General features: G+C 45.2%; 39 protein-coding genes and 4 pseudogenes (2 of these 43 only partly in view). 21 read left to right on the top strand and 22 right to left on the bottom strand.

What is annotated here, in order from left to right; all coding sequences use genetic code 11:
- The 15 genes and pseudogenes from FM037_RS24925 to ubiE form a co-directional block, all read right to left on the bottom strand.
- A protein-coding gene (locus FM037_RS24925; RefSeq protein ID WP_144048222.1) for a TolC family outer membrane protein crosses the window boundary here: on the bottom strand, positions 1-918 show its 5' portion. It extends 378 nt beyond the left edge of the window; 918 of the gene's 1296 nt are visible here — the first part of the coding sequence; its start codon is at positions 916-918; its stop codon lies beyond the left edge, outside the window.
- Positions 919-930: 12 nt separating this feature from the next.
- Complete coding sequence (locus FM037_RS24920; protein ID WP_144048221.1) at positions 931-2244, bottom strand: HlyD family type I secretion periplasmic adaptor subunit; 1314 nt, start codon at positions 2242-2244, stop codon at positions 931-933.
- A 66-nt stretch (positions 2245-2310) separates the two neighbouring features.
- Positions 2311-4443, bottom strand: coding sequence for a type I secretion system permease/ATPase (locus tag FM037_RS24915; RefSeq protein WP_144048220.1), 2133 nt, complete (start codon positions 4441-4443; stop codon positions 2311-2313).
- A complete protein-coding gene (locus tag FM037_RS24910) occupies positions 4440-15191 on the bottom strand; it encodes a T1SS-143 repeat domain-containing protein (RefSeq protein WP_144048219.1) in 10752 nt (3583 codons plus the stop codon). The genes FM037_RS24915 and FM037_RS24910 overlap by 4 nt, the downstream gene beginning before the upstream one ends.
- A 110-nt stretch (positions 15192-15301) precedes the next feature.
- A complete protein-coding gene (locus FM037_RS24905; protein WP_144048218.1) occupies positions 15302-17593 on the bottom strand; it encodes a hypothetical protein in 2292 nt (763 codons plus the stop codon).
- Positions 17594-17807: 214 nt separating this feature from the next.
- The gene (gene hemB, locus FM037_RS24900) at positions 17808-18824 is read right to left on the bottom strand and encodes a porphobilinogen synthase (protein WP_144048217.1); all 1017 of its coding nucleotides are present in this window, start codon (positions 18822-18824) and stop codon (positions 17808-17810) included.
- An 84-nt stretch (positions 18825-18908) separates the two neighbouring features.
- A complete protein-coding gene (locus tag FM037_RS24895) occupies positions 18909-20774 on the bottom strand; it encodes a sensor domain-containing diguanylate cyclase (RefSeq protein ID WP_144048216.1) in 1866 nt (621 codons plus the stop codon).
- Positions 20761-21600: a TatD family hydrolase gene (locus FM037_RS24890; protein ID WP_144048215.1), complete on the bottom strand. Its 840-nt coding sequence runs from the start codon at positions 21598-21600 to the stop codon at positions 20761-20763. The genes FM037_RS24895 and FM037_RS24890 overlap by 14 nt, the downstream gene beginning before the upstream one ends.
- A complete protein-coding gene (locus FM037_RS24885; protein WP_144048214.1) occupies positions 21600-22157 on the bottom strand; it encodes a hypothetical protein in 558 nt (185 codons plus the stop codon). The genes FM037_RS24890 and FM037_RS24885 overlap by 1 nt, the downstream gene beginning before the upstream one ends.
- 55 nt (positions 22158-22212) lie before the next feature.
- A complete protein-coding gene (tatC, locus tag FM037_RS24880) occupies positions 22213-22980 on the bottom strand; it encodes a twin-arginine translocase subunit TatC (RefSeq protein ID WP_144048213.1) in 768 nt (255 codons plus the stop codon).
- Positions 22981-22983: 3 nt separating this feature from the next.
- Positions 22984-23382, bottom strand: a complete 399-nt coding sequence (gene tatB / locus FM037_RS24875) for a Sec-independent protein translocase protein TatB (protein WP_144048212.1) — start codon at positions 23380-23382, stop codon at positions 22984-22986.
- A 6-nt stretch (positions 23383-23388) separates the two neighbouring features.
- Complete coding sequence (gene tatA / locus FM037_RS24870; protein ID WP_144048211.1) at positions 23389-23628, bottom strand: twin-arginine translocase TatA/TatE family subunit; 240 nt, start codon at positions 23626-23628, stop codon at positions 23389-23391.
- 61 nt (positions 23629-23689) lie between these two features.
- A pseudogene (gene ubiB, locus FM037_RS24865) lies at positions 23690-25338 on the bottom strand (ubiquinone biosynthesis regulatory protein kinase UbiB).
- A 15-nt stretch (positions 25339-25353) separates the two neighbouring features.
- Positions 25354-25970: pseudogene (locus FM037_RS24860) on the bottom strand (ubiquinone biosynthesis accessory factor UbiJ).
- A 72-nt stretch (positions 25971-26042) separates the two neighbouring features.
- Positions 26043-26798: a bifunctional demethylmenaquinone methyltransferase/2-methoxy-6-polyprenyl-1,4-benzoquinol methylase UbiE gene (ubiE, locus tag FM037_RS24855; RefSeq protein WP_144048210.1), complete on the bottom strand. Its 756-nt coding sequence runs from the start codon at positions 26796-26798 to the stop codon at positions 26043-26045.
- A gap of 398 nt (positions 26799-27196) precedes the next feature.
- Here ubiE and FM037_RS24850 point away from each other — a divergent pair, with 398 nt between their 5' ends.
- Together FM037_RS24850 and FM037_RS24845 are read left to right on the top strand one after the other, a co-directional pair.
- Positions 27197-28063, top strand: coding sequence for a LysR family transcriptional regulator (locus FM037_RS24850; protein ID WP_144048209.1), 867 nt, complete (start codon positions 27197-27199; stop codon positions 28061-28063).
- Between the two features lie 129 nt (positions 28064-28192).
- Positions 28193-29338: a linear amide C-N hydrolase gene (locus FM037_RS24845; protein ID WP_144048208.1), complete on the top strand. Its 1146-nt coding sequence runs from the start codon at positions 28193-28195 to the stop codon at positions 29336-29338.
- Positions 29339-29381: 43 nt separating this feature from the next.
- Here the strand turns inward: FM037_RS24845 and FM037_RS24840 are convergent, their stop codons facing one another.
- On the bottom strand, positions 29382-30425 hold the full coding sequence (locus FM037_RS24840) for a formimidoylglutamase (protein WP_144048207.1): 1044 nt from the start codon (positions 30423-30425) through the stop codon (positions 29382-29384).
- Between the two features lie 426 nt (positions 30426-30851).
- Between FM037_RS24840 and FM037_RS24835 the strand changes: the two genes are divergently transcribed.
- The 4 genes from FM037_RS24835 to FM037_RS24820 all read left to right on the top strand — a co-directional run bounded on the left by FM037_RS24835 (position 30852) and on the right by FM037_RS24820 (position 36322).
- Positions 30852-31598 carry an SDR family oxidoreductase gene (locus FM037_RS24835; protein WP_144048206.1) on the top strand — a complete coding sequence of 249 codons (747 nt, stop codon included), beginning with the start codon at positions 30852-30854 and terminating at the stop codon, positions 31596-31598.
- A gap of 326 nt (positions 31599-31924) precedes the next feature.
- Complete coding sequence (locus FM037_RS24830) at positions 31925-32275, top strand: phasin family protein (protein WP_144048205.1); 351 nt, start codon at positions 31925-31927, stop codon at positions 32273-32275.
- Positions 32276-32367: 92 nt separating this feature from the next.
- Entirely contained in the window at positions 32368-34143 is a 1776-nt protein-coding gene (phaC, locus tag FM037_RS24825) for a class I poly(R)-hydroxyalkanoic acid synthase (protein ID WP_144048204.1), read from the top strand.
- 259 nt (positions 34144-34402) lie between these two features.
- Positions 34403-36322, top strand: coding sequence for an alpha/beta hydrolase family protein (locus FM037_RS24820; protein WP_144048203.1), 1920 nt, complete (start codon positions 34403-34405; stop codon positions 36320-36322).
- Between the two features lie 83 nt (positions 36323-36405).
- On the opposite strand, the gene rraA is transcribed toward FM037_RS24820, so the two are convergent.
- Complete coding sequence (rraA, locus tag FM037_RS24815) at positions 36406-36891, bottom strand: ribonuclease E activity regulator RraA (protein ID WP_112353963.1); 486 nt, start codon at positions 36889-36891, stop codon at positions 36406-36408.
- A gap of 334 nt (positions 36892-37225) precedes the next feature.
- Here rraA and FM037_RS24810 point away from each other — a divergent pair, with 334 nt between their 5' ends.
- The 5 genes from FM037_RS24810 (at position 37226) to FM037_RS24790 (ending at position 41174) form a co-directional block, all read left to right on the top strand.
- Positions 37226-37471, top strand: coding sequence for a YgjV family protein (locus FM037_RS24810; protein ID WP_144048202.1), 246 nt, complete (start codon positions 37226-37228; stop codon positions 37469-37471).
- Positions 37472-37584: 113 nt separating this feature from the next.
- Entirely contained in the window at positions 37585-38169 is a 585-nt protein-coding gene (locus tag FM037_RS24805) for a phosphatase PAP2 family protein (protein ID WP_144048201.1), read from the top strand.
- A 24-nt stretch (positions 38170-38193) separates the two neighbouring features.
- A complete protein-coding gene (locus FM037_RS24800; RefSeq protein WP_144048200.1) occupies positions 38194-39246 on the top strand; it encodes an MJ1255/VC2487 family glycosyltransferase in 1053 nt (350 codons plus the stop codon).
- A 762-nt stretch (positions 39247-40008) separates the two neighbouring features.
- Positions 40009-40509 carry a hypothetical protein gene (locus FM037_RS24795; protein WP_144048199.1) on the top strand — a complete coding sequence of 167 codons (501 nt, stop codon included), beginning with the start codon at positions 40009-40011 and terminating at the stop codon, positions 40507-40509.
- 113 nt (positions 40510-40622) lie between these two features.
- Positions 40623-41174: a GNAT family N-acetyltransferase gene (locus FM037_RS24790; protein ID WP_144048198.1), complete on the top strand. Its 552-nt coding sequence runs from the start codon at positions 40623-40625 to the stop codon at positions 41172-41174.
- 268 nt (positions 41175-41442) lie between these two features.
- Here the strand turns inward: FM037_RS24790 and FM037_RS24785 are convergent.
- Positions 41443-42517, bottom strand: a pseudogene (locus FM037_RS24785) (IS91 family transposase).
- A gap of 292 nt (positions 42518-42809) precedes the next feature.
- On the opposite strand from FM037_RS24785, the gene FM037_RS24780 reads away from it, so the two are divergent.
- From FM037_RS24780 to FM037_RS24755, 6 genes and pseudogenes are all read left to right on the top strand, one after another.
- Positions 42810-43391: a hypothetical protein gene (locus FM037_RS24780; RefSeq protein ID WP_229381018.1), complete on the top strand. Its 582-nt coding sequence runs from the start codon at positions 42810-42812 to the stop codon at positions 43389-43391.
- 112 nt (positions 43392-43503) lie between these two features.
- Positions 43504-46699, top strand: a pseudogene (locus FM037_RS24775) (HD domain-containing phosphohydrolase).
- Positions 46700-46855: 156 nt separating this feature from the next.
- A complete protein-coding gene (locus FM037_RS24770; protein WP_229381017.1) occupies positions 46856-48430 on the top strand; it encodes a CehA/McbA family metallohydrolase domain-containing protein in 1575 nt (524 codons plus the stop codon).
- A gap of 261 nt (positions 48431-48691) precedes the next feature.
- A complete protein-coding gene (locus tag FM037_RS24765; RefSeq protein ID WP_144048196.1) occupies positions 48692-49843 on the top strand; it encodes a BamA/TamA family outer membrane protein in 1152 nt (383 codons plus the stop codon).
- Between the two features lie 58 nt (positions 49844-49901).
- Positions 49902-50789 (top strand): hypothetical protein, encoded by an 888-nt coding sequence (locus FM037_RS24760; protein ID WP_185976904.1) that lies wholly within the window; start codon positions 49902-49904, stop codon positions 50787-50789.
- A 652-nt stretch (positions 50790-51441) separates the two neighbouring features.
- Positions 51442-51726, top strand: coding sequence for a hypothetical protein (locus FM037_RS24755; RefSeq protein WP_144048195.1), 285 nt, complete (start codon positions 51442-51444; stop codon positions 51724-51726).
- A 99-nt stretch (positions 51727-51825) separates the two neighbouring features.
- Here the strand turns inward: FM037_RS24755 and accC are convergent, their stop codons facing one another.
- From accC to arfB, 4 genes are all read right to left on the bottom strand, one after another.
- On the bottom strand, positions 51826-53196 hold the full coding sequence (gene accC / locus FM037_RS24750; protein ID WP_144048194.1) for an acetyl-CoA carboxylase biotin carboxylase subunit: 1371 nt from the start codon (positions 53194-53196) through the stop codon (positions 51826-51828).
- A 79-nt stretch (positions 53197-53275) separates the two neighbouring features.
- On the bottom strand, positions 53276-53761 hold the full coding sequence (accB, locus tag FM037_RS24745) for an acetyl-CoA carboxylase biotin carboxyl carrier protein (RefSeq protein ID WP_144048193.1): 486 nt from the start codon (positions 53759-53761) through the stop codon (positions 53276-53278).
- Positions 53762-53836: 75 nt separating this feature from the next.
- The gene (aroQ, locus tag FM037_RS24740; protein WP_144048192.1) at positions 53837-54292 is read right to left on the bottom strand and encodes a type II 3-dehydroquinate dehydratase; all 456 of its coding nucleotides are present in this window, start codon (positions 54290-54292) and stop codon (positions 53837-53839) included.
- Between the two features lie 333 nt (positions 54293-54625).
- Positions 54626-55042: an alternative ribosome rescue aminoacyl-tRNA hydrolase ArfB gene (gene arfB / locus FM037_RS24735; protein ID WP_144048191.1), complete on the bottom strand. Its 417-nt coding sequence runs from the start codon at positions 55040-55042 to the stop codon at positions 54626-54628.
- A gap of 154 nt (positions 55043-55196) precedes the next feature.
- On the opposite strand from arfB, the gene FM037_RS24730 reads away from it, so the two are divergent.
- The 4 genes from FM037_RS24730 to FM037_RS24715 all read left to right on the top strand — a co-directional run.
- Entirely contained in the window at positions 55197-55574 is a 378-nt protein-coding gene (locus tag FM037_RS24730) for a SpoIIAA family protein (protein ID WP_144048190.1), read from the top strand.
- Positions 55575-55725: 151 nt separating this feature from the next.
- Complete coding sequence (locus FM037_RS24725; RefSeq protein ID WP_144048189.1) at positions 55726-55914, top strand: DUF3012 domain-containing protein; 189 nt, start codon at positions 55726-55728, stop codon at positions 55912-55914.
- A 220-nt stretch (positions 55915-56134) separates the two neighbouring features.
- Positions 56135-56707, top strand: coding sequence for a hypothetical protein (locus tag FM037_RS24720; protein ID WP_227993308.1), 573 nt, complete (start codon positions 56135-56137; stop codon positions 56705-56707).
- Between the two features lie 238 nt (positions 56708-56945).
- Positions 56946-57671, top strand: partial view of a TolC family protein gene (locus tag FM037_RS24715; protein WP_144048188.1) — the 5' portion only. Its footprint extends 618 nt past the window's final position; the window shows 726 of its 1344 coding nt (coding positions 1-726); its start codon is at positions 56946-56948; its stop codon lies off the right edge, out of view.

Here is a 57671-nt window from a genome sequence, read left to right as displayed (position 1 = left end):
TGAAGATCCACCATTAAAGATATCGTAACTGAGCATCAACATGGCTCTGGCATCTTCGTCCGGGCCTTCGATACCGCCAATATTGTCATTCTTGTTGGCTTGTAGTTCTAAAGAAAGCTTAGGCCAGAAGTCGCTCTTTTCCCGCTCATGCTGAGCGCTGGCAGCTTGGGTGTCTGAGATAGCTGCATCGATCTCGGGATGATTCCTAACGGCTTGTTCCAAGGCGTAGGAGAGGGTGCTAGGGACATATTCGAAATCAGGTTTAGGGTTGATAAGATCTTTGGGGAGCTCACCGACAAGATCGTAATATTTAGCCTGCATATCCATCTGGTTATGGCGTGCTGCTAAGTAGCCAGATTGGCTCGTCGCGAGCCTGGCCCTGACCTGGGCAACATCAGATTCACTGCTTAAGCCTCTGTTCTCTCTCGACTGGATATTCTTAAGGATTTGTTTATGTTCTTCGATATTTTGCTCGGCAAGCCCGACTATTTTATTAGCCATAATAAGCTGAAGGTAGACTCGGCTAACCTCAAGGCTCAGGTTTTCAGCCTCTGAGATGAGACCAAATCGTTCCGCTTCTTTCTCAAATTCGAGCCTGTCGATCTCAGATGTAGTTCTGAAGCCATCGAAAATAAGTTGAGATACTTTCACCCCAATCTCCGTGCGTGTCAGCTCACTATCGATTCTCTGGCCACTGTTAAAACGGACATCTTCGTAACCTACTCCGCCATACAAGCGTACCTGAGGTAAGTAATCACCCACTGCGGCACGCTTATATCTGATTGCGGCCTCGAATGCGGCATATTTTTGTTGCAATAAGGGGTGATGATTGATTGCTTCAGCCACAGACTGTTCCAGCGTCATCGCCTGTGTCTGGCTAGAAAGTGCTAATAGTGGGATGAGTATAAGTTTTCTCATTGTATCCGTACCTTATGGTTCACGTAACGCATTGGCTTTTGCGCGTAAGAGTGGCTTTAGCCAATAATTTAAAACGGTTTTCTTTCCCGTAAGAATATCTGTGCTAGCCTGCATCCCTGAGATAATCGGCCAGCCATTAAGCATGTTCTCATTGGTTTTAATATGGGCTTCGTAGTAGGTGGTGCCATCTTCTAGTTGCTGGGCATCGGCGCTGACATAGATGACTTCGCCCTTCAGGCCACCATAGATGACAAAGTCATAAGCGGTAAATTTTACCGTGGCTTCGAGTCCCGTATGTACGAAGGCAATGTCTTTTGGGGCTATGCGAGTCTCGACAATCAAGGCGCCATCGGACGGTACGATAGCCATGATGGATTCACCGGGTTCCACTACAGCGCCCAATGAGCGGATGAGAATATTGGTGACCTTGCCATCTATTGGTGATGCTATTTTTGTGCGTTCCAACCTATCGGCGAGTGTCTTGATGCTCTCCTGTAGACCCGCGAGCTCATTGATCACTTCGTTGCGTTCGGCTTCGGTTCTGTTACGAAAGTCCAGGGCTAAGGTGAGTCTCTGACCTATTGCCTGGCTCTTCACCGCCTTCAGTTGACGCGCCATAGCTTTTGACGCTGATAGCTCCCCTTCGAGTCTTATCTCATCACGTTCTAGCTTGAGTAGTTCCAATTCTGCGACTGCGCCTTCATTGACCGCCTCTCTGGTCATGGCTATCTCCTTGCGGACCAGTTTTAAACCGCTAATTTGAGCCCGTGTGGTGATACGGTTCTCTTCCTGGGCCTGTATCTTTTGTTCAACAGCTTGCTCGGCCTGATCGAGTTGAGCGTTAAGCTGTGATAGACGGGAGTGGAATATTGCCTGGGATCTCAGACTCGGTTCATCATCGATCACTTCGATAGTTTGTGGAGTTACGGTGATTTTAGCTAACCAATGGCTAGCTAATTTATCTATGGTTACGCTCTTTAACTCGGCTTCGAGACGCGCCTGTTGACGGCGTAATGCATTACGACTCAGTTGGGCTTCATCGAAAGCCGAAGCGAATCTTAGTTCATCGAGTATCAGTAAGGCCTGACCCGTTTTTACTATCTCCCCCTCGCTGACTAATACCTGTTTCAATATTCCGCCATCCAGACTCTCGATCTGTTGCACTGCAAGGGTGGGAACCACTTTTCCCTGGCCGATGACGACCTCCTCTAATGTGGCGTAGTGGGCCCAAACTAATGTACTAACAATGAGCGCCAGGACTATGAGTATGAGTCGATTAGCGCGTTTGGCACCTTCAAGGTGCTTAACATGAAGGTTAGCACCCATAAACTAGCCCTCTTTTCTGGAAGTAGAATCTGTCTGAGTAAGCCTGTGCTAACTTATGAACTCTCATCATGCTAGATCCTCCCTGGGTCTAATAGTCACCGCCTTGATGCGACGTTTACTCGAGTTAGCCATATCTGTTGGTGTTTGTTCTGTGATCAATCCGCCCTTATCCATCACTAAGATGCGGTCGCAAATACTGAGCACCTTAGGGTTGTGGGAGGAGATGACCATAGTGCAGTCTCTGGGCTGAGATTTAAGGCAGGCGATGATCTGATTCTCTGCGCGCTCATCCATGGCGCTGGTGGGTTCATCCAGCAGCAGCAGCTTAGGTTGCCTAAGCAGTGCGCGACAGAATGATATGGCCTGTCTCTGACCTCCAGAGAGCTGACGTCCGAATTCACCGACTTGGCTATCCAGCCCACTGCCGAGACGATCCATCAACTTGTCTATTCCCGTGGTTAATAAGGTCTTAGCCAGCAAATTTTCATCGACATTTTTGAGGCCAAAAAGTAGGTTATCCAACACACTTCCATAGATTAGGTTAGGTTGCTGGGACATATAGCCAATATGGTCACGTATCTTTGCCGTAGACCATTGGCGGGCTTCCAGTTGATTGTAGAAAAGTTGCCCCGAAGTCAGCTGATATTGTCCGGCCATTGCCGCTAGCAGGCTAGACTTGCCTGCGCCTGCCGGACCGAAGAGGCCGATCCGTTCACCAGGCTTGATTGTCACGGTTAAATCGTTGAATGCAGGTATCGGCTGGTCCGGATAACTGAAACTCGCCGAACGTAAGGTGATAGAGCCATCGAAGGGGACTTTTGATGATGAAGTTAAACTATTATTCTGCTCCTGAGGTAGCGCTAAAATGGAGTCTACAGCCACTATCGCAGATTGGGTTTGCTTAAATTTCAGCAACAACATGGCTATTTGATTGATGGCGTTGGAGGCTCGGCCGCTAAGCATGACGATAGCGATCAGTCCACCCATGCTCAGGTTACCTTCGTAGATCTGATATACACCAGTGAGAATCAGTCCTATGGTGACCAGTTGCTGGCTGTTCATCACGCTATGGGTCAAGGTATTAGAGGCAATGCGGGACTCATTTTGCCAATCGGCCAAATTCTTGATGGTGTCTTCCCAGGTGTGTTTCGCCTTAGCCTCAGCGTTATTTTGCTTGGTTTCCACTAACATATTGAGGATTTCGATCAGGTGTGCCTGACGTTGAGTCGAGAACTTAGAACTGTTCTCGATACTGGCCATCAGTTTCTTTTGCATGAAAAAGCTGATCACCAATAAACACACCATGCAGGTGATAGGAACTAGCACCATATAGCCACCCAACCAGGCGATGAGTATCAGAAACAGCAAGGTAAATGGAAGGTCAACTGCGGTCACTAAGGTGGCCGAAGTGATAAATTCCCGAATGCTGTCAAATTCTTGTAACTGTTTGGCAAAGGCGCCCGATGATGCGGGCCTATGCTCCAGACGCATGCCCAAGACTTTACGAAATAGCAGGTTAGATAGCCTGATATCGACCTCTTTTCCCGCCACATCTGCCAAACGAGTTCTAGCCTGTCTGAGTAGCCAGTCGAAGGCTATAGCAATCGAAGCCCCGGTAGCCAGCACCCATAAGGTATCCATGGCTTGGTTGGGCACGACTCTGTCGTACACATTCATGGTGAATAAGGGAGTGACCAGAGCGAGGATGTTGATCGCGAGGGAGCCCAACAGGAAGCTCATATAGAATGGCTTTACTTCATCGAATGCGGCGACTAACCAATGTCTCGATGTTTGAATGCTGTTTTCTTTTGCTCGTTCATCAGGCTCGGCTTTGCGCGATAGATACCAGGAATCATGAAGAAAGCCCTGTTGAAACTCAGTCATAGTTAAGGTGCATTTCTGTCCTTCAATATCGTAGAGTGTCAGTGTCGATCCATCTTTGCTATCGAGATAGAAAGGGTGTTTTTGTTTGTTGAAAACCAGAGCCGGCAGCGCCATCTTCTTAACTGGCAGGCTCTGGGGAGCGGCATCAATTCCGGCATTGATGAAGGCATCGGCTATCGAGTCTAAAGTGAGCTTACCTTTGACCAAAGCTATGCCCGATGTGATTCGCTCACTATCGACTTGTAGCCCGAGTTGTCGGTTAGTGACTAAGATGACAGCTAAAAGAGGATCGTAACCTGACTCAGTCTCTATCATGTTAGTTGGCTCATTAAGTTAATCTCATCTTGCAGATTGTTGAGGGCCTCCCGGCTTGCCCCATCAGCAAAGGGTAAAGTCTGGGTATTGTTTGATTCAGGTTGGCTTTGGGATGTGTGGTAGAGCGGCGCCTCATCCTGTGACAGTGAACGTCTTATGGACTCGGCTAATAATGCTTGGGTCAATTCTGTTTCTGTTGCTTGCTGGTTACTGTCGGATACATGATAGCTGGGGGATTCATCGTCCGGAGTCAACTTAGAGCCAGTATAAGAACTAGTATTATCACCAGTGCCAAAACCAGTATTAAGGTCTGGGCTAACCGAATACAGAGGCGCTTCATCATCCAATGTCTGCTTAGATTCTGCATCTGAGTCAGTATTAGAACCAGTGCCAAAACCAGTATTAAGGTCTGGGCTAACCGAATACAGAGGCGCTTCATCATCCAATGTCTGCTTAGATTCTGTATCTGAGCCAGTATTAGAACCAGTGTCAAAAGCAATATTAAGGTCTGGGCTAACCGAATACAGAGGCGCTTCATCATCGACATGCCTATTGATTATCTCGTAGGACTCGCTGGATAAGAGGCTGTCTTTTATGGCTGCTCGACTCTCTATCATATCTTGTGAGCCCATAATATCTTGTTGGCTGCTCAACAAGTTTGTTGCTGGGATGCTTAGCATCATGACTGCGTTGATATCGACTGTGACTGTGATGATGCGCAGAGTGCCGAGCGCGGTATCGCCATTGAGTTCGGCAATAGGTTCTAAATACAGCTGGAAAGTATCGCCATCGACGGCCCCGATAACCTTAAGATCGGTTAGGTCATCCAGATTGACTATCCACTTGTTGCCTACTTTATTGCCTGCAGACAGGGTCATGGTATCGGGGAGGCCAAATATACTCATATTTCCCGTTTCTGTGGCCGCAGGGTTTTGTAGCTCGACGCCTAAGTTCAGAGATACATCGTTAGGATCATTAGCGATAATATCGCCCACCTGAGTCCAGATTGGTGCATCAACTTCAGGTTCGATTTCGATAACAAAATTAAAGATTTGCGGTGCGCTGGTGTCAGTTTCATTGGTACCCAGAACCGTGGCGCTGTCGACTGAGGCGATATCCATCTGCACGTTTAAAGTACCGAAGGCAAGGTTACCTGGATGCAATTCAAACTCAGAGAGGTTGCTTGCCGATATCAGTAAACTTGCGCTAAAGACACCGCCGCCGAGATCGGTGAAGGAGACGAAGTCACTGCCTACCTTGATACCGTCGAGATCCACCAAGGCGGAGGCATCTGCTGAGGTGATTGTTATGGTGAGTTGCAGCAGCTCGCTCCCGGATAACTCCAATGCTTCTGCTTCTAGATCGATAACGATTATCTCATCTTCGAGACTGCTGTAGAGGCTGTCTGGAGCCTGAATAATCTGCACACCGTCGGCTACTGGAGAGACACCGATTATGATATCGGTCGAAGTAGTGACAAAGTCATTAGTGCCTATTTCCTGAGTGATGGCCTGGATTGATAATGGGATGTCGCCATTGAAATCTTGAGGCGGTCTCATGACCAGATTAGCTAGCTGAGCTTGAGTTACCGACCAGGAATAAGTGGGACTGCCATCGAAGCTACCGCCATCGACCCCATTGTTGGGGAGTTGTACTAGGTTCCCGCCATCTCGGTAATAAAGTACAGCACCTTCCGGAACCCCATGTAGGGTCAAGAAGATCACTTCCGATCCATCTAGATCTATGAGGCCTATTGAGCCATTGGCTAGTGCTGATAGGTCTATGTCTGAGTCTTCGAGCCCAGTCAGAGTCTGCGTCGTGGTGGGCATGTCGGCGGCATCGGTTACTGGTATGACTGTGATAGTGGTGATATTTTCGAAACTCGCCTCATGGGTGACGTCGCTACCATTGATGCTAGCGGTATCGATTAAGGTTCCCGCAAGTTTGAAACGGAAATTACCACTCAGGTGTTCAGGGGGCACAAACTGAATCAGTGCCAGAGAGGCGTTGAGCGTAGCTAGATTGTTACCACCGAACAGGTAAGTATCTGTGGTGCCAGCTTTCAGAACCCAGAGTCCGGATGGATCGTTTAAGCCACCACCATCGAGGAAGGTGATTGAGATAGGCTTGCCAGCATCGTTGAAAATAAGGGTTTCATTTCCACCCGTTGTTGGACTGGAATCTGAGTCCCGGAAGCTAAGGGTTATCCCTAGGGGGATAGGTTGATCTTCCAGCATAGTCTTGTTGGTGATAGTCAATGAAGCGCCATCGACTCTGGGGACTATTTCTATTTCCAGCACCTGAGTGTCGTCGATCTGAGTATCACCGCTTATGGTGTCTGTGGCTATGATGCGGATAGGAATATTAAGCTCGCCAGCATAATCAGCACTAATGTTGTGCAGTTGCAGGTTTACCAGTGAGGCTGAGGTAAACACATATTCGATAACGTGTTCGCCGCTGGAGTCGTAAACGGCTCTGACATCAGCGCCGGTAAAGTAGCCCCCCTGAGGGAGGTCTGAGGCCAAGACCCTGAAGCTTATCTGATCGTTCATATCAGAGGTGATGCTCAGGTTGAGATGGCCCGAAAAATCTATAACATTATCTTCGATGGCATCGGCCGGGGTGGCTTGTAATGGGTCTACTGCAGTAGCCGTGCTGGTGCCTGCATCTTGATCAAATTGGACGAAGAAGTTAGCCCTGATAATGTCGGCATCATCCCTGTCCAATACTCTGGCTTCGACGGTAATTAATTGCAGACCCGTGGCAAATTCACTGATGATTGTCGCCCCAGCAAGGATATCTAAGGCGTATTCCTGTGTAGTGTCATTGGTCATACCGTCGACCGGAATTATCCAACGTCCGTCACCATCATTGATGGCGCCATTGGGGTGACTGATATACCAGCCATCTCCGCTAGGCACTATGATAACGACATAATCGAGTACTTCTGATCCATCGATATCTTCATCGTAAAATAATACCTGATTAGTGAGATCGATGGCGTTGCCGTCTGTGCTAATCAGGTTGGTATGATTAGCCTGAAGATGGGTGTTCGCCTCGACCACAGCATCGACGATGACAGTCACTTGAGAGGAGACGTATTCGCTTATGGTTTCACCTGTCTCGGATGTATCTGTGATTTGGTATTGAATATCGAAACTAAAGCTGCCATCGGCATCCAGTGGAGGAACCACGGCCAGTCGACCCGAGGCTAACAAGGATTCAATATCCGGGCTGGTGCTATCGAGTAGGCTGCTGACATCCAGGCCCGATATGGGAATCGTGACTTCGGTGCCATCTAAGGTGAGGATAAAGCCTGAGCCTCCTTGAAGCGGAATGATAAGTCCCGTTACTGTTTCACTGCCATCTAAGTCGGCGCCCATAAACGGGGTTAAGTCCAGTGGGATGGCATGATCTTCCAGACCATAACTCGTGGTGGCCAGAGATGCGGAGTTGGCATCTATCACTGGAGCTATAGCGATATTCAGGGTCAGCTCATAGTCGGAAGAGTCGCCATCTAGCTCGGTAGACTCGACAAAGATGGTTAAAATGATTTGGCCACTGAAATCTTCTACTGGCTGTAAGCTGAGGGTGGCCAATAGTGCGGCCGATACACCATAGACAGGCTGTCCATTGATGAATTCGACCACAGGTAAGTTCACGGGAGTTCCCCCGGCGTCGACAAAAATGACCCCTAGTGGTAAGCCTTCTATGCGCAGATCCAATGTCTCTGAGCCGTCGTCATCTGAGGTGACTATGCTAAAATCGAGTGGGATATTTTGATCTTCATTGAAATTAACGACGCTGGATATCACCCCTGTGCCATTATCTATGCTCCAAACTGCGGGGTCAGCATTGATGGTAGGAGCATCGTTAGCGACGCCTTTAAGAGAGATGGTGATGGTATCGGGATCGCTGTAGTTAGGGTTTGGATTTAATACCTTATCTTTGGGATCGATACCATCTTGGATCGACTCTGTGGCAAAACTGCGAATAGTGATGCTGAAATCACCGACATTTGCCGAACTGACATCAACGGCGGGTAGCAGTTTTGCATTGCCCGAGAGTACATCTATTGCTAATACTGTCCAGACTCCGCCGCCAAGATCGACCACAGAATCTCCCTGTAGAGACCAGCCGTCGGGCAAAGTAAATTCATAGCTTAAGGTTTCGGAGCCTGAATTATCGGTTAGCTCTCCCGAGATAATATCTTTAAGCAGGATAGGGGCATCTTCTTCACTGCGAATATCCCGGGTGGTGAGCGTGGGTTTATCGGCTATCGGGGTGACGTCTAATGTCACTGTCTCTATGTTACTTAGTGCCGTATCGCTATTGTCACTCTCGGTGGTCATAGCCTGAATGTTGAAGGTGAAACTTCCGGCTAGGTTAGCGCCGATTTCGGCGACCAAGCTGTCAAGTTGATGTTGACTGATGGTCATGCCTTCGGTGATCGGGACGCCGACTGAATTTAGAGTCAGACCAGATGTAATATTAGTGATGATATAGGAGATGGTCTCAGAGCCCTGGGCATCGACACCATTCTCATCTTTTGAATTCGCATCCAGTGTTAGTGCTATGCCCGAGTCATCTTCATCTAGGCTATAGCTAAATATGCTGGCGTTGTCCCATACTGGCACGTCGGCCACTGAGACTATGGTGATAGGGACGCTGGTGGTGATAGGGCCTTTGCCGGCTATGTTAACGGTAATATCAAAAAATGCCGTCACAGTAGCATCTGATGCATCCTCTGCAGGAGTATAGGTCAAGTTTCCGTTGGGAATTGCGACGCCCGTAAGTCCGTCGATGTTGAGATTACTGCCCGACAGAATATAGTTACCCATACCATCTTTTGGCAGCTCGACTCCCTCTAATAAGAGTATTCCACCCTGAAGAGCGGCAGTATCGAACACCAGACTGGTAATGACTTCGCCTGCATCAATATCACCTGGAGAGGCCTGAACGGCAACAGTGCCTGTGGTATCTTCGACAAAATCTGTGGTGAATACTTTCACTGAACCGAGTTGATCTTTGGCGGTGATGGTCAAGGTATCGATGACGATATCACCATCGGCGTCGGTAACTCGTATGCTGACCACCTCGCTAAACTGGGGATCGGCGTAGACGAATTCGAATGAGGTGATGGTCGCTAAACCATTGGCATCGACGACAAGCTCTCCATATTTTACCGCCGTTGGATTAGCATCTGTCATCAGATCTATGGTGACACCTATGTCATATTCGACTCCCTTATAGATGACCTTAGTGGCGCTGGCACCATCTGCGCCTTGTTCGTTTGTTGAGAACATCTGTACCGTGTGGACGTCGTTCGCTGATTCGAAAAACGATAAAGTTTTTGCGGTAGCGTCGGGTACGTCATCGGTCACAGTCACAGTGACAGTCTGGCTTGTCGATTTATCACCATCGGCATCCAGGGCCTGGACTTGGAAGATGATATCTAAGTCATTCTCTCCATTGGCATCGGCGTGATCTAAAGAGAGGAATTGTTTATATTCGACCTTGCCATCGACACCAAACCTAATTTGAAACACGGTTTGGCCATCGACGTCTCGTGTGGCGGTATACCAGCCGTTGCCATCCGCAGTTCCGGTTAAATTGATGTCTTGTCCTGCACTCTTATATGCCCCTAAGGTGAAGCCATCGGCTAGCTCTATACTGGCTATATCGTCGCCACCTGAAAGGGTATTCATTATTTCGCTGGTGGAAATGACGCTAGAGGTGGTGAGGTTTCCCTCTGTCATGTGCAGGGCAACTGGCTCGGGTAATATGGCTTCTTTGCCGTCATAGATATCTATGCTGACCTGGCCCGTCGCCGTAGTGTTGTCGCTGTCGATAACTTTGACGTTTACTGCCAGTGTGTCCATCAGGTCGGCTGAACCTAAGTGGTCGATGGGACCGAGTAAGGTAAAATCGATAGCGATAGTGCCGCTGGTACCCGCTCCTATATTGATGTTTAAGGGCAAGGTGATGGTAAACACGAGTTCACCACTGCTGGTCATCCCTTCAACTCTGGCGCCGCCATCTTTGATCACCCAGTGAATGGCTTCACCATTTTGGGTCAATGTGCTGCCGTCAGTATTTTTGACCTCTGCTCCATCGATAACGTCGAACAGCACATCGACAATGGGATCCTTACTGGCATTGACGTTAAATAGTCCACTATCATCATTATCGAAGGCCGTAACCGAGGGCAATTCACTCACACTCAGGCTGATGTTATCTATGGTCGCCGCACTAGCGTCATTGACCGTCATGGTCAGCGTTGCCTGAGTGCTGTCGCCATCGAAATCCGTGACAGTGAGTTTTAAGTCGACATTTTCACTACCAACTTGATCGAAGGCGCGATGTAGCGTGATGGTGTAATCCTGATTCAGACTGTCGGTCTCTGCATTCCAGTTTTGTGTTAACACTATGACAAATACCGGGTTAGCGATATCGCCAGTGTGTGCCGTCAGAGTCAGGCCATCAGCGCTGAGGCTGTAAGCAATAGTCTGGCCACCTGCAGTTAAAGCCGGTTGTTGGCCGATATCGGAGAAGGTCACCGAAGTGATGGCATCACTGCCTACCAAGACATCGAACTGTCCCGCTTGTTGCAATGCCGGCCCGACAAGGGCATCTTCGGCGAAGGTGAGTTGGCTGATGTTGGTCAGTTGGGGATTGTTGCCGTCGGCGATCTGCCATTGCAGGTTCCCTAGGCTTATCTCAGTTCCATCGCTATCAGTGGCGGTGATTTGGGTCTCTATGTCTAAGATCTCTTCGAGATCATGATCCAGTGGCCTGAATTGGTCGTAGATAGCGGTAACATCAAGGTCGTTGCCATTATTTACGCTACTCAAGACGAGTGTAAATATGGTGATGTTGGGCAGGCCTTCGGTATATGCCGTCAGTGACTTACCGTCGGCGGATAGATCAAACTTGATGAGTTTGCCGCCACTGGTAAATAGCTGGTTATCTAAATGCCTGGGTGTGAGGGAGCTAAAAGCCAGACTCGATGTCAGCAGTGCATCCGAACCACCGGTTATGGTGAAGTTTTCATTTTGGCTCAGGCTGGCATCTATATCGGCTTCTTGGGTAAAAATGACGACATCCGTCATCTGGCCAGCTGCGCCGTCTTCAACTGTGAAATTTGCAGTTGCCATGCCTGGACTGCCATCGACATCGAGTACATGGTAGTCAAACTGGAAATTCTGGCTCTGGGTATTGTCTAAGTTATCTGCTGCTACAAATTGCCAGCTACCATTACTCTGTACCGTCAGAGTCCCCTGAGGGGTGACTATGACGGCTGGAGAGCCTGCCGAAATGGGATAATCCGTGCCGTTGTAACTGATCTTAGTCAGGACCAAGGGCCCTTCTATTGTGTAATCATTACCGGTCAGGGAGCCCTTAGATATCACATCTTCTATTATGCTGACTTCATCATCCACCGCCAGAGGTGGTGTGTCGTAGATGTTGAGTACGGCATAGGTGATAATCTGCTCTGTGGTGCCATCGGTGTCAGTCTGTAGCGCCTCGAGCTGAATGTAAGTCGTGGTGTTGATACCGCTTAGCTCATCAATAGTTTGATGCAAGGTGACCTGTAGAGCACCACCGACTAAGCTTGCTGTCATCACTGTCTTACCATCTCCATCTCGGGTCAGGGTGAAAGACAATCCATCACTGGCGACATTGATGCTAAGGGCCTGGTTATTTGAGGTCATGGTCAGCAGTCTGGCCTGATCCGCCGATATTTTTAATGCTGCATCAGGAATATCTAAGTCGACTGTGGTGCTGGTGGTTGGATCTAGGTTTAAGAATATCTCAAACAGAAAATGAGTCTCGGGAAGATCCAATGTCGGCATCAGATCCTGAGCGCTGTTGCCCGCGAGATCGCTGACATTGACGTCCATGGTCCAGGTGTTGCTTTTATTAAGACTTGAGACGTCTAAAGTCTTAAACTGCCAGCTTCCATCGGCGTTGACCAAGGTGGTGAAGGTGACAGTATCGACTCCATCTGTGACAGTAAGCGTCACGGTCTGGTTTTGCTCTACACCTGTGGTAGTGCCCGATAGAGAGCCCTGTACGCCATACATAAACAGGGCGACATTGAAGCCATCGGCACCTGTGTCTATATCTATGGTTACTTGAGTATCTAACGTTGCGGTATCCGAAGCCGTGGCTGGATTACCCGCGAGATCAGTCACAGTCGCCATGGCGGTAAACAGGCCGTCGACGAAACCTAAAGCGATAAAGTCTTGCAGCGGAATCGACCATAGCCCGCCGGCTTGTATTGTGGTGTTGAGCGAGAGTGTGTTACCGGCAGAGTCAGTTAGATTAACCGTAACAGTGCGGCCCACCTCTATATTGGTCGTAGTCCCGGAAATTAGCACTGCGCCTAGTTCACTGCTGGATAATAACTCATCGCTACCACTGTCAATATGTATGCTGATATCGGCGAGTGAGTCTTTGAGCACAGATGTGCTGCTTGTTGCTAAATTGCCCGCTTGATCGCTAGCCGAGGCCTCGAAAGTGAGGGGCCCATCTGTGAGGCTGGATAGATCGGCATTATTGATATTCCACACACCATTGATGACAGTGGTGGTAAAGGTCAATTCATTGAGGGAGGCATCACGGACTGTGACTGTGATCGTCTGGTTATTTTCGATATCCGATGTGGTGCCCGAGATATCGGCCTTGTTCATCTCAGCGGCGTTAATGATGCTATCACTGACATTTTGACTGCTATCAACGTTGATAGTTATGTCAGCAAGAATATCAATAGGTAGACTCGTATTGTCAGAAGCAAAATTCCCTACTGCATCTCTGACCCAAACTGTTGCCATGAGCGCTCCGTCTAGAAAACCGGATAAATCTTGCGCCGTTAATTGCCATGCCCCGCCCGAAATAATCGCAGTGGCTGTGATTGTGTTCGTCCCATCGGATAGGAGTACTAGCACAGTACGACCATCTTCGATGTTAGTGACTGTGCCTCTTATCTGCACAGAACTCATTTCCTGGGCATTGAGGACTCCATCGTTATCTATGATTTCAATTGATACTTGTGCCTGAGTATCTTTATGCAGTGATGTGGTATCGCTGGCTGGATTGCCAAAAATATCTATGGTTTCTGCCGTTACACTTATCTGACCGTCTGCTAACACGCTCAGATCCAGATGGCTAAGTTGCCACTTCCCATCGATGATAATGGTGGTGAAGATGAGTTCTTGGTTGCTACTGTCGGTAAAGGTCAGAGTGACAGTTTGACCATCTTCAATATCTAAAATATCACCGCTGTAAAAAGCGAATAAAGATCCGAATATATTGATACTTTGATCTTCTGAAGCCGGGTTAAACTCGATATCAGCTGTGACATCTTTGCTCTTATTATCCGTGGATGTCGCGGTATTTCCTGCTATATCACTGACAAGAGCCGTCGCTGATATAGGACCATCTGCGAGCAAGCTGAGATCCAGGTTGTCGAGCTGCCATAAGTCATCCTTTACGACGGCTTCGAATGTCATAGTTCGATTGTTTTGATCAGTGATAGAGATGGTGACTATTTGGCCATCTTCAATATTGAGCGTCTGACCACGTAAACTTGTTATAGGGGTTTCAAATGAGTTGAGTGTGTCGTCAGTACCTGCAATTATTTCTATAGTGACTTCAACAGGGCTAGTGTCTTTATCAACTATATTGGTTCCTGTAGCAAAGTTACCTTCGAAATCAGAGGTATCAGCCTGAAGTGATAACTCTCCATCTACTAAACTCGATAGATCTGCATTTTTTACTCGCCATATCCCATTGACTACGCTGGTGGTGAAAGTAAGGCTCGTCCCTAAACTGTCAGTGACAGTGATTAATACTGGTCGCCCATCTTCAACATTATGAACAAACCCGGCTAATAGTGCGTTACTGGATTCTATTCCGTTGAGCACGCCGTCTCCATCTATGGCGTAGATGTTAATAAAGGCTTTTGTTTCCTTGTATGCTTCGTCAACCGTTGACGTGGGGTTACCTGCCTGATCAAAAGTCGTCGCTTCAAATACTAGGGGACCATCTTCCAAGCTTGAGATATCAGCATTATTGACTTTCCATTTTCCAGAAAAAACATAAGTGATAAAATCTAGACTGTTTCCGAATTGGTCTGTGACAGTGACCGTAATTTGTTGCCAGTTCTCCACATCGGTGACAGTGCCTGAAACATCCAAGTTGAGCATCTCGGTTGCGTTAATGACTGTGTCGGTGCCGGTATCTACATGCATATTGATGTCAGCAAGAATATCCACAAGAGAACTGGTATCGGCGGATACGCTATTGCCAGCAAGGTCGTTAACACTGGCACTGGCGATTAAACTGCCATCATCGAATTCACTCAGATCGATTCCGGAAAGGATCCAGACACCATCTACCACTATGGCTGTTAACTCTCTGGTATGGCCGAGGTTATCTGTCAGTGTCACAGTGACAGTTTGACCATCTTCTACATTTGTCACAGTGCCTTTAAGTTCTACTGTCGTCATCTCAACAGCATTGAGCACTTTATCAGCGTCGATTATTTCTATGGTTATTTCGGCTTGAGTATCTTTCTCTACCGTGTTGTTGGCAACAGCAATATTGCCTTCAAAATCGGAGGAAGTAGCAAATAAGCTAAGTTGCCCATCGGCAAGCGATGACAGGTCTGCATCCTTAACCCGCCAAATACCGTTGACCACAGTCGCTGTAAAACTCAGACTGACTCCAAGAGAGTCAGTCACTGTGATATTTACCGGACGACCATCTTCAATGTTATGTACAACCCCTGCCAGTATGGTTTGACTCGATTCAGTGCTATTTAGTACGCCATCTAGATCGAGTGCCAGAATGGTTACCGCAGCCTGACTCTCTTTATAGGCGCCGATATCTGATGTTGTCGTGTTACCAGCTTGATCGCTAGTTTGTGCCGTAAAAGAAAGGGGCCATCGGCAAGGGATGAGAGATCTGTGCCATCAATACGCCATTCACCAGCGATGACTAGTGCTGAAAATAAGAGCTCCTTACCGTTAATATCCCGAACACTAATACTGACTGTTTGGCCATCTTCAATATCTGTCACATAGCCAAAGATATTCGTGCTAAGCATCTCTGTTGCATTGATGACAGTATCTTCGCCAGTATCTACATTGATTGTTACTGAGGCTAAGATATCTACAAGAATATCGGTCGTTGCAGTCGCCGGATTGCCAGCTTGGTCACTGACTTGAACTGATGCAGTCAAGCTGCCATCGTCAAACCCGCTGAGGTCGACATCGGCTACAGACCAAGCGCCGTTTGTGATTATGCTGGTTACCGTTTTTGAATGGCCGTTTCCATCGGAGAAAATGATGGTGACGATTTGTCCATCTTCGACATTGTTCACAAGTCCTTGAGCGTTAATACCGCCCAATTCGAGTGCATTAATCACTCTATCATTATCTAAAATTTCGATACTAATATCGGCTAAAGTGTCTTTTATGATTGAACTTTCAGCTACCGCAATATTGCCCTCAAAATCGGAAGTGATGGCATGCAATATGAGCGTACCTTCAGCCAGAGATGAAAGGTCTGCATCGCTTACCTGCCATAGCCCATTAAGAACGATCGAAGTAAATGAGAGAGTGTTACCTTGGCTATCTGTGACTGTGATAAATACTGGACGCGAGTCCTCTACATTGTGTACGAGTCCGGCTAACAAAGCATCCCCAGACTCAAAGGAGTTAAGCACGCCATCAGCATCGATAACCTGGACCGTTACAGTGGCATCGGTTTCTTTGAACTTCTCATCGTTGGCGTTTACTGGATTACCTGCAAGATCGGTAACTTGCGCTTCAAAAATTAATGGCCCATCGACTAAGGAGGAGAGATCTGTATCGTCTAAGTTCCATTGACCGCCTTTGACCGAAGTGGTGAAGATAAGTACACCACCTAAGCTATCACGTACAGTGACCGTCACTAGTTGTCCATCTTCTACGTCGGTGACTGTCCCCGAAATATCTGTGTGCAGCGTCTCTCTGGCGTTAATTACAGTGTCGTGTCCACTATCTATATCGATAGTAATGCCTGTGAGTATGTCTACGGGGAGCTCGGTTGTTGCATTTACTGTGTTGCCAGCGACATCCGTAACTTCAACTGATACGAGTAAGCTGCCATCTTCAAACCCGGATAGATCTTGTGCTGGTATCAACCAGGTGCCAGCAGTGACGACAGTTTCAATGATGAGGATGTGACCCTGTGAGTCGCTCAAGGTTACACTTACTGTTTGGCCATCTTCAACATTGTTCACTCGACCACGGATATCTACTGCCTGCATTTCCGCTGAATTGAGGACGTCATCAGAGTCGATAATCTCAACGCTTATGCTGGCAAGCGTATCCTTAATCGAGGTGTCTTCGCCTCTATGTGCAATCCCCGGATAGGTCGGTGCCGTGATAATTGCGGTTATCAAGCCATCGGCCAATATCGAAATATCCAGTTCGTTGACTTGCCAGATTTCACCTGTCACGAATACATTTAAGGTGATCTGCTGACCATGAATATCGGTCAACGTAAGGAGCAACTGTTGGCCATCTCTGGCATCGATGGCTTGACCTTTTAGGTCGACGATAGGGGTCTCTGCACGATTGATGTGGCCATCGCCACCATCGAGGATTTCTACGCTTAGCTCGAGAGTTTGAAAACTGTCTTGTTCGACACCTTGGTTTTGTGCTTGCTCGCTTTGCTTATCTAGGCTGTCACCTGAGGTATCGAAGCCCGAACTTGGTGTTAAATTGTTTTCTGTATTGGCGATCAGTTGAAAGCCTAAGTTAACTCCCTGTTGATCCTGTGTCGTATCCCCCGAGTCTGATGTTTTGCTTGTTTGACTGGAACTCAGCTCTTGCAGGGCATCGAAACGACCACTTAGATGAGGTGCGATGCGCACTGCAATATCCAGTGGCAGAGCCTCACTCTGTCCAGCAATCAAAATGCTTGGAAGCTGGTCGCCGTCGATCTGTATATCATCACTGCTAACTTTGTAGAGCATAAGCTCAGGCATGATCGAATCGGCAGTGATAGGAAGCCAGCGGCCATCGGCAGTGATTGCCCAAATGTTATCATTCGATTGCACATAATAGATGATAGTTGGCTCTGACAGGTCAGCCATGCTTAACTTCCTTCTTAAATCTGGATTCAGGTAGGAGAAAATGAAAATATACAAACGAGATCTTGTTACAGTATATTTTATTGTTTGTTATGGATATTGCAATCTTTTTGACTGATCTAGTGTGAAATGTTAGGCGCTAGGTTTTTTGAAGAAAAAAAAGCCGCATTAAGCGGCTTTTATAATGGATGAAAAAAGAGCTGAATCTGTCGCCAGACTATTTAGCGGCATCCTCTTTCAGCCATTGTGCCGCGCGCTTAGCAAAGTAAGTCAGAACTCCGTTGGCTCCGGCGCGTTTGAAGCAAAGTAGTGACTCCATCACTATGGCTTTCTCGGCCAGCCAACCATTCTCAATGGCAGCCATATGCATGGCATATTCACCACTGACTTGATAGGCAAAAGTAGGTACGGCGAATTCACGTTTGACCCGGGTGACTATGTCCAGGTAAGGCATGCCTGGCTTGACCATGACCATATCGGCACCTTCCTGAATATCCAGTGCCACTTCATGAAGTGCCTCATCACTATTGGCTGGATCCATCTGGTAGCTATGCTTGTTGCCACCCTTGAGGTTACCAGCCGATCCGACAGCGTCACGGAAAGGGCCATAGTAGCTAGAGGAGTATTTAGCCGAGTAGGCCATGATCTGCGTGTTGACGTGACCCGCCGCTTCTAATGCCTGACGTATGGCACCGATACGGCCATCCATCATGTCCGACGGGGCGATAATATCGGCACCCGCTTCGGCGTGAGAAAGGGCTTGCTTGACTAAGATCTCTGTAGTGATGTCGTTAAGAATATAGCCGTCTTCATCTATGATGCCGTCTTGGCCATGGGTGGTAAATGGATCCAGTGCTACATCTGTCATCACACCTAGTTCGGGGAAGGCTTCTTTTAGCGCACGTACGGCACGTTGGGCCAAGGCATCTGCATTGTAAGCTTCTTCCGCTAGCAGTGTCTTCTTCTCCGATGGGGTAACCGGGAAGAGGGCGATTAATGGAATACCTAATTCGACGAGCTCTTCTGCTTCTTTAAGCAAGAGGTCTATGGAGTAGCGCTCGATACCTGGCATAGAGGCAATGGTCTCTGTGCGATTATTTCCTTCAAGCACAAACATTGGGTAGATTAAATCATTTACCGAGAGCGTATTTTCGGCCATCAAGCGGCGGCTGAAATCGTGTTTACGCATGCGACGCATTCTGCGCTGAGGAAAAGCACTGGTAATTATATTCACTTTCGATTCCTAATTAATACTCAGATTATCTTCTGGATGGAATAGCCACGAATGGATTTTCTGAGTGTTTCTGATAATTGTGATTTAAAGAGATTCGGTATACACCATGACTCGATTTCTTCCCTCGTTCTTAGCGCGGTAGAGGGCCTTGTCAGCTTGCTCGAGTAGCTTAGTTGGATCTTGCTCCCTGTCGATGATTTCGGCACTGACACCGATACTTATCGTCAGTGGTATTGAGCGTTCTTTCCAACTAATGGGCAGTTCATAAATCGTTTGTCTGATTAGCTCAGCGACCTGCGCCGCACCCTCTTCGCCTGTATTGGGCAGTATGATAGCAAACTCTTCTCCGCCAAAACGTGATACTAGATCTCCAGGACGCTTTAATTGCTCTTTTAGTGTTTGCGCGATTAACCTGAGAGTCTGATCCCCTGCAAGGTGGCCATAATTATCATTGATGGACTTGAAGCGATCTATGTCTAACATCAATAGTGCCATAGGTGTTTGCTGTCTTCGGCTGAGACGCCCCTCTGCGAGTAGACGTTTATCGAATGCCGCTCGATTCTTAACGCCTGTTAGGCTATCTATGGTTGCCTGCTCGGTGAGCTTTTGGTTGGCCTCGTTGAGTTCGCGTAGGGCAATCTCCAGTTCGAGCGTTCTCTCCTGCACCATCTGCTCAAGTTTCTCATTGATATCGGCTTCGATTTTAAGGGCTTGTTCTCGAGTCTCCCGGGCTCGTTGTGCCTGAATTACGGCTTCTTGCTGGATCTTTAACTTAGCCTTGCGCTCATCGTTGTATCTGATGGCCAGTACTGCAGCCATGAAGATAATCTCGAATAATAGCCCCAACATGAGAGGAGTTAAATGGGAGACAGGTAGTTCAACTAAACCTAGATACATGGCACTGGAGACAAACGAACCGACTAACATGCCGCTCCAGGCTAAGGTGTATAGCCTAGCGAGTTTGTGGCCTTTAAGCGCTTGAATAATGGCCATGACCATCAAGAGAGTCGTCACAACCAGTATGGTAATGATATTGATATACAGGCTTAAAGAGTAACTTAAAAAGGGAGTCACTAACGCCAGAATTACAGCGAAACCGGCGCCATATCGACAGAGTCTGAGCATGCGCAGGTTGTGGTATTTAAGTTGTAATACTTTTTCGGTAAACAAAAGGGCAAAAAATATCGCCGTAGGTATGAGGAATGGGATCATGTATTTCTGTAGCAAGGGCCATTGTGGCCAGAGAAATCTAAACGCAAATCCGTGCAGGGTCGCCACTAACAGGGTGACTGACAATACGTAACCAGAATAATAACTATAGCTAAATGAACGTGAACTGATGGCGATAAACAGGCTAAATAATCCGATTGCGGTGAGGGCGCCGATCTGAAAACCGTTTGTTAGTGAGCTGGACTCGATATCTTTCGCAAATGATTTTGGTGATGACAAACTTAGAGGGAGAGATGCACTGCCTTCGGTCTCTATCTTTAAATAAAACGTATGTAAGACATCAGGTTCAAGCTGAAAGGGGTAGATAAAGTGGTTATTTATTATGGGCCTTTGGGTAAATGGCAGGCTGTCACCCATGATAACTCGATCGATCATCTCACCGTTTACTATATGAAAGAGATAAATGAGATCGATATTGGGATTGGCCAGTGACAGTATGCGGTCTATCGGTATTTCTTTAGGGTTATAAATACTGAATTTAACCCAAAATGCTTCTATGCCTATACGATTATTATAGGCTGGGGTTAAACGCTGCCACGACCTTGAGTCCAAGGCTTTAACTGAGTCAATATTGTCAGATTTTTTTGCGGGAGTGTAATACAGCCAATGTGCCAGTTCCAGAGCCCCTTCGTCTTCTCCTACGGCGAGTATGGTTCCCCCGCGGGCTTGAGTACTGAAGATGAGAGTGAAACAGATGAAAATAAAGCTAAGATGCTTCATGGGACCCACTTTTCTCCAGGCTGACATTTTCTAGCTTATTTAAACCAAAGAAGTCGACACTATTTTCATAGACTCGCTGTGAAAACTCCTTATGACTTTGGCCTCTGAGGTCTGCGATATATGCAGAGATATAGGGCAGGTATTGAGGCTTATTCTTACTCGATTTAGGTTTAGGTCGCATGCTACGGGGCAGTAAATATGGGCTGTCGGTCTCGATGAGAATCCGATTGTCCGGAATGTCTAAGACTAATTCTGCGAGTTCCTGACCTCGACGTTCATCGCATACCCAACCAGTGATCCCCAGGTGAAGATCTAATTCAAGATAGGCTTGCATGCTCTGTCTGTTGCCGGTAAAGCAGTGCAATAAGGCACCGGGCAGAGAGGGCCGATACTCTTTTAAAATAGCCAAAAAGTCTTCATGAGCATCACGCTCATGCATGAGTACTGGCATTTGTAGCTCAACGGCGAGTGCGAGCTGTGCTTCGAAGGCTTTTCTCTGCATAGGTCTGGGGGAAAAGTCACGATTGTAGTCTAAGCCACACTCGCCGATGGCAACGACTTGGGCGAACGCAGCGAGTCGTTTGACTCGTTCACTACTATCGGCTTGCCATTCGCTGGCATGATGTGGGTGTACACCAGCGGTGCAGTAGAGCTGTTGAGGGTATTGCTGGCAACACTTTATTGCTCGCTCGCTCTCATCTAGCTCGCTACCAATAACAATCAGCGGCGATACCCCTTGGGCCGCCGCATCTTGAATAACCGCATGAATATTTTTTTCAAGTGCGCTGCCAATGAGATTGACAGCGATATCTATATATTTAGACATTACTTGAGGCGTTTAACTCTGATAGTAGAGTTACGCTCATCTGTGCCTAAGACGAAGGAGCCTAGCGCCGCTTTTTCAATAAACACACTTTGGCCCTCTTTAACCTTATAGCGGCGGCTGTCACTCTGTTTCCAGACCTGACCATTGCTAAAGCTGATTTTAAGGGCGCCATAGGCATCTTTAGAGATTGAGGCTATCTCCATATAGATCTTAGTGATTTCTTTTTGGGCTTCTTCTTTGGTTTTCTTAAGGTTTTTATTGCCAAACTCATCTTCGATATTGGCGGGAAGCGTGGTAGGGATAGCCGTTACAGATTGAGCCTGAGACGCTGCGGCCACACTTGTTGCTGCAACCGCTGTTGTGGCTGCTGCAGTACTCGTCGATGTGCTACTCGTGACTTTTGGCGCACTTTTTACGCTTGTTGCTATCTGGTCATAACAGATCAAGCGATCTAACTTATCCGCCTTGGCACTACAGGACAGCAGGTCTTGTTCAAGGCCTGCTGTTGCTTGTGTCGATATGAGTATCGCTGCCGCGGTAATCCAACTTATGCGCATTAATATTTTCCCTTATGATATTTGAGCGCGCCATGTCTAACTAATCGGCTATTGCTTATTTAGTTTCCTGGCCAGGTTCATCCTGTTTTTCTTGCTCGTCTTCTTCATCGTCCTTTTTACTGTAGAAACGAGCAGCAATCAATCCCCCTTCGAATAATATCAGCATCGGAACTGCCAACATAGTCTGAGAAATGATGTCTGGTGGTGTCAGTAGCATGCCTAAAACGAAGGCACCGACTACGATATAAGGACGTTTAGCTTTGAGCTCATCTGGCGTAGTTACACCAGCCCAACAGAGTAAGATCACCGCGATGGGGATCTCGAAGGCTAAACCGAAGGCAAAGAAGAGTTTAAGCACGAAGCTCAGATAACTGCTGATATCCGTCGCCACTTGAACGCCTTCGGGTGCAGCACTGGCAAAAAAACCAAATACCACAGGAAAAACAATATAATAAGAGAAGGCTATTCCCAGATAAAACAGGAGTGTGCTACTGGCGAGCAGAGGCATCATCAAACGCTTCTCATGCTTATATAGACCTGGTGCAATAAACGACCAAATTTGATATAAGACATAGGGAATGGCGATAAAGAAAGATAACACCAGAGTTAACTTAAAGGGCGCAAAGAATGGCGCCGCCACATCGGTTGCAATCATACTACTGGATTCAGGCAGAGCCTGCATCAGAGGCGTTGCCATATAGTGGTAAATATCATTGGACCAATAGGCCAAACAAGCAAAAACCACGAGCACACTGGCGATTGCATGAAGCAGGCGGGTGCGTAGCTCGAGTAGATGAGTGATAAGAGGCTGCTGTTGCGACATGGACTACCCGCTAGGTTTTTCTGAAGTTGAGCTAGTCTCAGTTGTGCTTGTCGTCGAAGGTGTAGGATCTGCGGCCGCATTGGCGCTAGCCGAAGGTGTTTCTTCTACCTTATAGGGACGATTAACTGATTGAGCTGCGTCTTTTAATTGATCGATTGACTCCTGTAACTCGGGAGAAAGATTTTTTAAACCCTGACTTTCAGCCTTTTTTAGGTCTGAATGCAGTTGCTCAATTTTAAGCTCCTGCTCGAGTTCATCTTTCACCGAATTCGCCATGTTTTTCATGGCGCGGATCCAACCTGTAATTGAGCGGATTGCTAACGGTAATCTTTCAGGGCCGAGTACGACTAGCCCTAAAATACCGATCAACAATAGCTCCATAAAGCCTATACCGTCGAACATAAGGAATTACGCCTGTTCTTTGTCCTTAGACTCCGGCTTCTTTTCAGGAGCCGCTGCAGAAGTTTTAGCTAGGTCTGAGCCATTCTCTTCGATTGCTTTCTTCTCGTCTTCACTAGATATGGCGTTCTTAAATCCTTTGACCGCGCCGCCTAAGTCTCCACCAAGTGAACGTAACTTCTTGGTTCCAAATAATAAAATCACGATCACAGCGATGATCAGAAGTTGCCAAATACCCATGTTACCCATGACGTTTACCTCGTAAAAATGTGTATAGTTCTATTATGAACTTATCGTTAATTAGTGCTAGCTAAAATTTGTGATTCTTTGGCCTGGATCGCCAACCAAGCAACCATAATAAGGTGCCAATGGTGAAGCAGGTGTAAGAGGCCCATAGTGTAGCGTCTTGATTAAACAAAATCGTGCCGCAGATCACTAAAACTGCGGATGTTAGCAAAAGATAGTTACTTTTATGGGCCTTTTGTTGCTGTTTAAGGTAACGCTCAAGCATTTTGTTCTGTGATTTGACAAAATTCTTGCCCACCTTGAGGTTGTCGTACACCAATTCTGGGAGCTCTGGGAGTTTATCTACCCAGTATGGTATCTCTTGCTTGATCTTTTTTGCCATCGCCTTGGGGCCGACTTGTTCCGACATCCAATCTTCCAGGAAAGGTTTGGCGGTTTGCCAAAGATCCAGCTGAGGATAGAGCTGACGTCCTAATCCTTCGATATAGAGCAGTGTCTTTTCCAGTAGCACCAGTTGAGGCTGAACCACCATATCGAAACGTCTCGCGGTGCGAAATAGCTCAAGCAGTACATGACCAAAGGAGATCTCGTCTAATGGCTTGTTAAACATAGGCTCACACACTACTTTGACGGCCTGCTCGAACGCGCCGATATCTGTATCGGCTGAGACCCAACCAGACTCGATATAGAGTTGGGCAATTCTGCGGTAGTCTCGATTGAAGAAGGCGAGGAAGTTTTCTGCCAGATAGCGTTTATCTTCATCGGTCAAAGTGCCCATGATGCCGCAATCTAATCCGATATAGTAAGGATCATCCGGATGCTCTCGGCTGACAAATATGTTGCCGGGGTGCATATCGGCGTGGAAGAAGTTATCTCTGAATACCTGAGTGAAAAATAGTTCTACACCGCGCTCGGCCAATCTTTTCAGGTTAGTGCCTTGGGCTTTCAATGCCGCCATATCCGAGACCGGGATGCCGTCGATTCGCTCCATCACGATTAAGCGTCTGAAACAGAGATCTTCATACATATAGGGAATGTATAGGGACCCGGAGTCGAGGAAGTTGTTTCTGAGTCTGATGGCATTGAGGGCCTCTAACTTGAGATTCAGCTCTCCCTCTATGGTTGTGCGGTAGTCTTCAATGACTTCGGCTGGGCGCAAACGGTTACCCTGGCCCAGTAATGCCTCGAGAAAGTTGGCGGTCTGAGACATGAGTAGAATATCGGCTTGGACCTGAGCTTCTACACTTGGGCGCAGGACCTTGAGTACCACAGCCTTGCCGTTGGATTTTAGCGTCGCCGTGTGGACCTGTGAAATAGAAGCCGATGCCAATGGGATGTCATCGAAATCTTCGAAGTAAGTATCGATTGGTTTGCCTAACTCAGTTTCGATCATCTCTCTGGCGATGGCAGAATCGAAGGGGGCACTCTGTCTTGCAACATGGCAAGTTCTTCGGCCCATTCGTCACTAAGTAGGTCTCGTCTGGTAGAAAGCATCTGGCCAAACTTGATATAAACAGGCCCCAGCTCTTGCATGGCAAGCTTTAAGCGCTCGCCGCCTATCTTGTCCTTGTGCTGATTTCTAATCCAGAACAGACCGCAACGAAGGAGTCTGAAGTACCAGGGAGTCATTTTAGCAGGAATTAACTCATCGAGCCCATAGTGAAGGGATATCTTGATAACTTGATAAGCTCGTCTGATACTTTTTAGCGTCATGTCTTAACGTTCGCCTTATTTAGGAGAGTGGTCTTGTAGTTGTTTGATTCGTTTTTCTATGGCGTCAACATCTGCCACCAGATCATCGATTCTATCACCGAAATGAATAAATTCGATTTTATGGGGGCTAACTTATATTCTTCGGTGGTTAATTGACCTATATGGGAGCGACTCTTGCGAAAGACGTTAGCGAGGTCGGATTTGATTTGCTTAACCCCTCTCGTTAAAAAGTGAGTCGGAGCATCGCCAATATAGCGGGATATAGGCTCGGCGAAATCGAACTCCACCTGATGTAAATAATGACTGAAGGTCTGCAACAGACTGAGATCGCCTTCGATACTGAGCTTGTCTTGCTTTATCAGCTCGGTAAGGTTAGCCCCTTCGGTTAATTGATATAGGGTAGTTATATCGGCATTAACCTTAGTGGTTATTTCACCTTCATATTTGCTTAATACTTGAATTTCACCGGCAAAAACCAGATAGATTGGCCAGCTGAGCTGGCTCAATTGAATGCAAAGGACCTTGCCATGTAGAGTACGCATTTTGGCATACTCCTCGGGAGACTGAGCGAGGACTTGCTTGAAAGCCGTCTCAAGCCCAGCGCTGAGTAGCAATGCCATTTCACGTTTCATAAGTTATCCAATGACTGAATTCAGGCTCGTATTCGGGCTATTTTATTGAGTGTAATGGCTCAAATTCGAGAGTTAAAATTTGTAGCCTTTATGAAGAGCAACTATGCCGTCTGTCATGTTGGTGTAGTCTACCTGCTCAAAACCAGCCTCGACCATCATACCTTTTAAGGTTTCTTGATCTGGATGCATGCGAATAGATTCAGCCAGATATTCATAACTGTCGGCATCTTGGGTAATGAGCGCGCCCATTTTTGGCATTATTTTGAAGCTGTAAAGATCATAAATCTTGCGCATCATGTCATGTTTTGGCTTGGAGAATTCAAGAATTAATAGCTTTCCACCAGGCTTAAGCACACGCAGCATAGAGCGGATAGCCGCATCTTTGTCGGTGACATTCCTCAAGCCAAAGGCGATGGTGATAATATCGAAATGATTATCGGGGAATGGTAGGGCTTCGGCATTGGCTTGAACATAGTTAACATTGCCAACAATGCCCTTGTCTCTGAGCTTTTCACGACCGACCTTGAGCATGGAATCGTTGATATCGGCAAGAGTTACTTGGCCTCTGTCGCCGACTAGGTGAGAGAATTTAGCGGTTAAGTCGCCTGTACCACCGGCAAGATCTAACACCTTCATACCAGGTCTTGCACCTGAACTTTCGATGGTAAAACGTTTCCACATGCGGTGAATACCGAAAGACATGACATCATTCATGATGTCATATTTGGCTGCAACAGAATGAAATACGCCAGCGACCATATCGGCCTTCTGATCCGTCTCAACTGTTTTATAACCGAAATGGGTACTTTTTTCTGCGCCCTGTGACATCTGGTTGTTCCTATCTATGCAATTGTTATAAGCGAGTGTAAGCCATTCATTCACGTCGCAGAATGTCCCATCAAGCACATTGTGATCGATGTTAGTTATCTGAACCCGGAATTGTTGAAAATGCGCGTTGGCGCAGGCTTTCGCAAATTTGACTGGGCATTACATCATAATATTAGCCATTGGTGAATAGTAGCGGATAAAAATACGCATTTTTGGCTTAGATTGGACTTTGCGCAGGCGCTTACATTTCAGCCTCACAATACGTTAGGCATTGGTGAATAGTAACAGGTGAAAATAGGTGCTTTTGACTCTCTTAAACGATGAAGTGACCTTATAAAAGTGGACATATCTGTTAACTCATTTAGAGTCATATTACTTTTTGTAAGGTGTTTATTGTTATGAAACCATTTGCTTGGGGAGCGGCCCAGATTAAAACGTTTGTCACCGTTGCTGAGGAGAGGAGTTTCAGTCAGGCTGCCAGGCGGCTGCATAAGGATCGGAAAACGATCAGTGAGAAAATAGAAAACCTTGAGATTGATCTTGGCTATAGTCTGTTTACTCGCTCTTCTCGGCAACTTTTGCTTACTGAAAATGGTTCTCGTCTATTGAAGCGAGCGCAAATACTCTTGGCCTATAATGAATCTTTTGCTCGTTATGCTGAAACATTAATGTGTGGTGAAGCAGGGCAGCTAACATTATGTTTTGATGAGAGTATAGATAGATCTTTTTTATTACATCTTGAAGATAAATTACGCTTAGAAAAAATCAAATTAAACCTACTGTGTACAAGTCGCAGCTATGGTGAAATGTTATTGAAGCAAGGAAAAGCCGATTATGGTTTGTTTTTATCTAGAGGGAAATTAATTAATTCTGAATTACGTTGGCGGATCATGGGGTCTGTTGAGATGAAAATCTTCGCACATAAAGACTTCTTCTCTTCATGTCTTGGTGTATTGAGTATCCAGGAACTTTCCTCTAAAAATCAACTGGTTTTACTTACAGAGTTAACTGAAGAGCTAAAAATAAAAATGATTATCTCAGATAGTTATCAATTGGTTAATGATATATTTTTGTTCAGGACATTGCTCGAGCGACAAGTGGGTTGGAGTTTTGCTCCTACGCACTATGACTTCTCTGACAATCCAAATATTACCAGTCTCAATACTGAGATCGGATTGGATGGTTTCAATTTTTCAAATGTACTTTTGTGGGGGAAAGACTTGCCTCCATATTTCGATTATCTTGTTGAACTATTAGATCATTAACACATTCGTTTTCTATCTCTAACTCGTTTTCGAGTGATTCTCTATGGGGGAAATCCCCCCTGCTATCGGTTTTCTTTTATTTCTTCCTTGGATGAATATTACTGTATCAAAGTAATTTTAGAGGTCGATATGAATAAATTATGGACAACATTGCTCGTCACAGCAACCACCTTTACAGGTTTAACCATAGCGGCAGATAGTGTGGCATGTACCCGTATGCTGTGGAATACAGATAGTAATGCGCCCATTATGGTTGGGCGTAACGAAGATTATTATTCTGCATCTAATCCGACATTAGTCATGACTCCTCGCGGAATCAAACGGGTAGGCACATCAGAAGTTGAACCCTTATCTGGTGTCGCTCATTGGGTCTCTAAATACGGTAGTCTTGTTGTTTATGCTAATAATCGTTTTCCAATGGATGGTATGAATGAGAAGGGGCTGACAGCGAGAACCTTGTATTTCAATCAAGGGGAGATAGATCAGCTTGTTTCTGATAATGACCAAAGTTTACAATTAGATGGCGATCATTGGGTGAGTTATATTCTCGATAACTTTGCGACAGTGAATGATGCGGTAAAAGCGATTAAAGAGAGGGTTCATCTGGTGGCTGTTAAGGGCGGCTACAGTTATTCTGCCACGCCAAAACATTTATCAATTGCAGATAGCACTGGGGACTCAGCGATAATTGAGATACAAGAAGGTCAGGTGAAGGTTTTTCATGGCGAAGAGTATAGAGTTATGACTAATCCACCCAATTATCAATCACACTTAAAAGATGTGGCAACCCAAACTCAGCTTAACCCCAATAGCGAAAGCTTTCCTTCAACCTGGTCGGCGGATGATCGCTTTCTTAAGGCGGATTATTGGTTGAAACATTTTCCGAAAATGCATGATAAAGATGCCAATGCCGCATACGGCTTTATGTATCAAGCCTTGGGCAATACAGCCTTCGTGCCAGGAATGGCGTTGCCACCAGAAGATGCGTTAGCTGGAAAAGCTATTTTAAAAGAGCTGAGTCATCCAGAAGAGTCCTACGGAGTATCAACATACTTTCAGTCTATTTCAGATTTAACGAATAAAGTTTATCGTTTTAAGTCTTTGATAGCCCCGTCAGATGTTTATTTAGATTTGAAGAAAATCGATTTTGCTTCATTGGCTCAAGTGAAGGTTATTTATCGAATTGATGAGTATGCCCAACAAGGCTTTACCGGTAACCTCATGTCTCATTTCACACCGATCACAGGTGATATTTATCAACAACAGATCCGGTAAAGTTATTTGGATTATATATTGCGCTAGTAGAACCTAGCCTCTACTAGCCTATCTGCTGAGCCTGCATTCTGCCTTGAATATACGCATAAATTAGCTCACTGATACTCTGGCCAGTTTCGCGATAACCGGCCGCTATGCCTGCGACATGACAGCTAGGTGCGGCTTCCGCTAAGTGCAGATAGGCACAGGGGGTATTGCTGGCTATGGTGCTCACATAATGCAGGGCGTCTAGCAGTGGTATTCCCGCTGCCGTCGAGGCACTGCTGGGCATATTGATGATGGCATCGAGATCCAGTTCCAGAGCCACTGGTAGCTGGCTGTCGTTGAGGCGCGTGACTATTTCATCTAATGCCGACTTCAAGGTGATGTCTCGGCGTATCCAGATAGCTTGCAAGGTGTGCCAGTGGCCACCGAAGGTGCTGAGCTGCTCCAGCGTTTCTTCGCTGTTTTTGAGTTCATGCATACCAAGTACATGGTAGTAACCCAATGCGCCACTGGCCGCAGCATAACTAAAACCATTACCACTGTGGCGGCCTTCACGTGGGCGGAAATCGGAATGGGGATCTAAGTTTACTGCCGCGACTTTTTTGTTATGTGTGTTTTTTACCGACATCAACAAGCCATAAGCATTGTTATGGCCGCCGCCGATAACGATAGGCTCGAGACCCGCCGCAATTACCTGACTGGCTACCGAGATCACTCTTTCATCAAGCAGTTCAACATTGCTTCTCAGTGCATCGGCATCAGCACCTTCGGCCAGTTGCAGGTCGTCTGTCTGTATCTGACCCAACACTATGCACTCGTTACCACTCAAGAAGCGGTTAGATTGTAGGTTGAGAAATTGTGCCATGGCCGATTCGAAAGCATCGGTTGCGCCGCCGCGGCCAAGGTTGGCGCGTGGACCTATGTCTTCGCCTATGCCTAGGATGACGAAACGCACGCCACTGGATTTAGCATTATCGAGTATCTCGCTGAGATGCTTATTTCCATTGCAGCAGTGAACTGTCTGGGCAAGTTTGGTTTCACCGTCACGAATTGAAACGAGTTGCCGACACATTTGCGTTGTAAAAGGAATGAGATATTGCATGTCAATTTAGTTCTTATTCTGATGCTAATACTCATATTGTGACTTAATCAGGCTTTTGATGGCAATGAAATCCTTGAGGGATTTATTGTTGACCCGATGGAGTGGTTTTCTGACGAGCATTTACGAGGCATCTTGCTTGGCTGTCTTTGAGGCCTTTTAGTATTTTTTCCGACCTGATACATCACTTCTTGATCACTTCTCCACTGTCCTTTAGAACAGCGTTACTCTCCTCGGTCACATTCGTATGATGAATGTAAGCTTTTGGGACCATTAAGAATTTACTCTCTAACTTCAGTACCTGTCAGGCTTGTTTTTAGTTTGAGAGTCGCTGATGTGAGTTAGCTATTTATGGATAGCTCTGGTTTCCGGCTATTCAGTCAAATACTGCAACATTCATGCTAATAATCGACATACGGAGGTCGAGTAATGAGTCATAGGAAAGTCGCGATAGTGACCGGAGCCTTAGGTGGAATAGGCAGTGTTACCTGCAAGGAATTAGTAAAAAACGGTTATCTGGTTATTGCTGTATGTCGTGTCAGAACAGATGAGGAGATGGCGGAGTGGCGTGATAAGTATGATTTGACGACTAAGGACGTTAAGTCATTTTTTATGGATGTGACAGATAATCAAGCATGTGCACTAGGTCTGAAGGCAATTTTCCAGGAATTCGGTCATGTCGAAGTCTTGATTAACAACGTAGGCATCACACGTGATTCTCAGTTCAAAAAAATGAATGTCGAGCAATGGAATCTGGTTATCAATACTAACTTGAATAGTTTATTCAACATGACTCAACCTGTCTTTCAAGCCATGTGTGAACAGGGCTTCGGTCGTATCATTAATATCTCTTCAGTCAATGGTTTGAAGGGGCAATTTGGTCAAACAAACTACTCTGCGGCTAAAGCGGGCATGATAGGTTTCACCAAAGCCCTTGCCTATGAAGGTGCAGGCAAGGGAGTCACTGTGAATGTCGTTGCTCCCGGCTATACCAGAACGCCTATGGTGGCGGCGATGAAGTCTGAAGCACTGGAAAATATCACCTCCCAAATCCCGATTAAACGTCTCGCTGAACCCTCAGAGGTGGCTGCGGCCATCATTTATCTTGCCAGCATTGACGCCAGCTATATCACCGGGGAAACCTTGTCCATCAATGGTGGCCAGTATATGGCGTGACCGGCGAAACCTTGTCCAGCAATATTGGTGGCCAGTATATGGCGTGACCGGCGAAACCTTGTCCAGCAATATTGGTGGCCAGTATATGGCGTGACCGGCGAAACTTTGTCCAGCAATATTGGTGGCCAGTATATGGCGTGACCGACGAAACCTTGTCCAGCAATATTGGTGACCAGTATATGGCGGGACTGGCGAAACCTTGTCCAGCATCAGTGACTTCATTATCAGTTTTTGTAGCGCAGTTTTTTGCGGTTAACAGAATTTGAACCCCTGAGGAATACAGCCAATGTGTCCTCAAACTTTGAACTATAAACAGGAGCAAGCTTATGTATACCGATTTCTTTAAAACACTCATAGAGCAAAACGAAAAAGCATTTTCCCCCATGACTCAGTACAACAAAATGTTGGTCAAGAGCATAGAGGAGACGACTCGTTTGCAACTTGCCGCTCTGCAGACTTATGCCGAAACAGGGGTGGAGCAAATGAAGAGCGCCAGCTCGGTGAGCGACGTTCAAAGCTGGTTTAACTACAACGTTAAGCAAGTTGAAGCTATCACAGAGCTAAGCTCGCAGATGATTGAAGACGGTGAGAAACTGTCTAAAATCGGTCAGGAATTTAAGAGCGAATTAGATTCTATGGCCAGTGAAACAGTCAAAAAGGCGACTGCAAACGTATAAATAAAGTAAGACTTCAGATGGGTAACTGCAGCTGTTACTCAGGAGTTGTTTAGTTATCCATTCTGAGGCCTGTGGAGCCGTTAGGAGAGAAAATGTCGTCAGCTAACAATGTGTATGGTGAGTTTTTTAAGAATTTATATGAATGTAATACGCAGTTATTCAAGACGTTTAACGAAAACTCCACAACAGATAATTCGATGCAAGAAGCCATGATGCAGCAAAATAGCAAAGATCTGTGTTCGTGGTTCGAGGAGACGAGTAAGCAACCGGAACACTTGCTTCATACTCAGATGAAATGGTGGCAAGACCAGATGCAGATCTGGCAGAACTCCATGGTAAGTAACTCATCTCAGGATCTTGATGCGATTATTGAGCCTGAAAAATACGATCTTAGATTCGATGACCCTGCCTGGCAGAAAGATGTGCTGTTCGATACGATCAAGCAATCTTATCTTCTATTCAGTAAGAATATGTTCGAGATGATCAATCAGACCCAAGGTCTGAATCCAGATGTAAAACAACGTCTCAATGTCTTTAGCAGGCAGATGATTAACGCCATGTCTCCCAGTAATTTCGTGCTGACGAACCCAGAGCTGATGCGCCTGACGGTGGAAAGCAAGGGAGAGAATCTTATCAGGGGAATGGAGCAGTTTCAGGAAGACTTACAAGCTAGTTCCGATCTGCTTAAGGTGCGAATGACCCCAAAAGATTCGTTTAAGCTGGGCAGGGATTTAGCCTTAACAGCGGGTGAAGTCGTGTTTCGTAACCATCTGCTCGAACTTATCCAATATCATCCGCAAACTGAACAGGTTAATGCCAGACCCATTTTTATCGTGCCTCCATTTGTAAATAAGTATTACATCATGGATATGCGTAAAGAAAATTCTATGGTGAATTGGTTGGTTGAGCAAGGACACACTGTGTTCCTCATCTCTTGGCGTAACCCCGATGCTTCTCTTGCCGACAGTGGTTTCGACGACTATGTGCTCAATGGCATCATAGCTTCGTTAGAAGCCATTGAAACATGTACGGGTGAACAGCATGTCAATGCCATCGGGTACTGTATTGGTGGAACTCTATTATCGACGGCTATGGCTTACATGGTAAGCAAGCGGTCTAAACAGAGAATCAAAAGCGCGACCTTACTGACTACGATACTTGATTTTTCCAACCCAGGAGAGCTGGGGGTATATATCAATCAGGCTATGGTGACGAGTTTGGAGCAACGCAATAAAAGTTTAGGCTATATGGATGGTCGACAGCTAGCGGTAACCTTTAATTTATTGCGGGAAAATAGCTTACATTGGAACTATTACATAGATAATTATCTGAAGGGTGTGAGTCCGGTGGATTTCGATTTCTTGTTTTGGAGTACTGACTCCACTAACGTGACAGCTGAATGTCATAACTTTATTTTACGTCAGCTCTATCTCGAGAATCAGTTAAAGGTACCTAAAAGTATCCAGATCCAGGGTACTGGTATAGATCTGACTAAGGTGAAAGTGCCGGTTTATTATCTCTCCACCAGTGAAGATCATATTGCCGAATGGAAGGGGACTTATGCCAGCAGTCAGTTGTTGTCTGGAGAGGTTACTTTCGTTCTCGGTGAGTCGGGCCATATTGCCGGAGTGATTAACCCGCCATATAAGAATAAATATGGTTATTGGGAGGGGGGCAAGCAAGACGCCGATGCTGATGCATGGCTGGAAGCGGCCAAATATCATAAAGGCTCGTGGTGGAGTCACTGGCAAGGCTGGCTGGAGCAGCTGGATAAAGAGATTGAAAAGGTGCCAGCCAGAAATATAGAGCCGCAAGCGTCTCTGGCACCGGCTCCCGGTACCTATGTATTACAGCAGCTACCCATCTAATACACTCGAAATAAAAAGGATGATGAGACTCAGGTTTCATCATCCTTTTTATTGTCACCTGATAAATCCAACTTTAAATATTCGAGCCTGTTACTACAGAGTCTATTGTCACAAAATCTTACTCAAATTATAAATTAGATGATTGAAATGTATGTATTTATCAATGTAAATTCCGATCTCAATTTGTTGAATTGATAGTGTAAAGGTACTAAGCTGTGCCGCTTTGTTAAAACTATCGAAACTTCTAACCGAGGCTCGGATGACCCGAATCATTTTTTCTCTCTTTATTCTATTATTGAGCTCAGTAGCGCAAGCCGAGCCACTACCTACGGAAGCGTTTGGGTTATTGCCGCAATCTGAGCAAGTTAAGCTATCTCCCGATGGGAAGAAATTCTCTTATCTGTTTAACTATCAAGGTAAAACCTTAATCGGTGTCACTAACATAGAGACGGGAAAAAATCACTTCATTGTAAGAACAGATAATCAGAAATTTAAAATAGGTTGGTATAAGTGGGCTAATAATGACCTCCTGCTAGTGAGCGCAGATTATCCTGTACAGCGTGGAGGATTAAAGTATACCGAAGCCAGGCTGCTCAAGATTCGAGCCGACGGCACAGGAACCGTCGATAATGTTCTACGGTTAAAGCAGAAGGAGAGGAGTCCGCAATTTCAGAATAATATTATCGATCTTCTTCCCGATGAGCCTAACTACATATTGATGGCGCTCGATCTTAAAATAGCCAATAGACCCGATGTCTATAAAGTTAATTTAAGCTCAAAAGTCAGTAGGAAGCTTGTTTATAGAAGTAAGAGTTATATTTCTCATTGGCTTACAGATCGCCAGCATAGGGTGAGACTAGGTTATGGACGAGATGAGACTAAAATTTTCTATCGCCTCCACGATTTAGAGACAGATGAATGGCGCAATATCTGGGAGTATGAGATTTTCGATGCTCCTGATATCACGCCATTAGGCTTTGGCTTGAATCCATCTCATCTCTATATCCGTGCGATACACAATGATAGATATGCCATCTTTATGGTCGATGTATCGAGTAAACAGTTAATCCGAACCTTAGTTTATGCCGATGAAAATTATGATATCGAAGGATCGTTAATTTATTCGAAAAAGACTAATGATGTCATAGGTGTTTATCATGGTGAAGCCAATGATGCTAAGCACTTTTTCGATCCTGATTACGCTAAGTTTCAGCAAGCCTTGAATAATGCGATTCCCGATGCCTATAACAATATTGCCAGCGTTAGTGACGATGAAAATAAATATATTCTCTTTACCAGTAACCCACAGAGCCCAGGAGCATATTACTTAGGCGACAGGAAAGAGAAGCGATTAGACTTCATTCTCGATGAATATCCACTCCTGTTTCAGAAGTCGCTACCGGGAAAAACTAAAATCACTTTTAAGGCTCGTGACGGGCTCAAGATAGAGGGATATGTCACTCTACCTTATGATGATGTCGAGCCTAAAAATGCTGCCTTAATCATTCCTCATGGCGGTCCCATGGCACGTAACTATGGTGGATTCGATTGGTTTTCACAGTTTTTCGCCAGCAGGGGATACACAATACTTGAGCCAAACTTTCGTGGTTCATCGGGATATGGTTTCGAGTTCGAAATGGCGTCGATCCAAAAGTGGGGAGGCGCGATGCAGGATGACCTCGCCGATGCGGCTCATTGGCTGACTGAGAATTACCCAGTGGATAAGCAAGGTATCTGTATCTTAGGTGCCAGTTATGGAGGTTATGCGGCCATGATGGCAGCTGTTAAGCAGCAAGATGTGTTTCGCTGTGCCGCGAGTTTTGCCGGCGTTTCAGATCTGGAGTATATCGTTCGTAAAGCCAGGCGTTTCACCAATTACAAGGTCGTGAAGAAACAGATCGGGGATGACTCAGATATGTTGGAGCAGAATTCTCCGGTGAATTTTGCCAAAGAGATAAATATTCCACTGTTACTCATTCATGGTGATAAAGATCGTGTGGTCGATGTTTACCATAGTCGTGAGATGTTTGAGGAGCTTGAAGACTTAGGTAAACAGGTCGAATATATCGAGCTGGAAAATGGTAACCATCACCTCGAGATTGAGGCTAATAGGCTCAAGACACTGAACGCCTTCGATGAGTTCCTGAGTAAGCATTTGCAAGCTGACACTAAGTTGTAAATCAGGGCTTGTCAGTTTGGCTTATAAATTAAAAAGGATGATTGCACGCAATCATCCTTTTTTGATGTCTTATCTCGAGCTGCTTAATCAATATCTAAAGGCTCTGGCGAAAGTATGATACCTGTGTTGTCGGCGTAGACATGATCCAGTGGTAAGAAAGTGACGCCACCGAAGTTTACCGGAATTTCCAGTTCTCCTACTGAATGGCCATCTGCACCGACCGGGATAGAGGCTAGGGCCTGAATGCCAAGATCGAGATCTTCCAATGCATCTACATCTCTCACAGAGCCGTAGATGATGATGCCTTCCCATTTATTTTCTACCGCGATCCGGGCAATAGAGGAATCAAGCAGTGCGCGTCTTAAAGAGCCGCCACCATCTACAAGTAGAACCCTACCTTCACCATCTTGTTGAAGCGCTTCAGCAATAAGGCCGTTATCTTCGAAACATTTAATAGTGCTGATTGAGCCACCAAATGAGTTACAACCACCATAGTTACTGAACATGGGCTCGACAACATCGACGACATCGATGTAAGTGTCACAAAGTTCTGAGGTGTTGTATTCCATAGTCATACTCCTGTAGATCGATATTGTGCTGAATCGTGCACAATTTGACGAGATAAGGCCAGTATATAAGGGATTCTTAAAAAGAAAAGTGTTATCAATCACGCAATTGTTGATATATGCGTCTATTAACAGATTTGTTGTAAAGTTTCTTCGTCTGCCGAATAAACCAGCGGTGAACGTGATGTAGGTCATTAAATGACGTATTTTTATTACATGTATAGTGTAAGTTTGTTAGCATGTGGGCAGATTTGTTTAACTTAACTTTAACTTGCTTTAGGGGCACGGACCCCCCGATTCGCTTATGGATGGCAGAAGGCCTTAAAAAGGCACCTTCATGGAAGCTTCAACGATTGAAATTATTGGTTATTTTGCATCAGTAATGGTAGCTATTTCATTGATGATGAAAGATATCATCTGGCTTAGATGTTTAAACTTTGCCGGTTGTTCGTTATTCGTTATCTACGGGATCTATATTTCGGCTTGGCCAGTGGCAGGTATGAATGCATTTGTTGCTTGTATCAACATTTACCACCTGATAAAAATCTATCGTACAAAACCACAGCAAGTCGCTACAGCATAGGTATATGCTGATTGACATTTCGAGTGTCATAAAAACTTAGACTAGCTGTCACCTCGCCGTCATGGCACCTTTTTAGGCTCTAAATCAGCATACAGCTGATGAGGAGCCTTTTTATGTTTGGCACTATTGCAAAATTAGACAAACAAGCCTTTCAATATGTCTTTGCGCTTAGCGAGCACAGAGAGTGGCATCTGCTCGCCAGAAAAATCTCACAAACCGGAGATGGCCCATTCTACTTTATATTTTCGTTGACCTTGTTAGTGAGCAATTCCAGAGGAGGTGAGCTGTTTAACCTGGCTTTCGCCGCATTTATCCTCGAACTGCCACTTTATCTCATATTGAAGAACGCTATCAGGCGGACACGCCCTTGCCACAGGGGAGCTGTCTATCTTGAGGATATGCCGGTAAATGTGGAGCAAGGTGACTCGCTGCTTCCTGTTACCGCCGCTAACTCTTCGAAGCCATTTGAACCTTCGGATAAGTTTAGTCTGCCTTCGGGGCATACCGCTGCCGCATTCGTTATGGCGACTTCTATCTGGGCTATCTATCCACAATGGCTGTTATTGGCCTACTCCTGGGCTATCGCTATCGGGTTGTCACGCATTGCCCTTGGGGTGCACTATCCCTTGGATATTGTAGCTGGTGCGGTACTGGGCTCAGGTTCTGTTATTGCTGTTTTGTATATAGGTGGGTATTAACTTGCGTCATTTCAGGGAGAGAATATGAGAATACTTTATGGCGTCCAGGGAACGGGTAATGGCCATTTGAGTCGTGCCCGGGTTATGGCTAAGTCTCTGCAAAAACATGGGGTGGATGTCGACTTCTTCTTTTCCGGTCGTGCTCCTGAGCAGTTTTTCGATATGCAGTGCTTCGGTGAATACCAGGTTGAGACTGGGCTGACATTCGCGACTCATAATGGTCGGGTGAGTATGGCAAGAACCGCATGGAAAAATTCAGTGCCTACTCTGTTGCAGGAGATTAACTCATTAGACTTGAGTCCCTACGATTTGGTGCTAAATGACTTTGAACCTGTTTCAGCCTGGGCTGCTAAGCGACAGGGAGTCACCTCGATTAGTGTGAGCCATCAGGCGGCGCTTAAATATGCTGTACCTAAGGTGGGAGAGAACTGGTTTAACGAGAAGCTATTGAATTACTTTGCCCCAGTGGATATCGCATTGGGTTGTCATTGGCATCATTTCGGCTTTCCCATATTGCCTCCTTTTGTCGAGGTTGATCCTGTTATAGCCGTTAATCCACATCAAATATTGGTGTACCTGCCGTTCGAGGAACCCGATGATATCGCTAAATTCCTCTCGCCGTTTAAGGATTACTGTTTCCACGTTTATCATGGAGGTAGGCCAAAGCTTGATTATCCAGGCCATATTAAGTGGTCCGGTTTTAATCGTGATGGCTTTAAACAGAAACTATCGACTTGTGGCGGTGTGATTGGCAGCGCAGGCTTTGAGCTTGCCAGTGAAGCTCTGGCCTTGGGAAAAAAACTGCTGGTTAAGCCCTTACTTGGCCAATTCGAGCAGCTATCCAATGTCGCGGCTTTGGAGTTGCTAGGTGCGGCCGAGACTATGGCCTCTTTAGATCGTGAGTCTTTGCGTCGCTGGTTAAAGTTGGCGGCGCCTGAGCCGATCCATTATCCCCAAGTCGGCGATGCCTTAGTTAAATGGCTGCTGGCGGGTGACTGGCATTCAGGAGACAAACTGTGTCGCCAATTATGGGATGAGGTAGACTTGCCTCAAAGTTGGCGCAAGAAGAGCCCCTAAGGGAGTTAGCTTCGAATGAAGCTTGATTACATTTTTACCTTGGCTCATTTTGTTTTGGTCGTTACTTTTCGTCATTCCGGAAGAACTTTTGAACCGGAATCCAGTGACCTTTGCTGTTTGAATATGTCATTGAAGATCATAACTTCATTGTTATCTATCGCTTGCAGCGTGCTGAAGTGCAGATACTTCTACGAAACGCCGTCAATCCGTCCATGGAGGCTCTACCAAAACATCCTTGTTTTGGAAGCTCGTAGCCGCATCTACACCCGAATATCAGCCTCTTCGATTTGAGGTTGTCTGTAACAAGGAAATGCCCCTTTCCTTGTTAGCACCAGCAATTCGTCCAATACAGCACTTACCTCTTTGGAATACTTTTTCTCATCAGTCGGAAAGGAAGGGTCTCTGTTTAGCGATAACCTCTTAGTTAACCAGTGTTTGTATTTTTATACAGTATTATCGGTTTTGTGCGGTTAATCTCTAAATTATGCGCAATCAGTTCACGGTTTGCTATTGAGTGAAAAGAAAAATAGGCGTAGATTCAGTAAGATAAAAGTGTGCGTGCTTGAACTATTTAGATAACAGGACGGACAAAGCGTGCAACAGAGTTTTCCCCGGAAGTGTATTGGATACTATTTGCAACGATTCAAGATAGCAAATTGTTTTCATTTGATTTTTACGAGAAAATGCTTTGCACACTTTTACAACTGGCATTGGCAAAGCGCGCATGCCGTATATTAAAATGTTATGTCATCTGGAGTAGACATGTTTAAGAAGATTTTTGTGTTCATAGCTGTTTTTTTGTTTGGAGGAGTGGCAGGTTGGCTATATAGCCTAAGTGATATTAATGAACTAGTAACAACATCAATAGTTAGCAGTGAGCTTTCAGATATTAATTATGATGTTGCGATTATTGATGAGCTTATGATTACTAACAACTACTCAAAAAGCATTAAATTGAAATTTGATGCTAAATTTTCAAAATCATTATTAGTAACGCGTGCATTTAACCCTGATTTTTCTAGTATGACAGCAATTCCCAAAGAGGGACTTTGCAAGGTAATAAAGTATCACGATGAATTTGGGTTTATAGGCCCTAAAGAAGTCATTTCACCTGCAACAGATTATTTGAATAAGATAGAACCAGTAATAATGAACTCAATTCATAAATCTCAAAGTATTATTGGTGGTGATGGGTGTAACATCGGTGGTGCAGGAGGAATTTGTCCATTGAAAGATAAGTCTCGCTGTAATAATCTGACATAACAAGCCTCTGAATTCAGACTCACCAAGGCTGTCACGCCATTTGCTGAGCAAATCGCCCGCCAGCACATGCTTCACTTATTAGAGGGGCGTTACATGCCTAGGAGATATTGGAGTTGAAATTTATTCCTGAGTTAGAAACTGAAAACTTGATTATTTCCGTTTTAAATCCTGATGATTTTGAATTACTCGTCAAATATGAAAATGATAATCGTAGCCATTTATCTCCATGGGAGCCAATAAGAATCGCGGAATACTTTGGCTTAGAAGAAACAAAAAAACGTGTAGAGTTAAACTTCAAAGACTTTCAATTAGGCTCTTCAATTTCACTTGTTGCCTTTGATAAAAGTAAATCTGAAATTATTTGTTTATGTTCATTTTCAAATATAGTACATGGTGTTTTTCAAGCTTGTAATCTTGGCTACTCAATCTCCGAGAAAAAACAAGGAACAGGTTTGATGTATGAAATGCTTCAAACATCAATACAGTACGTATTTACTGAATACAATTTACATAGAGTCATGGCTAATTATATTCCATCAAATATTCGCTCTGGCAAGTTATTGGATAAACTAGGCTTTCAAAAAGAAGGGGTGGCAAAATCTTATTTAAAAATAGCTGGCTCATGGCAAGATCATGTTTTAACATCAAAAATAAATCCGAGTTAAATCGGCATTTAACAAATAAGGATAGGCCGCGCGTAGCCGCGTCCTTATCCCAAGTGTTGAACAAGCCCGAGGTAGGGGTTTAGTCATACTCTTTATTAAGCAAATAGCTGAGCGAGGGTTCATTATGCTTGAGGCTATAATAGGACGAATATTTTGTTTTAGTCAGCACGCTGCCTTGATCTAATGACCAATCATTTAACTTCTTTAATATCAGCCTGCTGTGTAAATCCCTCCTCTTTAGTTAATACATTATCCTTATACTTCCAGCTTAAACAGTGGCGTTAGGCTGTGATGGTTAAGCTTGTCAGTCGGCTGTTTCCTAAACCATTTTGATGTATCCCCATAAAGCACATCGGCTGATGGCCGCAGGGGCAAATTCGTGTCGATAGAGCTCGTTTTACCTTGGGTACTAACGGAAATACCGCACCTGCAACAGCCAGCATGAGTTGGATCTGTTGTCTAAGTTGGCTGCAATTCCCTCTTAACAATCCATAATCTCTGACCCGCCGTAACCCTTTGGGTAAAACATGCTGAAGCACTAACCATAGAAATTCAGTTACAGGTAAGGTACGTATTTCAGTAGTTTTGGTTTGGCTATTTTGATACTCGAAGCTGACTTGTTCATCGACGACACTGGTTATGCATTTATCTGGCAATACACCGCGATAGAGATATTGGGACAGGTACTTGAGTGCTGGCAAGCCTTTACCCACATGTCGACAGTCGACAACCCATTTCTTGGGCAGGCGTTCTGGTAACTTGATCCCGAGTGTATTTGTCAGGTGTTCTAGCAAGCGTGCTCGCCACACTGTGGCAAGGTTGAAGGCGTTGAACAGGTACTTGCCTTTGCTCTTGTGCCACTGTTTTTTATCCTTGTTGAAGCTGCCTGCGGGAATGATAAAGTGAATATGCGGATGCAGGTCTCTGCGCTTATTGTGAGTGTGCAATACGCTAGTAAACCCAATGTCACCACCGAGTTGCTTTGAGTTGTGTGCAAACTCTTTCAGTACACTCGCCGCCACCGAGAACATGGCTTGATACATCGACTCTGGTTGATGTTTTGCAATGATTCGAAGCTCAAAAGGCAAGGTAAAAGTGACCATATAATATTCAACGGGTAGCAGTTTAGCTTGCTGTTTAGCGAGCCAATCTTCCGTGGTATTATGCTGGCATTGAGGGCAACTTCGGATATATGTGGAGTATATGTGGGGTCTGTGTAAACTTAATTTACTAACCCCACACCCTACATTTAGATCCTTTGCACTAACCCATTTTTGTCCAAAAGTGAACTGCATGCCAGTAAAACTCAAATCGAAGCGATAACTTTCTTGAAACCATAGCAGGTGTGAACGCGGCTGTGAGCTTCTAAATCAGGGATGATTTAGTAGAGCTTCCATGGACGGACTCGCAGCGACTCACAGAAGTGTTTGCACATTCCTCGCCGGACAGGCGGTAGATAACAATGCAATATTGGTAAGCAGAACACTACCAAGTATCAAACCAGTCCAATGAAGCAATCAGAAAAAGATATTTGAAACTTGTTATCCGACAAGTGTACCAGTCACTATGTTTCATTTGTGTAACTTGTTACTCTCTATTGCAACAGAATATACGAGGGTACGTGGAATGAACTGGATGGAATTTATAATACAGCTTTTCGATAAACTGGCTTGGCCGCTGGTTCTGTTGATTTGTGTATTTAGTTTAAAACGTCCAATCGCTAAGTTGATCCCGCTGGCTAAAAAGCTCAAGTTTAAAGATTTGGAAGTGGAGTTTGGCCAAGAGTTAAAGTCGATAGTCCAGAAAGCAGAAGGCGCCTTTCCTGAACTTAAATATGACAGCAAGTCTCTGCTCATTGCCTCGGCTAACAATCTACCTAACTCGGCTGTTATCGAGTCTTGGGAGGCCGTGGATGTTGCAGCAGAGGCGCTGATTAGAGCCAAGAAAATTAATATCAAACTGGATGTTAATACCCGCTATAAGCATATAGAGAGTATCTTACTCAAAGAGAGCCTCATCAATACCAAGCAAGGAAAGCTGTTCAGTGAGCTTAGGCAACTAAGAAACCGGGTGGCCCATGCGGTAGGTTACGAGATAGGTAAAGTAGAAGCTATTCAATATATCGAACTCTGTTTTAAGTTGATTAACTATCTGGAGACGCTGACATGTGAAGGAGAAACAGCGTGTCTTGCCAAAGTAGAAAGTATCGCAAGCTAGTCAATGGCTTCTTGCTTGAAATTAATGTTAATTAGTTGTTATGCATTATTGACTATCAGTATGGTTTTTATACACTAGTACCCTTCATGGATTGAATGTGCTGGGGTTTTCGATGGGATCGATAACGAACAAAAAGAGTAAACGTTTCACCATACATTTCACTGTGGTGGGAATATTCATTTTGGCCACTGTAGTTACCGCAGTAATTGCGATAGGCCTACAGTATTATTTCAGCAAGTCCATGGTCACTGAGTCTGCGCTTAAACTCTATAATCTTACCTCTAAGAATGTCAGCAGTTATCTATCTCAAGTGGATAGTCAGGCCACTAATACTACCCAATTACTCTCGAGTTTCGATAATTTAGTCGTTGATGATGAGTTTAATCAAGAGTCTATTCAGATGTTTGCGCAAGTGATGCGAACCAACCCCCTATTTTATGCTATCTATATTGGTATGCCCGACGGCGACTTTTATGAGTTGATTAACTTAAATGCCCATCCCATTATTAGAAAGCAGCTAGAGGCCACACATATGGACAGGTGGGTGAGGATAACCATAAAGCAAGATGGGGGGAAGGGGTAAGAGAAACGACCTATTTAGACTCGCAATTCAAGCCGCGAGTGACACGTACAGAACCCAGTGATTATGATGCGACCAGCAGACTATGGTTTATTGACTCGAACACTAAGAATGTATCTAAAACTGAGCCTTATCTTTTCAGGCACCTGCAATCCCCAGGGCAGACCTATTCAATCAAATTATCCGAGTCCGGTGCGGTTCTCGGCGTCGATATCGCGCTATCTACCCTGAACGAATATCTTATTGGTCAGAGTGAGAATGAATCGGGAGAATCACAAGCAGAAATCTATCTTTACAAACCTAGTGGTGAGCTAATTGCTTCTAACCAGAAGCAGCAAATACAAGTCCAGATCCCTCAATCTGCAGTGCTTAATTTGACTCAGCAACAACAGGCACTTATCGACAATACGCCAACCTTGCTGGTTTCTAACGAAACGGATTGGGCGCCGATCGATTTTGCTGTATCAGGTCAACCCCAAGGCTATAGTATTGACGTGGTTAACTTAGTTGCCGAGATGACAGGACTGAAGGTTCAGTTTATCAATGGCTTTACTTGGAACGAACTGGTCGACAGCTACATGATCGAAGAGTTGGATATGCTGCAGCCTATTATGATAACGGCCAAAAATGAAAGTTTGGGGAGTTTAGTACGCCATTTTTAGACCTTAAATATGGCATAGTGACGCGTCCCGATGTGCAGCAGATAAAGGAATTGTCAGAGCTGAGTGGTAAGCGGCTGGCTATTCCCTTGGGTTGGTCGATTATTCCTGTTATTGAAGCTAATTTCCCTGAGGTTGAAATAGTCGAGCTGGCATCGACCCAAGCAATATTGAGTGCCGTGGAGCAAGGTGAGGTATTTGCAGCCTTGGATAACAGTATTATCTTGCATTATACGGCTAAGAGTTTCTTCATCGATGAGCTGAAATATCACGAAGATATCGGTTTTGATGATGTACAGACACCAACGGGATTACACATTGCCATGCAGGGCAAGAATGCGTCGTTGATCCCTATTATCGATAAGGCATTGGCAAATATCACTCCTGAGCAGGTAACGGCCTTAAGAGCCAAATGGTTTGCCGAAGGGACTCAACACCAGCTAACCACTCAAGGTGCTGTCCCCTATGAAGCACTTATCGATATTGGTGAAGATAAGCTATTGCACAATCAGCTGGTTCGCCGTGAACTGGGTGGCATAGAGCAATTTGTGTTTGTAACGCCTTTTGGCAATAACTCACAGACACAAGATCGCTTCGCCATCATAGTGCCGACCCAAACCCTGTTGGCCTCGAGCACTGACAAGGTGCAGAAGTCTATCGCTATCACAGTATTATGCTTATTCTTATTACTTCCCATCTCTACTGTGTTTGCATCACCTATCATTCGCCCGATTAAGCTGCTTGCTATTGAAAATGAGAAAATCAAGAACCGCCATTATGATGAAGTCACCAATGTTGACTCTAATATTGCCGAGCTTGATGAACTGGCTAGCTCAATGTGGGACATGTCCGAGTCAATCCAGCTACATGAACGTAATCAAAAAGAGTTGATGGAGTCGTTTATCAAACTGATCGCTCAGGCGATCGATGATAAATCTCCCTATACGGCTGGGCACTGTAATCGCGTCCCTGAGCTGGGTTTAATGCTGGCCGATGCCGCCGCTCAATCTGATCTGGCTCCTTTTAAAGACTTTGGCTTCAAAACGGCCGATGAGCACAGAGAGTTCAGAATCGCGGCCTGGTTACATGATTGCGGTAAGATCACCACCCCGGAATTTATCGTCGATAAGGGCACTAAGCTAGAAGTTGTCTATAATCGAATTCATGAAGTGCGTATGCGTTTCGAAGTGTTATGGCGAGACGCCGAAATCGATTATCTTAAGCGGCTATCTTCTACTGAGTCGAGAGAACTATTGGCTGCCGAGTTAGAACATAAACGTGAGCAGCTTAAAGTTGATTTTGAGTTTATCGCCAATGCTAACGTGGGCGGGGAGTTTATGGACCAAGCGCATAAAGACCGTTTGGCCGAGCTTGCTGAAATCACTTGGCAGAGGAACTTCGATGATAGACTCGGTTTGTCTCCTGTCGAAGAGCTCAACTTAAGTGATGTTCAGTCAACAGAGAGTTCCCCAGTTACCGAGCGACTCTTGAGAGACAAGCCGGAACATATCATCAAGCGTATCAATAAGGTGGAATTTGACCCTAAATTTGGTATCAAGATGGATATCCCTGAGCATCAATATAATCTCGGTGAACTGTATAATCTTTCCATATCTCGAGGAACGCTCACCGCAGAAGACAGGTTCAAGATTAACGAACATGTCACCAGCACCATCAAGATGTTGGAAACTCTGCCATTCCCGCCGGAGTTAGCTAAAGTCCCAAAATACGCATCGACTCATCATGAAACGTTAAAAGGAACTGGGTATCCCCGTAGACTCAGCGCTGAAGACCTCTCCATTCCTGAGCGAATTCTGGTGGTGGCCGATATCTTCGAAGCGCTCACCGCGGCCGACAGGCCCTATAAGAAGGCCAAACCGCTCAGTGTCGCTATCGATATTCTCCACAAGATGGCATTGGACGAGCATCTCGATATGGATCTATTTAAGCTGTTTTTAACGAGTGGGATCTATCTCGAATACGCCCACAAGTTCCTCGATGCCGCTCAGATCAACCATGTAGACCTTGCTAAATATCTGGATGATGAGCCATTGCAGCGCAGTGCTTAGGTGATGGAAATACTTAGAGGGGGCAGTTAAAAATAAATTGCTGGTAATAGAGCAAGTTAGTCGAATAGATACAAAGTGATTCAGTTTGGAAACTTCAGTGACATAACCAGTCTATAGCATACGCAGCTCTGTTATTTGATATCTGTGGAGTTTACTGTGTTTTCAAAAAGTATACCTATCATTACTATGAGTCTCGCTGCTTTAGCCTTGGCCGCTTGTTCTTCTGACTCTTCAGAGACGACACCTGAAGAGAAAAAAGGTCAATGGGTCAAAGGAGATCTACATGTACATACTGCAATCTCATCCGATGCCAGAGAAACATTGAGTGATGTTTTAAAATGGTCTTTCGATACTTTCAACATGGACTATGTTGCGCTTTCAAATCATATGCGCGACAGCAGTCAAGATAATGATGATAACGACCTTGGTGGGATCTTATTTTTCGATGCCTTAGTTCACTATGAAATTCCAGGCGTCGCTGAGCTTCAAGCTAGCCTCTATCCAGAGAAAACCGTGTTATCAACATTCGAGTGGGATATGCCTACCCATGAACATTTTAATATCGGGATACTAGGCGATGAAATAAACTCTGCTGAGTCTTTGGAAGCGATTAAGACTTTCGAATATCTGTTTAGTTATCAAAACAGTATTGAAGATTTTGATCCTGCCGATGTGGCCAATTGGAATGCACAAGGATTGGTGAGGCAAAATCAAACCCATCAAGATGCTATAAATGCGCTTGCTTGGCTGCAGGAACATTTCCCTACAAGCAGCTATGGCATGTTAAACCACCCAAGGCGTTATTTAACCAGCTATAGCATCTCGGATGTCAGAGAGTTACATGATGCAGCGCCAGATGTGTTTTTTCTGGTTGAAGGCATGGTGGGCGGTCAGTTTAGCGGTAATCGTGGTGATTATGCAGGAACAAGCAGTGGTGTTTACGGCGGTGTCGATCCTGTTGTTGCTGAAGTTGGAGGTTGGTGGGATGCCTTACTGGGTGAAGGGCGGCGAATTTGGAATGTTGGTAATTCCGATATTCATTTCAAAGTGCGAGAGCCATATGCCAGTAGTTATTTTCCCGGTGAATATGCCAAGAACTATACCTATGCTGAAGAGACGAGTGCTCAAGGTATTGTGGATGGTTTAAGAACAGGCAAAACATTTGCAGTATTTGGGGATCTAATCAATGAACTTGATTTTACTATGCAAGGCTCGAGCGATGCCGAGCATATGGGGGGAGTACTTGCTGCCAATTCAGGTGAGATGATTACGATTAAAATTCGTTTCAAAAGCCCTGAAACTAACAACAAGGAGCAAGATATAGGGGATGAAAGCTTTAACGGGTTAAATCCCGGTATTCATCATATCGATCTGATTGCGGGTAATGTTGGCGAGAAAGCTCTGCCTGATACTAGTGAGTACTATAAAGAAACCAATGACAGTACTAAGGTCGTGAAGACATTTGTTGCCCAAGATTGGGACCTTGATGATGAAGGTTTCTATGCTATGAGTTACAGCTTCGTCGCAAGTGGCGATCAATACTATCGTTTAAGAGGGACCAACCTGGATTACAATGAAGAAGGGTTAACGCATAAAGGCGATCCTCTTAAGTCAGAGTCATACCCTCAGGCAGACGAAGGTGAGACTCAAGCTTGGTATAACAAGATTAATCAACGTAATTATGATGATCTTTGGTTCTATTCAAATCCTATTTTTGTCGAAATAAAATAACTCTTTAAAGCATGACTTTGGTTTAATCGGTTGAATAATAGCTGTAAGTGACTGGGGAATAATGGGTTGCCTGTATCAGACTGACTGTGAACCACTGAGTCTGAAACAGGCCGTACCGCCGGGTGATAAGCATTAATACCTAAGCTTGAACAAATTAATTGTTCAAAATTGATGTCGTGTTAAAATGCGCTCGGCATGTCAAATGACAGCTAAAAAGGTCGTTTAGCGCCTCCCTTATTCCCATCATTGATTAGAGTTTTTATGAAACGGATTTTACTGTTATCCCTGTTTATTTTTTCTAATGCGGCCATTGCCGTTGAACCTTTATTTGAAACTCCAGAAGATATGGAGCCGACATGGGTTGATGACATTTTGTCAGTTTTTGGTGCCGATGGTGAGTTTGATGAGACTAAAGCCATTGATATGAGTTATTTACCAACGGCTTATTACACGCCTGAGAAAAAATTTGGTGTGGGCTTATTGATGGTCGGATTATATAAAACCGACAATGCATCGCCTGAAGAACAGCCATCATCGTTAGTGTTAAATTCGTTTGTCTCGATGAATAACTCTTATGGTGTCGAAGTTGAAAATATGACGTTTTTCAACCAAGGCAAGCAACGATTATTGCTGGAATTAGAGTTACACAATGAAGCCTCAGTTTATTATGGTCAAGGCATCGAACAAGGTGATCTAGACAGTAATCATCATGAGTTTGAAGAGCAGTTATATAGTTTCAAGCCTCGTTGGATGACTGAAGTGGCTGACAATTATTTTATCGGTGTCGGTGCCGACTTGATTTATGCAAGTGCAGGAAAGTTAGAGTTAGTAGAAACCGAAACGCCTGTGGATTCAGCTGATATTTTACCGAATAACTTTAGTTCAGGCGTCGTGATCACCAGTATCTATGATTCACGAGATTATCGATTAAATGCCACTAAGGGTTGGTTATTTCAAGTTGATGCCGGCTTATATCAAAACAACCAGTCTTCTTCGTTTTCGACTTATAATATTGAGTTAGCTAACTATATTGACCTAGGCAGCTCTGCACCAGGACTCATCGCATGGCAAGTGCAGGGACATTTTACCGATGGCGATGTGCCTTGGAATATGTTGCCAGACCTTGGCGGCTCTAATGCCATGCGCGGATATATCAAAGGTCGTTATCGTGATGAGCAGATGATGATGGGACAAGTTGAATATCGCTTACCCATATTCCAACGTTATGGCATGGTATTTTGGGGCGCGGTAGGTAGCGTGGCACCCCACGTAAGCGATCTGACCGAGGAGTTATTAACCTCCTACGGAACCGGTTTCCGTTTTAACATCAAAGACAATATTAATTTACGTTTTGACGTGGGCGTTGGTGAAAATGAAACCAACTTCTACCTTAATGTGAATGAAGTCTTTTAAGCATGGCTAACACTGCGACCGTTATGGGATGTATGAAGAGTATAAAGAGTTTACTTAGATGATGACGTATTCAGTCTTAAGCAGGTCCGTCTCAATCACTACTAGTTTGTGTGCCATTGGGCACACTTTTTTGTCAGTATCAGCTCTAACACCAGTTTTAGTGCGAGTTTTAGGGCTAACTTTATTACTTGGAACATTAACCAATACAGCCTTTGCCAATGAACAACATGAACATGAACATGAACATGAACATGAACATGAACATGAACATGAACATGAACTAGAGCAGTGCAGCCGCACGTCAAACTACTCTATTTATCTGAGTGGTATATATACTGGCACAATGAACAGAACTGAGACTTGGCAGGGAAACACCGCGGTCGTTACGTCAAAAAGTGAAGCCAGTATTTTAGGTATTGGCACTCAGTATCGTCAGCGGGCAGAGTTATCTTGGTCGAGTACCACCAATGAATGGCTAACCGATAATTTTCATCAAAAAGTGACGGGGTTTCGCTCTCGAGACATGCAGGTTACTTTTGATCATCATGGTCGTGAGTCTCGGGTGGATATTGATGGCGACATAGATACCTATGCATCAGAAGATATTCCTCTGCGAGATGTGGACACCTTGTTGATTCAAATCCGTGAATACTTGCTTCGAGGACGCAAGCAATTCGCCTTAATCAGACAAGCTTCTGATGACATAGAGTCGTATCAATTCTATGTTCAGGATACGCTGACAGCCAGTATAGAGCCTTGGGGCGAGTTAACCTTGATCCCAGTTGAGCAAACGGGCGCAGAAGATGTCACTTATTATTTTGCCCCTTCCATGGATTATCAGCTGATTAAAGCCCGCTATCACGGCATCATACTTCGAGGGCTCATCGAACTCGATAGTTACACCTCATCATGCGAACCAAGCTTGGCTCAAGATCGTAGACAATGAGTGTGCTTTATAGATGGAAGTCGCTAATTACCTCAGGCTCCTTTAAGACCTCTTTTCGTAGTGATAAAAGGTGTAATAGAAATCTCCTCATGGGGAGCTAGTGCTGCTGTTTATGCAGATGAACTAAATAAATGGGTAATTACTAGTGAAAATCTATCCTTTTAAAGTAAGTCTATATCATGAAATGAAGCTTGTTACTTTTAGTATGCTAGCGTGGATATTGCCAGTAATGTTTATGAGTCGGGGTCATTGGTTGTTAACATTAGGCTGCATTTTTTTTATAGCTCTTGCTTTTCCATTTAATAAAATTATTTATATGTGTAATGCATACAAAGGTTTTTTTTGGTTTAGTTTATTTATGTTTATTCTGACTATTTCATATACCTTGGAATTTCTTTTTTTGAATCGTTCTTTTTGTACTTTCTATATCTAGTTTGTTGCTGTTTTTGGGCTTACTTTTATCATAGATATTTAAAAACTCACTGGGACTGTGATGTTTTCTAGTTAAAATTAATGGGTGTAGCCCATTAGCTTCATTGACTTCGAATATGCTATTGGCTTAATCGACTGTTTTTCGGTTAATAACTCATTGATAAGTGGTTGCAGACTAGATATGTTATTGATTAACAATGGGTGACTAGAACCTCTATTTATGTACAACGAAAGTCAAAGAAATTTATACGGTGATATGGGGATGTTAGGAGGAGTACTCAGCGCTTTACCTATACTCTTGATTGCTCTATTTACTAAATTATGGTGGGTGGGCGCTTTAGGAATCATTTTATTTATATTGAATTTTCCCTTTAAAGAAATTTTATTATTTTCAAAAAATAATTTAGCTTTTGGTCTACTAACATTATTTTTAGTTGCTCAGTCTATTTACTCTACTTATTCTTTTTTAGAGTGGCGTGGTTATTGGGGGTGTCTTATATACTAGTCTTTAGCATTCTTTTGGGGAGGAGTATATTACACTCTGACCGTAAAAAGATTAAAGCCCTAACCTAGCACCTCAGCCCCTCTTATTAAGCCTTCAGGCCTAATCTTTCCTCCCTAAAACCTTCTCTTCTAAATAATGTATCGACTGGCCACCTTCTCTAAACCCTTCATCTCCGAGTATTCGCTGTAGCAGAGGCACATTGGTGGCAATGCCTTCTATGGTCAACTCATTGAGCGCGGTCTGCATGCGGGCCATGGCTTGGTGTCGCGTAGAGCCCCAAGTGATCAGTTTCCCTATCATTGAATCGTAATAGGGTGGGACTGTGTAGCCTGTGTAGAGGTGAGAATCCCAACGAACGCCAATGCCGCCGGGTGCGTGAAATGCTGTCACTGTGCCGGGTGAGGGGATAAAGGTTTGTGGATCTTCGGCATTGATACGGCACTCTATGCTGTGGCCGCTGAGCGAGATATCTTCTTGTTTAATTGAAAGTGGTTTACCCGCCGCGATCTCCAGCTGGGCCTGGATCAGATCGACGCCAGTGACCATCTCAGTGACGGGGTGCTCTACCTGAATGCGGGTATTCATCTCGATAAAATAAAATCGTCCCGCCTCATAGAGAAACTCGAAGGTACCTGCGCCGCGATAACCGATATCGACACAGGCTTTAGCACATAAGGCGCCAATCTCACGAAGGGTGTCTGAGTCTATACCCAAGGCTGGAGCTTCCTCTATGACTTTCTGATGTCTGCGTTGCATGGAGCAGTCTCGTTCTCCTAGGTGAATGGCATTCCCTTGACCATCTGACAGCACTTGAATCTCGATATGGCGTGGTGTTTGTAGATACTTCTCCATATAGACATCGCCGTTTGCAAAGGCGGCTTTGGCTTCGGCCTGAGTCAGCTCTATGGTTTGGATGAGTTCACTCTCATTGCAAATTACCCGCATACCACGGCCGCCGCCTCCCGCAGTGGCCTTGATGATCACCGGATAGCCTATTTTGTTGGCAATCCGCTTGTTGAGCTGTGCATCATTTGAAAGCATGCCATCTGAGCCTGGCACCGTAGGAACTCCGGCTTTCTTCATTTCCGAGATGGCTGAGACTTTATCGCCCATCAATCGGATCACTGCCGCTGTCGGGCCGATGAAGTTAAAGCCGCAGGCTTCCACTTGCTCGGCAAAGTCGGCGTTTTCTGACAAAAAACCATAGCCTGGATGTATGGCGTCAACCTTGGCGGCCGATGCCGCGGCGAGTATAGCGGCAATCTTGAGATAACTCTCACTCGCTGCAGGCTTGCCTATGCATAACTTTACATTGGCTTGTTGCACGTGCAGCAGGTCTTTATCTGCATTGGAGTAGGCGGCGACAGTTTCTATACCAAGTTGAGAGCAGGCACGCTGAATTCTCAGTGCTATCTCACCGCGATTGGCGATGAGCACGCGCTTGATTGGTCGCACAACTGGCAGATCCATCTATGGCTACTCCTCTTTTGTTAGTGCTTAAATCTTGGTTAACTTTTTGCTACTTGCTACTTGCTACTCGCAACTGGTCTTATTGATCTTCAATAATGATCAAGGGCTGATCGAAGCCGACGGCGTCGCCATTATCAACTAATATAGCCTTGATTATGCCGCTACGATGAGCCTCTATCTGGTTCATCATCTTCATCGCCTCTATGATGCAAACGGCTTGCCCTTTCTCGACTCTTTGTCCGATTTCAGACAAGGGATCAGCTTCTGGAGCAGGAGATAGATAGAAGGTGCCCACCATAGGTGAGATAACCGTATTTTCGTTAGGCTCAAGTATCTCATCAATTGTTGTTGAGCTTGCTAGGGCAGTATTAACCTGAGGGTGAGCAGTGTTGGCATTAGCTTGTGGTGAGTGATTACTCACAGTGTAAACCTGTTGCGGCGTATTAACCTCAGCAGGTCTTTGGCGGCAGATGCGTACCGACTCTTCGCCTTCAGTGACCTCGAGCTCAGCAATGCCGGACTCTTGAACCAGCTCAATCAGCTTCTTTATTTTTCGAATATCCATAACTTCTTACCTTAAAAGCTTTTCTGTAAAACTATACTTGAAAATCCATCTGGAACACTTAAGTCGAAAACCGCTTTAATGTTCAGCCGTCTTCGCATGTAATCGTGTAATCGCTGATTGCAGGGCGAAGTGATAACCCTCGGCGCCCAAACCACAGATCACGCCTATGGCCTTATCTGAGAAATATGAGTGATGACGGAAAGGCTCTCGGGCATGAACATTAGATAGGTGAACTTCGATAAAAGGAATGGCGACGCCTAATATCGCATCTCGAATCGCGACGCTGGTATGAGTGAATGCCGCCGGGTTGATGATGATAAAGTCGGCATCCGTGTTATGAATGGCATCGATGAGTTCATGCTCGGCATTAGATTGAATATGCTCAAGCACTATACCAGCTACATTTGACTCATCCGTGAGGTCTTTAACTATCTGATTTAAGGTCCTCACGCCATAGTGGCCCGGTTCACGTCGACCCAGAAGGTTAAGGTTAGGGCCGTTAATTAATAAGACCTTTGCTTTGCTGCTCATGTCAAAATCCTTTGAAATACAGATGACTCGTCGCTATACCAAGGGGTATAAACCACGGATAAGATGAATCGTTTGATTTCAACAGAAGTTAGCGAAGATGTCGACATTTGACTGCATTTTCGACGAAAATAGGCCGAAGTAGGGCTAAGATGATGCTGTGCTGGTGGGACTGTGTTGTAGGACCGGCTTTAGCCGGGAGAGAATGAACCTATAAGCCTCGGGGCTAAAGCACCCTCGTACAGACAATTCAGGACGCAGTCCGTCTAATAGGCGAAGCCGTCCGCGCAGCGACAGGCCGAAGGCCATCGTCTTAGCTCCAAACCCTAAGATTTTTTAATAATCTGACTTATTGCGTCTTAGCGCTTTAGTCGCGCCTTTCTGTTTCTTAGCATCGACACGTCGGCGTTGACTGCCTCTGGTGGGCTTAGTGGCAATGCGTTTTTTCGGTGTGTGGCCCACACTGGCGACCAGTTCAATAAATTGGGCTAATGCGGTCTGACGATTGGCATCTTGGCTACGACTAGCCTGACACTTGATGATGATTTTACCGCTTTTAGTGATGCGATGATCGGCCTTGACGAGTAACCTTTGTTGATAAAGTTCCGGCAGGGATGATTTACGTATATCAAAAATTAACTGAGCGGCGGTAGAGACCTTATTCAGGTGCTGTCCGCCGGCACCACTGGAGCGGATAAATTGCCATTCGAGTTCATTTTCTTGAAGAAGTACACGGTTAGTGATTTTTATCATGGCCTTTGATTCGGGTTTTGTATTACCCTTTGTCGATTGAGTTGTTGGGTGCCGATTTGGTCTAAGACCTCAAACAGGTATCCTATTGGGATGAATGAAGAGGTTGTAACCCTTTCGCTCATTATTAGCTAGCAGATGGAAGCGGAGCTCATCTATGTTATGTCAAATCGCCGATATTACCAAAGGCGTGATCAGTTTATTTGCCAGTGGGCGACTCTCGACCCAGGACTATTGTGAGACAATCGTTCCCATTATCGAGGAATATAGTGCCGAGTCGGGCAAGGTTTGCCTCTATATCGAAGCCGATGTGTTGTTAGAGGGGTGGGAGAGTGATTCTATATCTGGGGTGGGGGAAATCCAGCTACCAAGATTCGATGCTCTGGTGTTGGTTGGTGGACCCGATTGGTTCGGTAATGCCGTACGCTTGTTGGGTCCCTTTATGCAGAGTGAAGTTGCTTGGTTTTCTCTGGATGACAAGCCTCAAGCTATCGAGTGGATCACGGCTAAACTGAGTTGCCCACTGCCTGTTTAATCGCTTTACTTCTCGTCGCTTTGATATCGGGACAAATGATCTAGTTTGCCAATATTAAAGTGGTAAATATTGGTTATTAGTTTAGCAACTTGGGTCTCGAGCTGATTGCTTGTATTATATCTGCAGTTTATGGATTTTTTAAGGAAAAAGAATGTCGTATATCAACAATAACGTGCTCAAATTAGGTTCACTTGCCTTAGCGTCTATGTTTGTTATTGGCCTATCTGGTTGTGCGCCAGAAGTCGGTAGCGAACAGTGGTGTAAGCAGATGAGTGAGAAAGACAAGGGTGACTGGACCGCTAACGAAGCGGCCGACTACGCCAAGCATTGCGTATTTTAATGGTGATTATTTAAATCACAGTGTGTTTGAATAATCGCTAGACTGTAAAAATTTGATTCTGACAATACTTTACAAAAACACTTGGGTATTAAGTATTGTCAGTTTTGAACTTTCGATTATAATCTGGGTCAGAGGATTAGAAGCTAGTTCCTAACTCTTTGTTATGAGCTATTAGTTCCGAGCTCTTAATTTAAGTTCTTTTGAATCAATAAGGTTTTCTTTGCAGCATAACTTTCGTCAATTCACTCACAAGATCGCCATAGCGATGATCGCCGTTGTGCTTCTGCAGTTTGCAGGTGGCAACATGGGTGAGCATCAGTTGCATCTTGGTAGTCATGACGAAGAACCTGCAAACCATCCTCATTTGCAATTTACTGCCCAAGTCACGACATTAGCGTTAGAGCAGTGCACCGCGTATAACGACTTAGGCTATAGTGATTCAGAGCATGCTAGTCAAAATGCAGCGCAAACGAATAGCTGTGACAGCTCCTTCGCCGATGGTGAATTGGTGTCAAACGATTATTTAGCAGCAAATTTAGGTTCTTCATTTGAAGCGGCTTCTCTCTATGAGGAACTGCCTTCAGCAACTGAGATTCATAGTCATCAAATCAGCAAGACTGAGACTAAGCTTTTCGATCTCTGTTTAGACTGCCAGTGCCATGGTGGACATGCCACCGTGATGACCAGTGGAACCAGCGAACCTTCAGTTCCGTTAAGCGATGAGTTCGTCGCCATGGTTAGCAGTTACTTACCTCCAGAGTCTCTACCCGATTACCGCCCTCCTATCGTATAACTCCTATACTTGCTGATAGTCGCATAATGCTATCTATCGCAAGTAGAAATCATGACTAACGTTAACTGGATCTTTAGGCCATTTGCCCAAACGATCTTAGAGATGATTTAACCCCAAAACCTTCTATTAGACCTGCAAGTATCAGGCTGCAATCATCTGTCCGTAATGACATTGAGATTGGGCTTGATTTGCAGTACAGCTTTTGCTGAAAGAGATGGCTTTAGGGATAGGATATACAATGAAAAAGACCATAATAGCCAGTCTGTTATTAGCCTATTTAACCGGTGGCGCAACATCTGTTCAGGCTGCTAACCTAGATTCGGTAGCAGCGGACAGCACGCTCAATAGCAGTGAAGCTTGGCTTACTCAAAGCAATCAAACAGGCTTCAAGACTTGGTTGCCTGACTTGATGCAAACCTTCAATGCTCTGCCTGAGGTAGCTGCTCAAGAAGCCAGACGTAGTCAGGCAGAGCTCAGCATCAAGGCGGCAGATCAAGCCATCTATAATCCAGAGCTGGGCGTGAGCTATCAAAATGCCACCGAGGATACTTACACCTTAGATATCAGTCAGACCATAGACTGGGGTGATAAGCGCGGCGCCGCCACCCGTATCGCTCAACTTCAATCCGAAAGGTTACTTGCAGATATCACCTTAGAGCGAAGTCAGATGCTGGCAAGCGTGATTCAGGCGCTAGTAGAGCAATCCCAGAGCCGTAAGGCCCTGGACTTTCAACAGCAACAGCTTGCCTCGTCTAAGCGCTCTCTGGATATTGCCAGACAGCAGTTACAGGTGGGAGACCTTTCATCGGTTGCCTTGCAGTTAGTACAGTTGGATGTGGCCAGCCGCGCCGCCGAGTATGCTATGGCCGAGCAGGACTCGATCACAGCGGATACTAATGTCTTGATGCTATTAGGTGAGAGTGAAATGGCTTTCAGTGGGTTTATCGGTTCATTGAGCCTGCCA

This window comes from Shewanella psychropiezotolerans (assembly GCF_007197555.1).
GTDB lineage: Bacteria > Pseudomonadota > Gammaproteobacteria > Enterobacterales > Shewanellaceae > Shewanella > Shewanella psychropiezotolerans.
Note: the sequence above shows the minus strand (reverse complement) of the source record. Positions and strands in the feature narration are given on the sequence as shown.

Coding starts and splice junctions, on each gene's coding strand:
- FM037_RS24920 (WP_144048221.1), bottom strand. CDS start 2,244: ATGGGTGCTAACCTTCATGTTAAGCACCTTGAAGGTGCCAAACGCGCT.
- FM037_RS24915 (WP_144048220.1), bottom strand. CDS start 4,443: ATGATAGAGACTGAGTCAGGTTACGATCCTCTTTTAGCTGTCATCTTA.
- FM037_RS24905 (WP_144048218.1), bottom strand. CDS start 17,593: ATGGCTGACCTGTCAGAGCCAACTATCATCTATTATGTGCAATCGAAT.
- FM037_RS24895 (WP_144048216.1), bottom strand. CDS start 20,774: ATGAAGCATCTTAGCTTTATTTTCATCTGTTTCACTCTCATCTTCAGT.
- FM037_RS24890 (WP_144048215.1), bottom strand. CDS start 21,600: ATGTCTAAATATATAGATATCGCTGTCAATCTCATTGGCAGCGCACTT.
- FM037_RS24885 (WP_144048214.1), bottom strand. CDS start 22,157: ATGCGCATAAGTTGGATTACCGCGGCAGCGATACTCATATCGACACAA.
- tatC (WP_144048213.1), bottom strand. CDS start 22,980: ATGTCGCAACAGCAGCCTCTTATCACTCATCTACTCGAGCTACGCACC.
- tatB (WP_144048212.1), bottom strand. CDS start 23,382: ATGTTCGACGGTATAGGCTTTATGGAGCTATTGTTGATCGGTATTTTA.
- tatA (WP_144048211.1), bottom strand. CDS start 23,628: ATGGGTAACATGGGTATTTGGCAACTTCTGATCATCGCTGTGATCGTG.
- ubiE (WP_144048210.1), bottom strand. CDS start 26,798: ATGTCACAGGGCGCAGAAAAAAGTACCCATTTCGGTTATAAAACAGTT.
- FM037_RS24850 (WP_144048209.1), top strand. CDS start 27,197: ATGAAACCATTTGCTTGGGGAGCGGCCCAGATTAAAACGTTTGTCACC.
- FM037_RS24845 (WP_144048208.1), top strand. CDS start 28,193: ATGAATAAATTATGGACAACATTGCTCGTCACAGCAACCACCTTTACA.
- FM037_RS24840 (WP_144048207.1), bottom strand. CDS start 30,425: ATGCAATATCTCATTCCTTTTACAACGCAAATGTGTCGGCAACTCGTT.
- FM037_RS24835 (WP_144048206.1), top strand. CDS start 30,852: ATGAGTCATAGGAAAGTCGCGATAGTGACCGGAGCCTTAGGTGGAATA.
- FM037_RS24830 (WP_144048205.1), top strand. CDS start 31,925: ATGTATACCGATTTCTTTAAAACACTCATAGAGCAAAACGAAAAAGCA.
- phaC (WP_144048204.1), top strand. CDS start 32,368: ATGTCGTCAGCTAACAATGTGTATGGTGAGTTTTTTAAGAATTTATAT.
- FM037_RS24820 (WP_144048203.1), top strand. CDS start 34,403: ATGACCCGAATCATTTTTTCTCTCTTTATTCTATTATTGAGCTCAGTA.
- rraA (WP_112353963.1), bottom strand. CDS start 36,891: ATGGAATACAACACCTCAGAACTTTGTGACACTTACATCGATGTCGTC.
- FM037_RS24810 (WP_144048202.1), top strand. CDS start 37,226: ATGGAAGCTTCAACGATTGAAATTATTGGTTATTTTGCATCAGTAATG.
- FM037_RS24805 (WP_144048201.1), top strand. CDS start 37,585: ATGTTTGGCACTATTGCAAAATTAGACAAACAAGCCTTTCAATATGTC.
- FM037_RS24800 (WP_144048200.1), top strand. CDS start 38,194: ATGAGAATACTTTATGGCGTCCAGGGAACGGGTAATGGCCATTTGAGT.
- FM037_RS24795 (WP_144048199.1), top strand. CDS start 40,009: ATGTTTAAGAAGATTTTTGTGTTCATAGCTGTTTTTTTGTTTGGAGGA.
- FM037_RS24780 (WP_229381018.1), top strand. CDS start 42,810: ATGGAATTTATAATACAGCTTTTCGATAAACTGGCTTGGCCGCTGGTT.
- FM037_RS24765 (WP_144048196.1), top strand. CDS start 48,692: ATGAAACGGATTTTACTGTTATCCCTGTTTATTTTTTCTAATGCGGCC.
- FM037_RS24760 (WP_185976904.1), top strand. CDS start 49,902: ATGATGACGTATTCAGTCTTAAGCAGGTCCGTCTCAATCACTACTAGT.
- FM037_RS24755 (WP_144048195.1), top strand. CDS start 51,442: ATGTACAACGAAAGTCAAAGAAATTTATACGGTGATATGGGGATGTTA.
- accC (WP_144048194.1), bottom strand. CDS start 53,196: ATGGATCTGCCAGTTGTGCGACCAATCAAGCGCGTGCTCATCGCCAAT.
- accB (WP_144048193.1), bottom strand. CDS start 53,761: ATGGATATTCGAAAAATAAAGAAGCTGATTGAGCTGGTTCAAGAGTCC.
- aroQ (WP_144048192.1), bottom strand. CDS start 54,292: ATGAGCAGCAAAGCAAAGGTCTTATTAATTAACGGCCCTAACCTTAAC.
- arfB (WP_144048191.1), bottom strand. CDS start 55,042: ATGATAAAAATCACTAACCGTGTACTTCTTCAAGAAAATGAACTCGAA.
- FM037_RS24730 (WP_144048190.1), top strand. CDS start 55,197: ATGTTATGTCAAATCGCCGATATTACCAAAGGCGTGATCAGTTTATTT.
- FM037_RS24725 (WP_144048189.1), top strand. CDS start 55,726: ATGTCGTATATCAACAATAACGTGCTCAAATTAGGTTCACTTGCCTTA.